The 55,818-nt window shown below is 52.5% G+C and carries 60 protein-coding genes, 2 tRNA genes and 1 pseudogene; 41 read left to right on the forward strand and 22 right to left on the reverse strand.

Features of this window, described 5'->3' with window-relative positions; all coding sequences use genetic code 11:
- A partial coding sequence (locus VE954_RS40485) for a transposase (protein ID WP_324963947.1) occupies positions 1-476 on the forward strand: 476 nt, incomplete at its 5' end.
- A gap of 60 nt (positions 477-536) precedes the next feature.
- Here VE954_RS40485 and VE954_RS40490 read toward each other — a convergent pair.
- The 4 genes from VE954_RS40490 to VE954_RS40505 form a co-directional block, all read right to left on the reverse strand.
- Positions 537-1,223: a hypothetical protein gene (locus tag VE954_RS40490; protein WP_324963949.1), complete on the reverse strand. Its 687-nt coding sequence runs from the start codon at positions 1,221-1,223 to the stop codon at positions 537-539.
- A 48-nt stretch (positions 1,224-1,271) separates the two neighbouring features.
- The gene (locus VE954_RS40495; RefSeq protein WP_324963950.1) at positions 1,272-2,783 is read right to left on the reverse strand and encodes a response regulator; all 1,512 of its coding nucleotides are present in this window, start codon (positions 2,781-2,783) and stop codon (positions 1,272-1,274) included.
- A gap of 51 nt (positions 2,784-2,834) precedes the next feature.
- Positions 2,835-3,563, reverse strand: a complete 729-nt coding sequence (locus VE954_RS40500) for a tetratricopeptide repeat protein (protein ID WP_324963952.1) — start codon at positions 3,561-3,563, stop codon at positions 2,835-2,837.
- A gap of 65 nt (positions 3,564-3,628) precedes the next feature.
- Positions 3,629-5,203: an Rnase Y domain-containing protein gene (locus VE954_RS40505; protein ID WP_324964078.1), complete on the reverse strand. Its 1,575-nt coding sequence runs from the start codon at positions 5,201-5,203 to the stop codon at positions 3,629-3,631.
- A 239-nt stretch (positions 5,204-5,442) separates the two neighbouring features.
- Between VE954_RS40505 and VE954_RS40510 the strand changes: the two genes are divergently transcribed.
- From VE954_RS40510 to VE954_RS40530, 5 genes are all read left to right on the forward strand, one after another.
- Positions 5,443-6,252 (forward strand): inositol monophosphatase family protein, encoded by an 810-nt coding sequence (locus tag VE954_RS40510; RefSeq protein ID WP_324963955.1) that lies wholly within the window; start codon positions 5,443-5,445, stop codon positions 6,250-6,252.
- Positions 6,253-6,280: 28 nt separating this feature from the next.
- On the forward strand, positions 6,281-7,060 hold the full coding sequence (locus VE954_RS40515; protein ID WP_324963957.1) for a hypothetical protein: 780 nt from the start codon (positions 6,281-6,283) through the stop codon (positions 7,058-7,060).
- A gap of 150 nt (positions 7,061-7,210) precedes the next feature.
- Complete coding sequence (gene rpmI, locus VE954_RS40520; RefSeq protein WP_324963959.1) at positions 7,211-7,408, forward strand: 50S ribosomal protein L35; 198 nt, start codon at positions 7,211-7,213, stop codon at positions 7,406-7,408.
- 48 nt (positions 7,409-7,456) lie between these two features.
- Complete coding sequence (gene rplT / locus VE954_RS40525; RefSeq protein ID WP_324963961.1) at positions 7,457-7,816, forward strand: 50S ribosomal protein L20; 360 nt, start codon at positions 7,457-7,459, stop codon at positions 7,814-7,816.
- 532 nt (positions 7,817-8,348) lie between these two features.
- Complete coding sequence (locus VE954_RS40530; protein ID WP_324963963.1) at positions 8,349-9,740, forward strand: Fic family protein; 1,392 nt, start codon at positions 8,349-8,351, stop codon at positions 9,738-9,740.
- Positions 9,741-9,980: 240 nt separating this feature from the next.
- Here the strand turns inward: VE954_RS40530 and VE954_RS40535 are convergent.
- Positions 9,981-10,060 (reverse strand) — tRNA-Leu (locus VE954_RS40535).
- A 147-nt stretch (positions 10,061-10,207) separates the two neighbouring features.
- Here VE954_RS40535 and VE954_RS40540 point away from each other — a divergent pair.
- The 9 genes and pseudogenes from VE954_RS40540 to dnaB all read left to right on the forward strand — a co-directional run bounded on the left by VE954_RS40540 (position 10,208) and on the right by dnaB (position 17,663).
- Complete coding sequence (locus VE954_RS40540; RefSeq protein WP_324963965.1) at positions 10,208-10,456, forward strand: DUF1844 domain-containing protein; 249 nt, start codon at positions 10,208-10,210, stop codon at positions 10,454-10,456.
- Between the two features lie 61 nt (positions 10,457-10,517).
- Entirely contained in the window at positions 10,518-13,157 is a 2,640-nt protein-coding gene (locus VE954_RS40545; protein WP_324963967.1) for an ATP-dependent Clp protease ATP-binding subunit, read from the forward strand.
- An 88-nt stretch (positions 13,158-13,245) separates the two neighbouring features.
- A tRNA-Gln gene (locus VE954_RS40550) sits at positions 13,246-13,320 on the forward strand.
- A gap of 113 nt (positions 13,321-13,433) precedes the next feature.
- Positions 13,434-14,357 (forward strand): ribose-phosphate pyrophosphokinase, encoded by a 924-nt coding sequence (locus VE954_RS40555; protein ID WP_324963969.1) that lies wholly within the window; start codon positions 13,434-13,436, stop codon positions 14,355-14,357.
- Positions 14,358-14,529: 172 nt separating this feature from the next.
- Entirely contained in the window at positions 14,530-14,811 is a 282-nt protein-coding gene (locus VE954_RS40560; protein WP_324963971.1) for a hypothetical protein, read from the forward strand.
- Between the two features lie 11 nt (positions 14,812-14,822).
- Positions 14,823-15,282: pseudogene (gene pth, locus VE954_RS40565) on the forward strand (aminoacyl-tRNA hydrolase); the annotation flags it as partial.
- 104 nt (positions 15,283-15,386) lie between these two features.
- Positions 15,387-15,800 carry a 30S ribosomal protein S6 gene (gene rpsF, locus VE954_RS40570; protein ID WP_324963975.1) on the forward strand — a complete coding sequence of 138 codons (414 nt, stop codon included), beginning with the start codon at positions 15,387-15,389 and terminating at the stop codon, positions 15,798-15,800.
- Positions 15,801-15,803: 3 nt separating this feature from the next.
- Complete coding sequence (rplI, locus tag VE954_RS40575) at positions 15,804-16,250, forward strand: 50S ribosomal protein L9 (RefSeq protein ID WP_324963977.1); 447 nt, start codon at positions 15,804-15,806, stop codon at positions 16,248-16,250.
- A 66-nt stretch (positions 16,251-16,316) separates the two neighbouring features.
- Complete coding sequence (gene dnaB, locus VE954_RS40580; RefSeq protein ID WP_324963979.1) at positions 16,317-17,663, forward strand: replicative DNA helicase; 1,347 nt, start codon at positions 16,317-16,319, stop codon at positions 17,661-17,663.
- Positions 17,664-17,706: 43 nt separating this feature from the next.
- Here the strand turns inward: dnaB and VE954_RS40585 are convergent, their stop codons facing one another.
- Complete coding sequence (locus VE954_RS40585) at positions 17,707-18,084, reverse strand: helix-turn-helix domain-containing protein (protein ID WP_324963982.1); 378 nt, start codon at positions 18,082-18,084, stop codon at positions 17,707-17,709.
- Between the two features lie 348 nt (positions 18,085-18,432).
- On the opposite strand from VE954_RS40585, the gene grpE reads away from it, so the two are divergent.
- From grpE to VE954_RS40635, 10 genes are all read left to right on the forward strand, one after another.
- A complete protein-coding gene (gene grpE, locus VE954_RS40590) occupies positions 18,433-19,032 on the forward strand; it encodes a nucleotide exchange factor GrpE (RefSeq protein ID WP_324963984.1) in 600 nt (199 codons plus the stop codon).
- A gap of 21 nt (positions 19,033-19,053) precedes the next feature.
- On the forward strand, positions 19,054-19,452 hold the full coding sequence (locus tag VE954_RS40595) for a hypothetical protein (RefSeq protein WP_324963985.1): 399 nt from the start codon (positions 19,054-19,056) through the stop codon (positions 19,450-19,452).
- Between the two features lie 125 nt (positions 19,453-19,577).
- A complete protein-coding gene (gene lon, locus VE954_RS40600) occupies positions 19,578-22,025 on the forward strand; it encodes an endopeptidase La (protein ID WP_324963987.1) in 2,448 nt (815 codons plus the stop codon).
- Between the two features lie 78 nt (positions 22,026-22,103).
- Positions 22,104-22,340 carry a hypothetical protein gene (locus VE954_RS40605; protein WP_324963989.1) on the forward strand — a complete coding sequence of 79 codons (237 nt, stop codon included), beginning with the start codon at positions 22,104-22,106 and terminating at the stop codon, positions 22,338-22,340.
- Positions 22,341-22,523: 183 nt separating this feature from the next.
- Positions 22,524-23,090, forward strand: coding sequence for a peptide deformylase (def, locus tag VE954_RS40610; protein WP_324963991.1), 567 nt, complete (start codon positions 22,524-22,526; stop codon positions 23,088-23,090).
- Positions 23,077-23,748 carry a ribulose-phosphate 3-epimerase gene (gene rpe, locus VE954_RS40615; protein ID WP_324963994.1) on the forward strand — a complete coding sequence of 224 codons (672 nt, stop codon included), beginning with the start codon at positions 23,077-23,079 and terminating at the stop codon, positions 23,746-23,748. The genes def and rpe overlap by 14 nt, the downstream gene beginning before the upstream one ends.
- Positions 23,745-25,259, forward strand: coding sequence for a histidine ammonia-lyase (gene hutH / locus VE954_RS40620; RefSeq protein ID WP_324963996.1), 1,515 nt, complete (start codon positions 23,745-23,747; stop codon positions 25,257-25,259). The genes rpe and hutH overlap by 4 nt, the downstream gene beginning before the upstream one ends.
- Positions 25,260-25,733 carry a hypothetical protein gene (locus VE954_RS40625; protein WP_324963998.1) on the forward strand — a complete coding sequence of 158 codons (474 nt, stop codon included), beginning with the start codon at positions 25,260-25,262 and terminating at the stop codon, positions 25,731-25,733.
- A 9-nt stretch (positions 25,734-25,742) separates the two neighbouring features.
- Entirely contained in the window at positions 25,743-26,825 is a 1,083-nt protein-coding gene (locus tag VE954_RS40630; protein ID WP_324964000.1) for a rhomboid family intramembrane serine protease, read from the forward strand.
- Positions 26,826-27,085: 260 nt separating this feature from the next.
- Positions 27,086-28,366, forward strand: coding sequence for a citrate synthase (locus VE954_RS40635; RefSeq protein WP_349263872.1), 1,281 nt, complete (start codon positions 27,086-27,088; stop codon positions 28,364-28,366).
- 41 nt (positions 28,367-28,407) lie between these two features.
- Here the strand turns inward: VE954_RS40635 and lgt are convergent, their stop codons facing one another.
- From lgt to VE954_RS40650, 3 genes are read right to left on the reverse strand one after another with little or no spacing between them, the layout of a single operon-like run.
- On the reverse strand, positions 28,408-29,208 hold the full coding sequence (lgt, locus tag VE954_RS40640) for a prolipoprotein diacylglyceryl transferase (RefSeq protein ID WP_324964004.1): 801 nt from the start codon (positions 29,206-29,208) through the stop codon (positions 28,408-28,410).
- Between the two features lie 53 nt (positions 29,209-29,261).
- Positions 29,262-29,921, reverse strand: coding sequence for a hypothetical protein (locus tag VE954_RS40645; RefSeq protein ID WP_324964006.1), 660 nt, complete (start codon positions 29,919-29,921; stop codon positions 29,262-29,264).
- Positions 29,918-30,523: a hypothetical protein gene (locus VE954_RS40650; RefSeq protein ID WP_324964008.1), complete on the reverse strand. Its 606-nt coding sequence runs from the start codon at positions 30,521-30,523 to the stop codon at positions 29,918-29,920. Before VE954_RS40650 ends, VE954_RS40645 begins: the two co-directional genes overlap by 4 nt.
- A gap of 176 nt (positions 30,524-30,699) precedes the next feature.
- Here VE954_RS40650 and VE954_RS40655 point away from each other — a divergent pair, with 176 nt between their 5' ends.
- Positions 30,700-31,080: a hypothetical protein gene (locus VE954_RS40655; protein ID WP_324964010.1), complete on the forward strand. Its 381-nt coding sequence runs from the start codon at positions 30,700-30,702 to the stop codon at positions 31,078-31,080.
- 496 nt (positions 31,081-31,576) lie between these two features.
- Entirely contained in the window at positions 31,577-32,728 is a 1,152-nt protein-coding gene (locus VE954_RS40660) for an FG-GAP-like repeat-containing protein (protein ID WP_324964012.1), read from the forward strand.
- 82 nt (positions 32,729-32,810) lie between these two features.
- Here VE954_RS40660 and VE954_RS40665 read toward each other — a convergent pair whose 3' ends face one another.
- Together VE954_RS40665 and VE954_RS40670 are read right to left on the reverse strand one after the other, a co-directional pair.
- Positions 32,811-33,866: a tetratricopeptide repeat protein gene (locus tag VE954_RS40665; protein WP_324964080.1), complete on the reverse strand. Its 1,056-nt coding sequence runs from the start codon at positions 33,864-33,866 to the stop codon at positions 32,811-32,813.
- A 90-nt stretch (positions 33,867-33,956) separates the two neighbouring features.
- Entirely contained in the window at positions 33,957-34,286 is a 330-nt protein-coding gene (locus VE954_RS40670) for a hypothetical protein (RefSeq protein ID WP_324964014.1), read from the reverse strand.
- Between the two features lie 83 nt (positions 34,287-34,369).
- Here VE954_RS40670 and VE954_RS40675 point away from each other — a divergent pair, with 83 nt between their 5' ends.
- Together VE954_RS40675 and VE954_RS40680 are read left to right on the forward strand one after the other, a co-directional pair.
- Positions 34,370-35,563, forward strand: a complete 1,194-nt coding sequence (locus tag VE954_RS40675; protein WP_324964016.1) for a hypothetical protein — start codon at positions 34,370-34,372, stop codon at positions 35,561-35,563.
- A 12-nt stretch (positions 35,564-35,575) separates the two neighbouring features.
- Positions 35,576-36,253: a winged helix-turn-helix domain-containing protein gene (locus tag VE954_RS40680; protein WP_324964018.1), complete on the forward strand. Its 678-nt coding sequence runs from the start codon at positions 35,576-35,578 to the stop codon at positions 36,251-36,253.
- Here VE954_RS40680 and VE954_RS40685 read toward each other — a convergent pair.
- Positions 36,217-36,609 carry a hypothetical protein gene (locus tag VE954_RS40685; protein ID WP_324964020.1) on the reverse strand — a complete coding sequence of 131 codons (393 nt, stop codon included), beginning with the start codon at positions 36,607-36,609 and terminating at the stop codon, positions 36,217-36,219. The genes VE954_RS40680 and VE954_RS40685 overlap by 37 nt on opposite strands.
- Positions 36,610-36,672: 63 nt before the next feature.
- On the opposite strand from VE954_RS40685, the gene VE954_RS40690 reads away from it, so the two are divergent.
- From VE954_RS40690 to rplS, 3 genes are all read left to right on the forward strand, one after another.
- Complete coding sequence (locus VE954_RS40690; protein ID WP_324964021.1) at positions 36,673-37,410, forward strand: glycerophosphodiester phosphodiesterase; 738 nt, start codon at positions 36,673-36,675, stop codon at positions 37,408-37,410.
- A 155-nt stretch (positions 37,411-37,565) separates the two neighbouring features.
- Positions 37,566-38,006, forward strand: coding sequence for a hypothetical protein (locus VE954_RS40695; protein WP_324964023.1), 441 nt, complete (start codon positions 37,566-37,568; stop codon positions 38,004-38,006).
- 131 nt (positions 38,007-38,137) lie between these two features.
- Positions 38,138-38,539, forward strand: coding sequence for a 50S ribosomal protein L19 (rplS, locus tag VE954_RS40700; protein WP_324964025.1), 402 nt, complete (start codon positions 38,138-38,140; stop codon positions 38,537-38,539).
- Positions 38,540-38,629: 90 nt separating this feature from the next.
- Here the strand turns inward: rplS and VE954_RS40705 are convergent, their stop codons facing one another.
- From VE954_RS40705 to VE954_RS40725, 5 genes are read right to left on the reverse strand one after another with little or no spacing between them, the layout of a single operon-like run.
- Positions 38,630-39,010, reverse strand: coding sequence for a YraN family protein (locus VE954_RS40705; protein ID WP_324964027.1), 381 nt, complete (start codon positions 39,008-39,010; stop codon positions 38,630-38,632).
- Positions 38,973-39,704 carry a ribonuclease HII gene (locus tag VE954_RS40710; protein ID WP_324964029.1) on the reverse strand — a complete coding sequence of 244 codons (732 nt, stop codon included), beginning with the start codon at positions 39,702-39,704 and terminating at the stop codon, positions 38,973-38,975. Before VE954_RS40710 ends, VE954_RS40705 begins: the two co-directional genes overlap by 38 nt.
- 15 nt (positions 39,705-39,719) lie before the next feature.
- Positions 39,720-40,052 carry a thioredoxin family protein gene (locus VE954_RS40715; protein ID WP_324964031.1) on the reverse strand — a complete coding sequence of 111 codons (333 nt, stop codon included), beginning with the start codon at positions 40,050-40,052 and terminating at the stop codon, positions 39,720-39,722.
- A 19-nt stretch (positions 40,053-40,071) separates the two neighbouring features.
- Positions 40,072-40,368, reverse strand: a complete 297-nt coding sequence (locus VE954_RS40720) for a hypothetical protein (protein WP_324964033.1) — start codon at positions 40,366-40,368, stop codon at positions 40,072-40,074.
- 20 nt (positions 40,369-40,388) lie between these two features.
- Positions 40,389-40,907 carry a hypothetical protein gene (locus tag VE954_RS40725; RefSeq protein ID WP_324964035.1) on the reverse strand — a complete coding sequence of 173 codons (519 nt, stop codon included), beginning with the start codon at positions 40,905-40,907 and terminating at the stop codon, positions 40,389-40,391.
- Between the two features lie 115 nt (positions 40,908-41,022).
- On the opposite strand from VE954_RS40725, the gene VE954_RS40730 reads away from it, so the two are divergent.
- The 7 genes from VE954_RS40730 to VE954_RS40760 all read left to right on the forward strand — a co-directional run bounded on the left by VE954_RS40730 (position 41,023) and on the right by VE954_RS40760 (position 47,158).
- Entirely contained in the window at positions 41,023-42,042 is a 1,020-nt protein-coding gene (locus VE954_RS40730) for a hypothetical protein (protein ID WP_324964037.1), read from the forward strand.
- A complete protein-coding gene (locus VE954_RS40735; RefSeq protein ID WP_324964039.1) occupies positions 42,039-44,309 on the forward strand; it encodes a lytic transglycosylase domain-containing protein in 2,271 nt (756 codons plus the stop codon). Before VE954_RS40730 ends, VE954_RS40735 begins: the two co-directional genes overlap by 4 nt.
- 85 nt (positions 44,310-44,394) lie before the next feature.
- Entirely contained in the window at positions 44,395-44,538 is a 144-nt protein-coding gene (locus VE954_RS40740) for a hypothetical protein (RefSeq protein WP_324964042.1), read from the forward strand.
- A gap of 127 nt (positions 44,539-44,665) precedes the next feature.
- On the forward strand, positions 44,666-45,583 hold the full coding sequence (locus tag VE954_RS40745) for a heme o synthase (RefSeq protein WP_324964044.1): 918 nt from the start codon (positions 44,666-44,668) through the stop codon (positions 45,581-45,583).
- Entirely contained in the window at positions 45,580-46,527 is a 948-nt protein-coding gene (locus VE954_RS40750; RefSeq protein WP_324964046.1) for an NAD(P)-dependent oxidoreductase, read from the forward strand. Before VE954_RS40745 ends, VE954_RS40750 begins: the two co-directional genes overlap by 4 nt.
- A gap of 37 nt (positions 46,528-46,564) precedes the next feature.
- A complete protein-coding gene (locus tag VE954_RS40755; protein WP_324964048.1) occupies positions 46,565-46,786 on the forward strand; it encodes a NifU family protein in 222 nt (73 codons plus the stop codon).
- A gap of 81 nt (positions 46,787-46,867) precedes the next feature.
- Positions 46,868-47,158 (forward strand): hypothetical protein, encoded by a 291-nt coding sequence (locus tag VE954_RS40760; RefSeq protein WP_324964050.1) that lies wholly within the window; start codon positions 46,868-46,870, stop codon positions 47,156-47,158.
- Between the two features lies 1 nt (position 47,159).
- Here VE954_RS40760 and VE954_RS40765 read toward each other — a convergent pair whose 3' ends face one another.
- Entirely contained in the window at positions 47,160-47,366 is a 207-nt protein-coding gene (locus VE954_RS40765) for a DNA gyrase inhibitor YacG (protein WP_324964052.1), read from the reverse strand.
- On the reverse strand, positions 47,363-48,538 hold the full coding sequence (locus tag VE954_RS40770; protein ID WP_324964054.1) for an FAD-binding oxidoreductase: 1,176 nt from the start codon (positions 48,536-48,538) through the stop codon (positions 47,363-47,365). Before VE954_RS40770 ends, VE954_RS40765 begins: the two co-directional genes overlap by 4 nt.
- A gap of 38 nt (positions 48,539-48,576) precedes the next feature.
- Here VE954_RS40770 and VE954_RS40775 point away from each other — a divergent pair, with 38 nt between their 5' ends.
- Together VE954_RS40775 and map are read left to right on the forward strand one after the other, a co-directional pair.
- A complete protein-coding gene (locus VE954_RS40775) occupies positions 48,577-50,052 on the forward strand; it encodes an ABC transporter substrate-binding protein (RefSeq protein ID WP_324964056.1) in 1,476 nt (491 codons plus the stop codon).
- Positions 50,053-50,062: 10 nt separating this feature from the next.
- Positions 50,063-50,818 (forward strand): type I methionyl aminopeptidase, encoded by a 756-nt coding sequence (gene map, locus VE954_RS40780; RefSeq protein ID WP_324964058.1) that lies wholly within the window; start codon positions 50,063-50,065, stop codon positions 50,816-50,818.
- Between the two features lie 16 nt (positions 50,819-50,834).
- On the opposite strand, the gene holA is transcribed toward map, so the two are convergent.
- From holA to ppk1, 3 genes are read right to left on the reverse strand one after another with little or no spacing between them, the layout of a single operon-like run.
- Entirely contained in the window at positions 50,835-51,881 is a 1,047-nt protein-coding gene (gene holA, locus VE954_RS40785) for a DNA polymerase III subunit delta (protein ID WP_324964060.1), read from the reverse strand.
- Positions 51,878-53,431 carry a Ppx/GppA phosphatase family protein gene (locus VE954_RS40790; RefSeq protein ID WP_324964062.1) on the reverse strand — a complete coding sequence of 518 codons (1,554 nt, stop codon included), beginning with the start codon at positions 53,429-53,431 and terminating at the stop codon, positions 51,878-51,880. Before VE954_RS40790 ends, holA begins: the two co-directional genes overlap by 4 nt.
- A gap of 46 nt (positions 53,432-53,477) precedes the next feature.
- Positions 53,478-55,700, reverse strand: a complete 2,223-nt coding sequence (gene ppk1 / locus VE954_RS40795; protein ID WP_324964064.1) for a polyphosphate kinase 1 — start codon at positions 55,698-55,700, stop codon at positions 53,478-53,480.
- Positions 55,701-55,818: the final 118 nt, after the last annotated feature.

The following is a 55,818-nucleotide window of genomic DNA, read 5'->3' on the forward strand; positions in this document are numbered from 1 at the left end:
ATAGCATCACAAGGCAATATGCTGAAGCACTTGCGAAAGCCCAGAGGCACCGAAAAAAGCGTCAGATCAAAAAGATTCATGCAAAGATCAGGAACTCCCGTCAGGACTGGAATCATAAAAAGTCCTTTGAGCTGGCAAGGCTATATCAGACGATATTTTTTGGCAATGCCTCGTCCGCAAAGCTTGTCAGAACCCGAATGGCCAAAGGCGTCCATGACGCCGCCTGGCATCAGATAAAAACCTTCCTCTCATACAAGTCCCTGAGGCGGGGAGGACGGATGCTCGAAATCAATGAGCGAAATTCCACGGTCACCTGCCCGGTCTGCCTTCAAAAGACAGGGCCGAGTGGACTGAGTGGCCTTGGTATAAGAGAGTGGTCCTGCACGTGCGGAGCGGTCCATGACCGGGACGTGAATGCTGCGAGGAACATTCTCCGTCTCGGACGTGAGACGCTGAGCCTTGGGCAAATTGCCTGATGCAAGGGATGCTCGGGAATTCATTCCCGAGAGGATGTCACGTCCGTTCCATGCTGACTCTTACGGCATGATGGATCTTAATTTCTGTAAAGCCGTCCAGGCCCCGCCCTTCAAAAGAGGTTCGCGGAGCATGGCCCGAGGATGGGGTATGGTGAGCAAAGGTGATCCCTGCAGAGCGGTTTGAATCGTATTCATGGACACCGACTGGCCGAGAGCGAGCAAAGTCTGGCCGCTGCCAGGTCCCAGCGCGACGATATACGCACAACGCAAAAGGTCCACGGGAACGCGAACCAGACTGTCTTCTGCCCAGATTTTAAAATCCTCCGCTGGCAAGCCCAGAGCCAGGGCGATCTTGGACACCATGATGAATTCCTCTTCGGTCAGATCGCTCGAACTGTAAAAACCAACCTTCCAAGGCAATCCGGCTTCGCGCTGAGGCGCCGCCTCCCCAGCAGACGGGCTGGAATCGATCCCAACCTGAGCGGCCGTCCTGGGAGGGTCCTGGACATGCCCCGTCGCAGCGGATCGCAAGGCGGCTGCCGATCGGGCATCGGCCTTGATTTCATCATCAATCCGATGCGGAGGTCGAGGGCGGTTCGGTTCGGCGGGTGCCTGAGTGGCCTCGGACTCCTTGCCTCCCGTTTGCTCTGACATATCAGCCGGAGCGCGGCATACAACGGTTCCCGTTAAACCACGACTTTCCAACCAATCGAGATAATTTCCAATCTGCGCACGCAACTGATCCATGGCCGTATCCTCCACGGCAGCGATCATATTCGGGATCATGGGGAAGCGCTAGGAAACCTTTTTAAAGCCGCGTTTGACGCGACGTCGGGCCAGCAGAAGCTGATCAATTTCGGCAATGGGGGCAGGGATTTCTTCCTTGGGATTGAGCTGTTTCATGCGCTCGCGGATGTACCAGGCCTTGCCCATCTGCTTGGTGCGGAAGGTCGAAATCATCAGCAGGGGAAAAACCTTCTGCAAATCAAGCTTGTGGTCCATACCCTGGTGCAGCGTGGCCATGGCCTGCGCATATTTTTTAAGCTGCAGATAGAGCTGAGCCAGCAGCATGAAGGCCAGAGGGTCCTTGGAAATATTTGCATAGCGCTGATAAACGCGCACCGCGCTGTCGGGATCTTTTTGCTGAAGGTAGTATTGAGCCATGGCTACGTGGGCCTGCGTAAAATCAGGCTTGCGCTTGATCGCACCTTCCAGCGTGCTGTAGGCCAGCTCTTCCTTTTCATGCTTGAAATAAAACTCGGCCAGAATCAAATACGTATCGAGCCGTTCGGGATGAGATTTTTTTTCATCGATCAAGGCGACCTCGGCGACGCGCAGCTGTCCGGTTTTTTCCGCAAACTGCACGATGGCCTTCAAAGGCCGGCTATCTTTCGGATGATTGCGTCGATACCGTTTGAAATAGTAGATCGACTTTTCCAGATTCTCAGCCATCGCATAGGCCATGCCCATGCCGTAGAGAGCTTCCGGATTCTTATTGTTCTCAAGCAAAGCCAGACGGTAGTGTTCAATGGCTGCGTGCGCGTTGCCTTCCTTGAGCAGCATATTGGCGAGTTTGATTTGCCTTAAGGGCTGCTTGGGATTCATTTCCAGTTCCAACGTCAGCGCATGAATCGCGTTCTTGTAATCTTTGGCTTCAATATAGATGTTGGCCAGCGTGACGAAGTTTTTCAGAAAGTTGGGTGTGGATTTGATGTTGGCCTGCAAGAGAGCCGTGGCTTCCGCCGTCTTATGCCGCTTGACCAGCGCCACCGCCTGGAGATGACGGACGCGAGGCGTATCTTTAAGCTTCGCCAGTTCATCGAGCGCGGCTTCGGCTTCAACAAATTTTCCCGCGATGAGCATGCGCTCGGCTTCGCGCAGGCGTCCGAGAATGGGGCCGGGCGTGTGATACTGATTGAGCATCTTGATGATCTTGGCTTCCAGCTCTTCGGGTGTGAAGGGCTTGACCATGTATTCTTCAGCGCCTTTATTGGCAGCCTTCACAATATCGTCTTTATCCGCAGCGCCTGTGACGATCATAAATGGGGTATCAGATCCGGTATCGAGATTGCGCAGGTGATCCAGGACTTCGAAACCCGAAATGAAATTCAGGTCCAGATCGCAGATCACAAGGTCCACGACCTGCGAATCCAGAATGGTTTTCGCATCACGACCATTGTGACATTCGATGATTTCCGAAAAACCCAGTTTTAACAGCGCTTTGGCAATAGACTTCCGAATCAGGTCATGATCGTCAGCGACCAGACCCACAAGGCCACTTGGAAAGTTATGTGGACTTTTTTCCATCCGGATTGTCTCCCTGCCTCTCCATCGGCAAAAGGTGGGAGAGGATTGACTTTAAATCGCCGCCCCAGGAGGATTTTTGGAACTGCTGCGCAGGTAAGTCCGCGACGTGCGGTCGTTGGGGTTGACGTTTTGCGTTTTTTGCCAAAAGCTCTGCGCCCCATCCCAGTCGCCCATGCGAAAAGCGATGGTTCCCAGCAGATTCAGACATTCGGGGTGATTAGGATTTTCATCCAAAAGCACCATGAGCTGTTCACGACTCTGGTGATAGGAATTCATGCGAATATAGACTTTGGCCAGCCGCAGACGAATGTCCGGCATGCGTGGATAGATCTGCAGGGCCTTGGCGTATTCCTGTGACGCTTGCTCATAAAGACCCGCGTGCTCATAACCCTGCGCGGTTTTGTTATGCAGGTTGGCGAGGCGTCCCAGCACAAGATCCGGCAACGTTTGGCCGTCCCCCATGTGCCCTTGGAGTTCGCCGTAAACCTTTTGCGAGGCTTCATAGAAGCCAAGGTCAGACATGGTGACCGCGAGGTTCAGAGCGGCTTCAATGAAGCGAGGGTTGGCGGCCTTGGCTTTTTCAAAGTATTCGATGGCCTCGGGAAATTTGGACTGCCGATGGCTGCAAAGTCCCATCAGGTTCAAAAGGTTCGCCAGGGGTCCGTGTTCTTCCATGGCGCTGCGCAAAAGCTCTTCCGCGGCTTGAAACCTTTGCAGTTTCAAGTAAATCATCACCTTTTCCTGAATATCATTGATCTGGCGGCGGGATTTGTGCGGCATGCCCAACTCCAAACAAAAAAGGGGGCAGGAGAGCCCCCTTGCTGGAATTGATTATAACATGAAGATCAGGCGACTGCAGAGGCTTCAAAGCGTCGTGTCACGAGCACCTTGATCTGTCCTGGGAAGGCCACTTCCTCTTCGATTTTCCGAGCGATCGCGGCTGCAAAACCCTGCAATTCCTCTTCACGGATCTTTTTATGATTGACGCCGATGTGCACTTCGCGGCCGCCATTCATGATGGCTACCTTCTGAATGCCTGGGAAGGATTTGATCGCTTCTTCCATGGCCTGCAGGCGCTCCTGATAGCCTTCCTCAAGGTTGATACGAGCGCCAGGACGAGCGCCGGACAGGGTATCAGCAGATTTCAAAACATAGCTCATTGGCGTTTCCAGGACGAGATCGTTGTGATGCGACATCACCGTATCGCAGATCAAACGCTTTTCGCCGAAACGGTCGGCATAGTCGCCGCTGATCACGGCATGGCTGCCTTCGATGCGATAGTCGATGCCCTTGCCGATATCGTGCAAAAGGCCACAGCGTTTGGCTATCATGGGATCAACGCCCAATTCGCCGGCCAGGACGCCCGCAAGTTTCGCGACTTCGAGGGAATGGTAAAACTGATTCTGCCGGTAACTCGTTCGCCAGTTCAGGGCGCCAACCATCTTTTGAATCTCATCATGAATATCGGTCAGGCCCAGTTCCGTGACGGCCTGGCGGCCGAGTTTCAAGGCTTGATTTTCCAGGGTTCGGCGGTGTTTCAAGAAGGTCTTGTCACACTTTGTCCAGTTGTTGGGTCCCTTTGGCAGGAGCTCTTCGAGGGTCAGGCGAGCGGCTTCCTTGAAAATGCCGTAGCCACCACCCAGGCGGATAATGGCGGGAAGGCCGTCGTGCGTAGCGGGGGCGAGTGTGATCTCCACACCTTCGGTGAGAGCGGTCAGGTCGGTAATCAGCTGTTGATTATTTTGCAGAGTTTCAAACAGGCGAGGGTTGATCACTTCCACGTGATTGGTACTTTTCGGCCAGATAAAGTCGGGCTGATAGCGTGACATGATGCGGCTCAGCACGCGTTCGGCGCCTTTTTTGGAATGGCTCGCCAGATCGTCCACAAGGTCCTTGATGCGCTTCTGACTGTCCAGTCGACGTTCATTCAGCAGCGAATCGGTGATCATGTGCTGAGTGGCAGCGCGATCACAGTCAGCCACGCGGGCCAGATCATCCTGCAGACTGGTTTTGATCTGCACGACTGAAGTTTGCACTTCCGATAGGGCCTTTTGCAGTTCGCTGACTTTCTTCTGATGATTTTGAAACGTGGTTTCCAGCTTTTGAATGCGCTCCTCTTCATGCTGAACAAACTGATCCTGCACACCCAGGTCGGCGTCCGTGGCTTCGAGGGCCAGGCGTTCCTCCTCGATGGTCATCTCCAGTTCTTCCTGCATCTGCACGGCTTTTTCTTCAGCACGTTTTTTAGCTTCGGCAATCACCAGGTCTTTACGCTGCTGGGCCTTTTGGATGACCAGATCACGCTGCTCGGAAACATCCGCTCGCTGCTTGCGAGGCAGTAAAAATCGAACAACCACAAAAAATGCATATCCGAAGGCCACGCCTATGGCGGCGACCAACGCAATTTCAGAGAAATTCATAGCTTCCACGTTATATTCCTTTCGAGAGACCCACTTACTTTTCGGCAGATTGGGCTTTAAATTTAAGGGCGCAAGGTGTCGGTCGCCAAGCGGAAAATGTGTCAGGATTCAAGGATCTTGGGATCCGGTGCCAGACTGTACGAGTAAACCTCGCGCAAAGCGGACGACCGTGCCACTATAATGATCATACAGAAACTGGACTGGATCCAGAAGACGAATCTCATGGAATGGAAGCCCTTATGGAAGCGAGATATACGGAAGAGATGGCCTTTTTGCATGACCTGAGTTGCCGCGCGGGCGCTGAACTCACCCGACGCTTTGGTTCCGATGTTCGCGTGCGTCAAAAATCTGACAAGACCCTTGTCACCGATGCTGACCTTGCCAGTGAGAAGGTCATCCTCGATACGCTGCAGCAGAAAAAGCCCAAGGATAAGGTGTATTCCGAGGAAGCTGGCCTGTCCTCCGAGGATCGGACACCCGGAACCTCGATCTGGATCGTGGATCCGCTCGATGGCACCACCAACTTTGCCAATAATTACCCCTTCTTTTGTGTTTCCATTGGCCGGGGTGAGTTTGACAAGGACGGTCGCATCCGTTTGATGGCGGGTGCCGTACACGATCCCATTCGCGGCAAGACCTATGTGACCGAACGCGGTCGCGGCGCCTGGGTCAACGAAAAGTCGATTCGGGTCGGTCCCGACCGTCCCCCTCAGGACGCCTTTCTGGTCACGGGGTTTGCCTACCAGCGAGGCGACAACCTGCGAAAAGATATAGAATTTTTCAACGCGGTAGCTCAAACTTGTCAGAGTATTCGACGCGATGGGGCCGCTGCCCTGGATCTGGCCCTGGTTGCCGAAGGGGTATACGACGGCTATTGGGAATCCGGTCTGCGTCCCTGGGACCTGGCGGCGGGAGCTCTGCTCGTTGAAGAGGCCGGCGGTATCATCCGGAACTTTAACAATTCGACGGGGGCTCGCTATGACCTGGAGCAGGGTGATATCATTTGTGGGACACCTTCCGTTGTTCAGCTCATCTCTGGATTGATCTAACGCGAAGCTTCAAGCGTAAGGAGAGCCTATGGATCGCAGGGTTTGCCATCTGAGTTTGCTTTTGGCCGCGGGTTTGGGGCTGACATCTGTGGGCCATGCCCAGCCGGTGACCGAGCAGATTGATCGCTTTGAATTGAATTACTCGACGATGCGAATTCGATTCTATGGCGAGGCTTTGGTGGATTTTTCTCAGAAAGGCTTCGAAGGTGCTGAGAAAATAGCCACGGAAGATGGCCTGGGATATGTCCTAACAGCTCTCGCGAAAATTCGGACCCAGAAGGGGCTCAGCGAAGGAGCTTCGGCGGCTTTAGCCAGCGAACTGACCAAGACTGCTTATGTTTATAACACGACCTATTTCACGGACGGTCGCGTGCGGGTTGAACTTGATAGCAGCCTGCCCAGGGCCCTTGACCTTGGCGTCAGTGAATTTGCGGGCGAGGACCCCAAGGCCGCTGCCAGTGATGGCAGTGCGGTGGTCGTGCAGATCAGCGGCTTGAAGACACCGTTTTTACAGACTGAGATTCGCAGCACCGATGGGGAACTGCTGTACAGTCCCAAGGATGTGGCGAAGTCGGCTTATAAAAAGCAGATGACCGGTCGCTGGTTCTTTAAAAACTCCGGCGAACTGAAGTCCTATGTCGGTGCCAAGCCTGTCGAGATCGATGCCGTGGCTGAAGGCGACAAGACCCTCATCGTGACCAAGGATTCCTGGACCAAACTTCAGGCCGAGCATCCTCGTTTACTTGAGGAAGCCAAATTGGCATTTGTCATCCCAGGGCCAGCCCGGGGGCAGAAGTCCAGCAACTGATTCGCTGATTATCCGTTGCACCACCGCATGGGAAGTGATACACACTGGGGTTCCGTTTGACCCATAAGGTCCACTCGGGGGACGGCCCCAACTTTCGCCTGACGTGACTGCAGAAGCAGTTCGTGGGCTCCAAAGAAAAGGAAGACTTCCATGCCAAAAATGAAGACCAAGCGAGCCGCGGCGAAGCGTTTTACAGTGCTTTCGTCTGGCAAAATCAAGCGCGCCCAGGCGTACAAGCGCCACATCCTGACCAAGAAGAGTCGCAAGCGTCTGAACAATCTCCGGACCGCTGCCTATGTGCACAAGTCAAACGTTGGCCTCATTCTGGCCTGTTTGCCGTACCGTTGATTGGTCAAGACTCACGTAACCCGACCTTCTCTCTAAAGGATATATATTATGGCACGCGCCAAACGCGGTTTTAAAGCAAGACGTCGTAGAAAGAAAATATTCGCCCTGGCAAAAGGCTTCCGTGGAGCCCGTAAAAACCGGTTCCGGAACTCGATTCACGTTGTGCGTCGCAGCCTTGTGTACGCTTACCGTGACCGTCGCGTGAAAAAACGCGAGTTCCGTAAGCTGTGGATCGTGCGTATCAACGCCGCTGTCCGCGCTGCCGGCCTTCGTTATTCTGAATTCATCCATGGTTTGAAAAAGGCTAACATCACTTTGGACCGCAGTGTCCTTGCTGATTTGGCACTGAATCAACCCGCAGCTTTTGCAGATCTTGTCAGCAGCGCTAAGGCAGCTTTGGCTCGCTAAATCGCAGCTTCAAATAAGACTTATCCACAGGAATTGAATTATCCTGTGGATTTTTTTTTATTCAGTTTATCAGTGAGTTAGACCGGGTACCCCTTGGTCCGTGGTGGGAGATATCCACAAGCACCTGTGGATAAGTTCTTTGGTCCCAAAACCTGTCGTCTGACTTTCAGAGTTTCTGAGTATGGACCAACTCAATTTAAACATCAAGAGTCTAAGTATTTGCACTGATAAGAAGGACTTACTGTCGATTTTTAGTCTTGGTAAACTTGCAAAAAGCTACCAGAAGCGATTAGGGGAAAAAAGAATCGTGCGGACGGAAGAGACTTTCAATCGAAGAGTCCCTAAACCCATCATTGCTTTGCATGCATGTCTGAGCCTTCGTAGCTCCATACGGGAATTGGGACAGTTTTCTAAATATCGGGACAGATATTGTCCCAATACTGGAAATTGGGACAAAAAAAGGCTATGATTCCTCACATTAAGATGATTGGGACAAAAATTGTCCCGATAATTGTGACGTCGAGGAGCGAACGTGGCCAAGAAAAAAGACGAGCTTGAATCGCTTGTCATAGCGCTTCTGAAAGAAAAGAAAGAAATAAGTGTTCCCGAGATCGCTCACGTAGCCGGGATGTCAAAATCGGACGAAGGTGATCGAAAAGCTATACGGCGTGTGCTCAACGGGCTTGTTGAGCGAGGAATTCTCGAAGCACATGGAGCGGCGCGCGCACGGGTCTATCGAGCTTTAACCACCACCGAGGCTGACCTCCCGAAACTACATGAAGACCCACAGACCTTCAAAGACATTCCGCTCTCGCGCGAAAGCGAGGGATTGTTGAAACATATCTCCCAATCGCTACAAGCTCGCAAACCAGTCGGATACAACCAGGATTTCTTACGATTATATGAACCAAATCGAACTTTCTACCTTACGAGCACTCAGCGCGCCGAACTCGCAAACACGGGCACTGCCGAAATTAAAGAGCAGCCGGCAGGAACCTACGCACGCAATATATTGAATAGACTTTTGATTGACTTATCGTGGAATTCAAGTCGTCTTGAAGGAAATACTTATTCTCTCTTGGAGACCAAGCGCCTCATAGAACATGGTGAAAGCGCTTCAGGCAAAGATGCTGCTGAAGCGCAAATGATCTTGAACCATAAAGGGGCCATTGAATACATTGTCGAATCGGTTGATGAAGAAAAAATCACTTCTCACGAAGTCTGTAGTATTCATGCACTCCTATCAGAAAACCTTTTAGGGGACCCCAGTGCCTCTGGTCGTATTCGCCAAATCGCAGTTGGAGTGAGCGGAACAAACTATTTGCCGCTAGAAAATCCACACCTTCTCAAGGAATGCTTTGAGATATTTATTGAGAAGCTGAACCTCATCGAAGATCCATTTGAGCAGTCGTTCTTTTCTTTGGTGCAGCTTTCCTATTTGCAGGCGTTTGAGGATGTAAACAAACGAACCGCGCGTCTTGTGGCCAATATTCCGCTGATTAAGAAAAACTTTAGGCCGCTTTCCTTCATAGACGTAAACAGAGAGGCCTATATCAAATCCCTTCTTGGAGTTTACGAAAAGAACGATGTGGGCCTCTTTCGGGACCTATATCTTTGGGCGTACACACGCTCAGCGCAGCGCTACTCTGCTCTGCAGCAGGCGATGGGAGAACCCAACCTGCTGAAGTTGAAATACCGCTCCGATATTCAGGAGATCATCCGTACCGTGATCTTGGAGAAAGTAGCTGGGCCTCAAGTGGTGCATCGAGTTCAAGATCTTATAGAAGAAAAAAAATTTTCAGAAGCTGACCAGGCAGAATTGTTTAAGCTGATAGAATTGGAGATCGTAAGCCTTCACGATGGGAATATCGCTCGGTTCAAAATTCGACCACTTGAATTTCAAGCCTGGAAGAGTTTGCAGTGAGAAGCTGAAGAGGCTTGCACTAAGACGAGGTTCCATCATTTCCGTGTCAAAGCCAGGTTTTCGTCCAGACTTTTTGACTCTATTCTTCTTTACTTAACGTTATGTCCTGGATAATTTCCAACTTTGCCGAGATAACTCCCGCTACGAGCTAGGGCTGGTCAATATGACCACGATCAGCAAACGGTACTAACACCATTTCACCCATAGATACTGGAAAAATTCTTTGTAATTTCAATATAATGCGGACGGAGAGACTTGAACTCTCACACCAAAGGCACTGGCTTCTAAGACCAGCGTGTCTACCATTCCACCACGTCCGCAGACCGCGAGCACAACTTTATACCTGCAATGATATTTAATTTAAAGAGTTAACTGCGGCTTTCCTGAAGCGGCGCGGACCTATACCCGTGGCCAAGCTTGATGCCTTTCTCGATTTCGTACTATAAGAAGAGCAGCGAGGTGCGCATATGGCAAACGGTACCGAAGTTGATTTCTCGGCCTTGATTCTGGGTTTCTGTTCAGCCGCTCTTTCCTACATGGGTTTTGGTCCTGAAAAGGTCAACCGTAACCTTATGTTAGCACGGCAAAATATTGAGATTATCGAACTTCTTGCCAAAAAAACGGCCGGCAATCTCTCGGCCGAGGAAGATAAGCTTACACAGGAAGTTCTGCACGATCTCCGTCTTAAGTTCGTTGACGCCAGTCGCGAAGGCTAAGTCCACCTCTTCATTCTGCCGACACAACACCTGCCCCCAAAAGAAAAAGAGGGAGTGGGTCGTGGATGTTTCCCTTTACAGCTTTGAAGCCCAAACTGTGCTGCACTTCGGCCTACGCTATGCCAAGGGCCTGGGGCATGACTTCATGGAAATCGAGCACGTGGCGTTGGCCATGCTGCGACGTGACTTTCATATGCTCGATGCCGAAGCACATGCCCGACTTGAAAAAGCACTTGAAGACTTTTTGCAGCTCTACCCAAAAAAATTCGGCCGGGTCGCCGTGGGTTTCGGCCCGAGGCTGAACCAGGTTTTGAATCAGGTGGAAGCGATCGTCAAAAATCGGCTGATCAGCAACCAGGACCTATGGCCACTTTTGGTCCAATCCTCGTCGGTCATGCAACAAACCGAGCGCTCCACGCAAGATGATAAGGCCAAGGACTTTCAGGTCTGGCAGGTCCCCAACGCTAAAGCGCCTCCTTCCCAGAAGGTCGTCAAAAATCAGCAGCCCTCGACGCCCAAAACCGAACCTAAAAAAGAAGCCGATTCCAGTCGTAAACTCGAGGCGGAGCTGGATAAACGTCTGCGAGATTTCACGAATGACTTTACCGAACAGGCCAGTCGTGGCGCGATCGACCCGGTCATCGGCCGTGATTCAGAAATTCGCCGCGTTTTGGAAATCCTGAGTCGAAAGAAAAAGAATAACCCCATTCTTCTTGGTGAACCTGGCGTCGGCAAGACCGCGATTGCCGAAGGGATCGCCCTGCGTATTGTCGAGGACAAGGTCCCTGAATCCCTTAAAGGCGTTCGCGTCCTCAGTCTGGATTTAGGGGCGCTTCTCGCGGGCACCAAATACCGTGGTGAATTTGAAGAACGATTGAAACAAATCATCCGCGCTCTCGAAACCCTCGGCGATCGAGTGATCCTCTTCATTGACGAGATTCATACCATTCTTGGCGCCGGGCAGAGCGAAGGCAGCGCGGATGCCGCGAATCTTTTGAAACCAGCGCTAGCCCGTGGCCAGCTCCGTTGCATTGGGGCGACCACGCTGGTTGAATTTCGGAAGTACTTTGAAAAAGATGCCGCCCTGGAAAGACGCTTTCAACCCGTCATGGTCGAGCAGCCGACTCGCGACACGACGCTTTCCATTCTGCGTGGTCTCCAAACCTCCTATGAAATTCACCATGGTATTCCCATTCGGGATGAAGCTTTGCAGGCAGCCGTCGACCTTTCCATTCTTTATCTGCCGCATAGAAATTTACCTGATAAAGCCATCGACCTGGTCGATGAAGCGGCTGCACGCATCAAACTGCAGATGCAAAGCATTCCTGCTGAGCTGGAACAACTCCTGGCGCAAGCTGCTCAGTTAAGAGTGGAGCAGCAGGCCCTGGAAAAGCAGGGTGGGGTAAGCAAAGGCCTGACCCAGGTCAAAGTCAAACTGGAAAAAATCACCGAAGAAAGTACAGCCATCGAAGGTATCTGGAAGAAGCATCAAAAAGACCTTGAGCTGATGCGAACGCTTGAAGTGCGGGTCGAGGAATTGACTTCACTCTGGCAAGCCACCAAGGATCGCAGCGACTTTGAAACGGCTGCAAGCCTGCAATACCATGAGCTGCCTAAAGCCAAGGAAGCCTTCGAACAGGCTAAAAAACATTTGGAAGAGCAGGAAAAAATCCATGGTTTTCTGGGTCGCGCTGTCGATCGCCAGGAAATCGCCCGGGTTCTCTCGCTTTGGACCGGAATTCCCGTCGGCGAAATGCTGGCCGATGAAAAACATAGCCTCGCCCACTTGGAATCGCAGCTCAACGATCGCGTCTTCGGTCAGGACGAAGCCTTGACGGCCGTGGCCAAAGCCGTACGCCGCTCGCGTCTGGGCCTGAGCGATCCGAAGCGCCCCTCGGGCGTGTTTCTCTTTTTAGGACCGACCGGTGTGGGCAAAACCGAAACGGCCAAAGCTCTTTCCTCCGCTCTTTTTTTGAGCGAGCAGAATTTGATTCGCATCGATATGTCTGAATATATGGAAGCCCATAACGTTGCTCGCCTTATCGGTGCGCCTCCTGGATATGCTGGCTATGAAGGCGGCGGGCTCTTGACTGATGCGGTTCGTAACAAGCCGTATTCGATCGTCCTCTTCGACGAAATCGAAAAGGCTCACCCGCGGGTTCTGGATATCATGCTGCAGATTTTCGATGACGGACGCCTCACGGATGCGCGTGGTCGTCTCGCCGATTTCCGTCACTGCTTTATCATCATGACCTCCAACCTCCAGGTGGCAGCCGGTCACGTCCAGGAATCGGAACGGGAGCAGGAAATTCGACTGCAACTCAGCGAGCATTTGCGTCCTGAGTTGGTCAACCGCATCGATGAGATCGTGCCCTTTAAATCCCTGGCCAGGGTGCACTTTCATCGCATGCTGCACAAAGAGCTGGCGCAGCTGAATCAGCGTCTCAATGAGCGTGATATCCGCTTGGAGCTGGCGCCGAGGCTGGAACAGCTCTTGATCCAAAACGCGATGAACAGTAGCTTTGCGGGCCGCGACTTGAAACGCGGTCTCCAAAAATATGTAACTGATTCTGTGGCGCAGAAACTTCTCGACCCGGCCGCCGATCTGAAAGGCCTCTGGATCCTGGACTGGGAGCCTGATCAAGGACTGATCTGGTCGCGTGATCAACGTCAGGATCGCTATCTTCCGCCGGCGCGATGAGTGAAAAATTTTAGACTAAGCTCTTGACGAATTATTTAAGCCTGGGGTAGTGTTAGGGCCCATCAAGGATGGCTCAACCAGTTCAAACTGGGGCGTCGACAAGTGGTAAGTCTCTGGATTTTGATTCCAGCATCCGTAGGTTCGAATCCTACCGCCCCAGCCACACATCCTTTTCATCGCCGCAGCTTCCACTCCTATTTGCATCCGTTTACATAACCCAGCGCAATCTGCGCCATGGCAACGTATTTCGCAGAGGCTAACGCTATGGATAATGACATGATCGTTTTCTCGGGCAATGCTAACAGGGAATTGGCGGAAAAGATTTGCGGGCATTTGGATATCGAGTTGGGCCATGCCCGCGTCGATCGTTTCTCGGATGGAGAAACCCGCGTTGAGATTCAGGACAATGTCCGTGGTCGTGACGTCTTCATTATTCAACCCGGCTGCGCCCCCGCCAATGAACATATTATTGAATCTTTGATCATGATCGATGCCTGCCGCCGTGCTTCCGCGAAACGTATCACCATGGTCCTTCCTTATTTTGGTTATGCCCGGCAGGAGCGTAAAAGTGCGCCGCGCACCCCCATTACGGCCAAGCTGGTTGCCGATCTGTATACCGCCTCGGGTATCGATCGCATGCTGGTGATGGAACTGCACACTTCGGCAATTCAGGGCTTTTTCAATATTCCTGTCGATCACCTTTTCGCCAAGCCGATCTTCGGGCCTTACTTTGAAGGTCGCGATAATCTGCTCGTGGTCTCGCCGGATGCCGGCGGTACCGAACGCGCACGCGCCATGGCGAAATATTATAATTGCGGCCTCGCCATTGTTGACAAGCGCCGCGATCGTCCCAATGAAAGTGAAGTGATGAACGTCATCGGTGATGTGCGGGATAAAGACTGCCTGCTCGTCGATGATATCTGCGATACCGGCGGGTCTCTCTGCAAAGCGGCCGAGGCGCTGATGGATAATGGCGCCAAATCGGTTAGTGCGGCGATTACGCACGCTGTTCTGAGTGGCCCCGCCATTGAGCGCATTTCCAACTCGGTCCTTAAGGAACTGGTCGTAACCGATAGTATTCCTCTGAGCCGAGCCGCTCGGGAATGCTCGAAAATTACTCAATTGAGTGTTGGGGAATTGTTGGCCAAAGCCATCCGTCGCATTCATACTGCGGGCTCGATCAGCAGTCTTTTCGTTTGAAGAAATGCGCGATCGGTTCACACGCTTTACGGGATTGACAAGGGACTTGCCAGTCCCGGGCGTTCCCTATATAACCCTATGCTCAAGCTTGGTCTGCGCACCTTTTTGCAGCCAAAATGATGCAGTTCGACCCGAAAACGGGCGCGGAAGTGTTGCTTTTAGGAGATTTGAAATGTCTGAAGAACTCATAAAGATTGAGGCTTCCCCTCGTGAAGTCACAGGAAAAAGCCATATCCGCAAGCTGCGCAAGAGCGGCCGCATTCCTGGCGTACTGCTTGACAAAGGTCAAAGCATCATGCTTGAATTCGACCCCAAATGGCTGGGAAAAGCGTACAAGAACGGCAAGCAATTTGAATTAACATTCAAAGGCGAAACCCGCCTGGTGAAAGTGGTCGAAATTCAACTCGATCCGATCAAGCGCGTGGCCTTGCATGTGGACCTGATGTACGCCTAAGTCCGAGGGCGCTGTTGAAGCTCATCGTAGGGCTGGGAAATCCAGGCGACAAGTACCAGAAGACCCGGCACAACGCTGGGTTTTTGATCCTTGATCAAATTCTATCCCGTGCTGGCGGCAGTTGGCAGGGTCGTAAGTTTGATGCCGATGTTGCACGCGCGCCGGTCTGTGGTACGGACAGTCTGTTGCTTAAGCCCCAGACGTTCATGAACCTCAGCGGCCGTTCCGTGATGCAGGCTCTGCGCTTCTATAAGATCGCCATCGAGGATGTGATCGTGTTGCACGATGACATCGATGTGCCGTTTGGCAAGGTGAAAGCCCGGACCGGCGGTGGCCATGGCGGTCATAATGGAATTCGCAGCATCATGGCGGAAAGCGGCGCCGAGAACTTCGCCCGTGTGAAGCTCGGTATCGGTCGTCCCCATGGGGTTGGTGATGTTTCGAACTGGGTGCTCGGCAATTTCACCTTGGATGAACTCATTCAGGTGGAAACAGAGATGGTGAACGAAGCTTTGATTCGTTTGCAGGGTCTGATCCGGAACCCTGGTTGATGAAGATATAGTTTAAGAGCTCTCTTGCTGATCATAATGATTGGCTGCTCAATCCATAAGGGAGGTAGTGTTTTGCTACGTGAATACGAATTTACCTTGGTTGCCAAGGCTGATCTACCAGACACAGAAAAACAAAAGGTTTTCACTGGTTACGAAGAAATCCTGAAGCGCGGCGGCGGCGAGCTGATCCAGCGCAACGATTGGGGCTCCAAGCGTTTGGCTTATCCGATCCGTAAACATTTCCGTGGGCATTATATGTTTTATGATGCCGCCAGTACTCCAGAAAACATCGCTGAGTGCGAACGCCTTCTGCGCATCGACGACAACGTTCTGCGCTTTATGGTTGTGAAGATCGACAACGAAGTGGACATTGCTACTCGTAAAGTCGAACTCGCCAAGGCTGCCGCGGCTGCTCTAAGACAGCCTGAGGAGAAGTAATCCATGAGATTGATTCTTAGCCAAAACGTCGAAAACCTTGGTCGTATCGGTGATCTCGTTAAAGTGAAGAACGGTTTTGCCCGTAACTTCCTGATCCCTCGCGGATTGGGCGTGGTTGCGAACGAAGGCAACCAGGCTGCGCTGAATCACCAGATCCGCCTTCTGGAAAAGAAAAAAGCCGTGCTCCTGGGTGAAGCCAAGAAGCAAGCCGGTTTGATCGAAAAAATTTCCGTCACAGTCACCAAACAGGTTGGCGAAGATGAGAAAATTTTCGGTTCTGTCACCACCGCCGAGCTGGAAGAGCTGCTGGCGCAGGAAGGTGTAAAAGTCAGCAAAAAAGACATCAAGCTGACTGAGGAAATTAAAAAAGTTGGTGTTTACGCCGCCGAAGTTCGCGTGCATCCTGAAGTGGTCGCGAAGTTCAAAGTTTGGGTCGTTGCCCCGCAATAACCCAGTTGATAATTCCATAGGTTCCGCGATGAACCTATGGAATTCAGACCTCACTGAGACTCCCCAATGGCGTCAGGACAATCTCTGCCTCATTCAATCGATGCAGAAAAAGCTGTACTCGGCGCGATCCTAAGCGATGCCGAAAGCTTGACCCTTATTGAGGGCATGCTCGCAGCGAAGCATTTTTTCATCGATTCTCATCAAAAGATCTACGAATCCATTCTGGAGCTATCGGCTGCAGGTGAATCCGCGGATATTGTGACCGTTGCAGAAAAGCTCAGGCAAAATCAGATTCGTGATCTTGGCCCAGCTTATTTGATTGATTTGACCGAAAATTGCCCGGTTGCGCAAAACCTCGAGCATTATGCCCGTATCGTGCGCAACATGTACTATCGTCGCAGCGTAATCAAAGTTTGCCAGGATGTCGTTTCGCGCGCCGAAAACTACGAAGGCAAAATCGAAAGCTTTATTGAAAGCGTCGAAAAGCAGTTTCTGCAGATTTCGTCGGAATATGACCGTAAGGGCATTATTTCCGCCGATGTGGTCCTGGAATCGACCATCGACGAGATTCAGAGGAAACTCGAACTCGAAGGTGTGGTGACAGGTGTGACGACCGGATTTAACGATCTGGACACGCTCACGGGCGGTATGCAGCCGAGTGACCTTGTGATCCTTGCCGCGCGCCCAGCGATGGGAAAAACCGCTTTGGTTTTGAATCTAGCCACCAACGCCGCGCTGTCAGGAAAGAAAGTCGCCATCTTCACTCTTGAGATGAGTAAAGAGCAGCTCATGGCTCGCGTGCTCTCGTCCGTGGCCCGTGTGGACTCCTCACGCCTGCGTAAAGGCGATTTGAGTGATGAAGAGCAGGATCGCCTGATGGAAGGCGCCCGCCGCATTTATGAGCACAAGAACCATATGGGCATTGATGAAACTCCAGGCATCAGTCTCATGGAACTGCGTTCGCGCTGTCGCCGTTATCACAAGGAAAACGGTCTCGACATGATTGTGATCGACTATCTGCAGCTGATGACCATGGGTGCCGATCGCCCGGATAGTCGTGAACGGGAGATTTCGGAAATCTCCATGGGCCTGAAAAACCTTGCCAAGGAGCTGAAGGTGCCCGTGCTGGCCCTCGCGCAGCTGAACCGTGGTCCTGACTCACGTCCCGATAAGAGACCAAAACTCTCCGATCTTCGCGAATCCGGTTCCATGGAACAGGATGCGGACATGATTATGTTTATCTATCGCGACGAGTATTATAACCCAGCCTCGGAAATGACCGGCATTGCTGAACTTTTGATCGCCAAAAACCGTCACGGCGCGACCAAGACCATCAAGCTTGCCTACCAGCCTAATTATGTTTCATTTCAGAATCTGTTCCAGGAAGGCTCTGTCAGCGATTACGAAGGGTAGGGAGGAAGAGAGGCCTTCCCGAGAAGGAAGGCTTTTGATCATCTCAAAGACCGTATTGCTTGATCTTCTTTCGCAGTGTGTTGCGGTTAATGCCCAGAATCTTGGCAGCCTGTACCTGATTTCCACCAACGCGGCGGAGAATTTGTACAAGCAGGGGCTTTTCCACTTTGGACATGATCAAATCATAGACATCATCTGGGTAGAAGGTTCCAATTTGATCGAAGAATCGAGAGATTTTCAGTTCAACAACATCCTCGATCGAATATTGATCAAGTCTGGTGATGAGATCTGCATCATCGATGTGTATTCCTCGGCGAGACAACGCAGACAAGCGTTTAGTCGTCTCCGAAGGAAGGCTTCGATCGGACGCGGATTGCGTAGGTTCAGGATCCGGGGGCAGCTGGTCAATAGGATTTTCCATGGGCAACTCAGAATTCGAATGCTGATGCGATCCGCAAAGATCTCGGTCATGGCCCGAGAAACACTGCGATTTTGGGTGAGAAAGATTTAACGCATGCGGATCGGCCCTGTCAACGTCCATCGCTGGATATCGCAAGGGACAAGGCGCCCGGCAACCCTTGCCTACTTTTCAACACCCACTGGGTCACATTAAAATAGGATTAAGGCGCCAGAACATACCTGCCCCCGCCAACAAAGGGCCCACAAAGGACTGAAAATCCTCAGAAGACTACAAGGTCTTGCAGTAAAGGTGCTTGCGTTGTAAAAATTCATGTCGTGTCAATGCAAGCAGGGAGTCATTAAGCCTTATATGAACGTTGATATGCAAACTGAGAACAATAAAAACCCAGAATCCAATCAAACCAAGGATCAGACCGCTACTGAAGGAGCGGCACACGCCGGTGCCTCGGCTGTAGACTCTGACGAGGGAGCGGATTTGCAAGACGAGAAAATCCGCAGCCTCGAAGAAGAGGTTCAGGACGCCAAGGACAAGTATCTGCGAACGCTGGCCGAAATGGACAACATGCGGCGGCGCCAGGAACGCGAGCGTCAGGACCTGCTCAAATATGCATCGGAGAAGCTTCTCCAGGACCTTTTGCCGGTGCTCGATAGTTTTGAAAAAGCCACGCTAGCAGGTGGCGCAGAAGCAGGCAATGCGATCGTCGAAGGCATTCGTATGGTGCATAAGCAGCTGACCCATGTTCTGGAAAACAACGGCTTGAAAGCTGTTGAATCGGTAGGCAAGCCTTTTGATCCCAACCTTCATCAGGCGATTCAAAGAATCGACGATGACGGTGTGGAGCAGGAAACTGTGAAAGATGAATTTCAACGTGGCTATACCTTGAACGGGCGACTGATTCGTCCTTCCATGGTGAGTGTCCTGGTTCCGAGCAAGGCTGGGCCAGGCTAACAAGAGCAGGGAGGACGTGAGGTGACGCGCAAGCGAGATGATAAACCTTACCTCTGTCCTCCTGCACCTCTCGAACAGAATGACGACGAGCAGGCGCTCCAGAAATTTTGTTCCGCTGTTCACTACGATGAGATGAGCTTCGAAACCTGGTGCCAAAAGCACAAGAAGCTGGACCTTGAAATACCGATATTTGTAACGCGGACCCAACTCGCCGCAACGTTTCGCACAGTGGTCAAACTCACGCGCACGATCCGCACCCACTCCGCGCAGGGCCACGAAGAAAAACGCGAAAAGATCGAAAGAGAACTGGTTTTAGGACCTGATACCGAAGGATGCAAAGCCATCCAGCTTCAAGGGCTCGGTGACATTGTCGACGGTCAGGCAGGCGACTTATGGATTATCATTAAGATAAAAGAGTAGACCTCACGGTCGAACCAAATCCATAAAACGCCGGAAAAAACGGCAGAACTCATGTTTTCGCGGCGAGAGCCGAACAAAAATACAGGGTCAGAGAAGTAAAGTCCTCATCAAGCGGGAGTGAAGGCATGTCGGAGACGAATCAAGGTAAGCTTGCAGTTGCAAACAGTGAGATGCCACTGCTGCCTCTGAAGGATATCGTGGTATTTCCCAACATGATTGTCCCGGTCTTCATCAACGAGGACCTGTGCGTCAATGCAGTGGAAAGCGCCTTAACCAAACAGAGGAAGATCTTTCTTTCAGCTTTCAAAGTCGTAGGACATGAAGGCGAAGGATTGGAAGCTCACCTGGAACCGCCTTTCGATGTCTATGATATCGGAACCGTTTGTTCCATCATGCGCACCCGGAAACTTCCGGACGGCCGCATGAAAGTTCTCGTGCAAGGTCTGCACAAGGCGATGGTGAGTCAACTCATTCAAACCGATCCTTATCCAAAAGTGATCGTGCAGAACGTGCAGGAACCACGGATTGCCAATACCACCAGTGAAGTGGAAGCTCTCATCCGCGCCGTGCGCGAGAGCCTCGAAAAAGTGGTAACGCTGGGCAAGATCCTGTCACCTGATATTCTGATGATCCTGGAAGATGTCAATGAACCAGGTCGCCTCGCCGACCTTGTGGCTTCCAATCTGGGCCTCAAGGTGAACGAAGCGCAAACCATCCTGGCTGTAGCCCATCCCCTTGATCGCCTGAAGCGTGTGTATAACTGCCTCTCTCGCGAAATCGAAGTTTACCAGATGCAGGTTCGCATCCAGTCTAATGCCAAAGACGAAATCGGCCGCATGCAAAGAGAGCACTACCTGCGTGAGCAGATGCGTGTGATCAAATCCGAGCTCGGTGATTCGGATGGCAAGGACGAAATCGATGGGTACTGGCAGCGCATGGAAGAGCTTCCCTTAAACAAGGAAGCCAAAGAAGAAATCGCCCGTCAGTTGAAGCGCCTCGAACGCATGCATCAGGACACCAGCGAAGCCGCCCTCACACGCACTCACATTGAAACGATCCTGGCTTTGCCCTGGGGCAAGAAAACGACAGAAGCCCTCGATCTGCATAAATCGAAGCTCATCCTCGATGCTGATCACTACGGTCTCGAGCAAGTCAAAGACCGTATCATCGAATATCTAGCCGTCAAAAAGCTGAACCCCGAAGCCAAGAGCCCCATCATCTGTTTCTTTGGGCCTCCCGGTGTGGGCAAGACCAGCTTGGGCAAATCCATAGCCAAATCCCTGGGCCGTGAATTCGCTCGTATCGCTCTGGGTGGTGTGCGTGATGAGGCCGATATCCGCGGTCATCGTAAAACGTACGTCGGTGCTTTCCCAGGCCGTATCATCACCGCCATGAAAAACTGCGGCAGCAGCAATCCCGTGGTGATGCTCGACGAAATCGATAAGATGGCGTCCGATCATCGCGGCGACCCGTCATCGGCTCTGCTCGAGGTCCTGGATCCTGAACAAAATCGAAGCTTTGTCGATCATTACCTCGGCATACCGTTCGACCTGTCGGATGTGATGTTTATCGCCAACGCCAACACGCTCGACACCATTCCGGCTCCTCTGCGGGATCGTCTCGAAATCATCGAGGTGACTGGCTACTCGGAAGAAGAGAAACTGCAGATCGCCAATCAGTATCTGATTCCCAAGCAGCTGAAAGAAGCCGGTCTGGATCAAGCCAATGTTTCCTTCACGAAAAACTGCGTGACGACCATCATCAACGGCTACACCCGTGAGAGTGGTTTGCGCGGTCTGGAAAAGAAGATCGCCTCGGTTTGCCGCAAGATCGCGCGTCAGTATGCAGAATCTGATGACGGTGAAGCGATGAAGCGGGAAGGCATCCGCCTGACCCCGACCATCATCCAAAGACATCTCGGCGCTCAGCGCTTTGATGATAACTTCTACCACAAAGAGCCGCATATCGGCGTCTCGTTGGGCCTGGCTTACACCCAGTACGGTGGTGAAGTGATGGCGATCGAGTCGAGCTTGATCTTTACGGGCAAGCACGCTCTGGTCCTGACCGGCCAGCTCGGTGACGTGATGAAGGAATCGGCTGTGGCCGCTTTGAGCTTCATCCGAGCCCGCCTCGGGGAATTCGGTATCGATCCGGAAATGATCGAAAAGAACGAGCTGCACATTCACGTGCCAGCCGGTGCGGTTCCCAAAGACGGTCCCTCCGCAGGGATTGCCATGGCAACCTCGATCATCTCGGCTTTCTTGAAAACACCGCCCAAGCAGCAAGTGGCTATGACCGGCGAAATTACGATTCATGGCAAAGTGCTGCCGATCGGTGGACTCAAGGAAAAGATGCTGGCTGCCACCCGGGAAGGGATGACAGAGGTCATCATTCCGGAAAAGAACAAGGCCGTTTTCCAGGAGTTGCCAGTTTCTATCAGACGCAACTTGAAGGCGCACTTCGTGAAGGAATATACTGAAGTATTCCAAATCATGTTCGCTGATGTCTGCGTCACCGACGCCAAGGTCGAAAAGCTGAGCACCCGGCGGGAAAGCAAGTCTCTGGCCAGTTAAGAGCTGGAGACCCGATCTTCGCTAACTTTTCATCTCTCGCGTTGGTTCGCACACAGCGATCCAACGCGAGGTTGTTTTATGAAGGATTTTGGCAAGAAAGTTCTACGGTTCCTTGGTGTTGGAGCGATCTGGGTCTTTCTCCTATCCGTGCCTATCAAAGGCCAAATGCTCTTCATCTATGCGACCAATTCGTTTGTCCCCTATGGGCTTGTGGCCGCAATTGGGGGTCAAGTCGAAAGGACATGGTACGATGCCAAGTCTCTGGCTCGCAATGCTTTGAGCGACGCCGAGGCCGAAAAAGAGCGCCGTTTCTAAGGAAATCCCTGCGAAGGCCCGCCCCGACAGCCCTGGAACTTCTGCCCATCAAAGTTCCTGGACCTTCCTGCTTAGTTATTGCTATTTGTATGCGTGCAGCCTACAGAAGGCGCACCAGGTTTATCAATATCCTCGCCAAAATTGAGATTCGTCGAGCAATCGACAAGCAGGAGTCCGGATATCATGACCACTTTAAAGGTTGTCGAGTGGCCAGCCAAAGTGCTGGAGACAAAGTCCACCGAAGTCACAGAATTTAACGCCGAATTCCAACAATTTGTGCAGGATATGCATGAAACGATGGACCATGCCGGCGGAATCGGCCTGGCCGCAAACCAGGTCGGTGTTGCCAAGCGGCTTTTGACCATCTTTATCCCCTGGTCGGGCAGTCGCTACAGTGACCAGGAGGAAAAGAAGGAGCCCTGGCATGATGTGCGTTATACCTTCGTAAATCCTGTCATTACCAAGACTTCTGGTAAAATTCGTTGGCAGGAAGGCTGTTTGAGCTTCCCCGAAATCTTTGAATTTGTCGATCGGGCCGCGGAAGTCTGGGTGAAAGCCCAGAATGAAAAGGGCGAGACCTTCGAGGTTCACGCCACCGGCCTGTTTGCGATCTGTGTGCAGCACGAGATCGATCATATTGATGGCATCGTCTTTATCAATCGAATGAGCCGTCTGAAGCAATCTCTAGTGAAGAAAAAAGTCGCCAAGCGTCACCGTCTGCTTGCCGAAGGAGCTGATGATGGCGAATAAGCGTATTCTGGTGGCCCCGTCCCTGCTGGCGGCGGATCCCTTGCGTTTTGGTGAAGACCTGGCTCTTGCGGAAACCGCAGGCGCTGATATGCACCATGTGGACGTCATGGACGGCCACTTCGTGCCGAACCTGACCTATGGCATCCCTTTGGTTCGCGCCTTGAAAAAATCTTCGCGCATTCCTTTGGATGTCCACATCATGGTTTCGAATCCGGATCAGGTGGCCCTTGATTATGTCGAGGCTGGTGCAGATATTCTGGTGTTTCATGTCGAGGCCGCTGTCCATCCGCATCGTTTGATTCAAGCGATTCATGCGAAAGGCGCCAAGGCCGGTATCGCCGTGAATCCGGGAACCTCCCTGTCGCTCGTGGAACCTCTGGTCCCCTACGTGGACCTGATCAACGTCATGTCGGTGAATCCAGGCTTTGGCGGACAAAGTTTTATTCCGGAAAGTTTGGAACGCATCCGTGCGGTGAAAAAAATGCTGGAAGCGCGTGGTCGCGTCGAGCAGGTTTATATTCAGGTTGATGGTGGTATCAACGCCGAAACCGTGGATAGCGTGGTGAACGCCGGAGCCAACTTCCTGGTGGCCGGAACCTATTTCTATGGTGCCCCGGACCGTAAGCAAGCCCTTCGAATTTTGCGAGGCGAAGCATGAGTTTTCAATTGGGTCAGGATCGCCTGACCACAGCCTCGCTTTATCAGCAGGTCATCAGCGGTTCGTTGCAATTTGCTTTGCCCACAGCCAGTCGCGAACGCGTGAAACGCTATCGGCAGCTGGTGCAAACCGCTTTGGATTCCGGTGAAACCTTTTACGGTATCAATACCGGCTTCGGCTATTTGTCGGACGTTCGCATTGAATCGAGCAAACTGAATCAGCTGCAGGATAACCTGGTGCGTTCGCATGCCTGCGGTGTCGGCGAATATGTAGAACCTTCCGTCGTTCGCGGTTTGCTTCTGTTGCGTGCGCATACCTTCAGTCTTGGTTATTCTGGAGTCTCGGAAGGTTGTCTCGATACCATTCTTGAATTTTTGAAACACGATATCCTGCCCATGATTCCGTCACAGGGCAGCGTGGGAGCATCGGGTGATCTGGCTCCGCTGGCTCATCTGGCTTTGGGTTTAATCGGTGAAGGCCGCGTTCTGTATAAGGGCGAAGTCATGCCGGCCAAGGCCGCTTTGGAAAAAGCGGGAGTTAAACCCGTGCGCCTCGGGCCCAAGGAAGGCCTTTCGCTCATCAATGGCACGCAGTTCATGACTGTGGAAGCCGCGATTGCGCTCGAAGAAGCCAAAATTTTAACCGAATCAGCCGATGTGATTGCGGCTCTGAGTTTGGATGCCCTGCGCGGCACGCTCAAGGCGTTTGATCCTCGCATCCATGAGATTCGTCCTCATAGTGGGCAGAAGCATAGCGCAGAACGCATTCGGGCTCTCTTCAAGGAACACGATCCGATCGTGGAAAGCCATGCGGATTGCTCGCGTGTGCAGGATCCCTATAGTTTCCGCTGTGTGCCTCAGGTTCATGGCGCGACCTACGATACTCTGGAGTTTGTGGAAAAACAGATCAACACCGAACTCAATAGCGTCACGGATAACCCGCTTTGTTTCGAAACGGGTGAAATCCTCAGCGGCGGCAATTTCCACGGCCAGCCCATGGCCCTGGCTATGGATTTTCTGGCTATTGCGATGGCCGAAATCGGCAGTATTTCTGAGCGCCGTACGGAAAAGTTGACCAACCCCAATCTGAGTGGTTTGCCCGCATTTTTAACCCGTGAAAGCGGACTTAATAGCGGTTACATGATTCCCCATGTGGTGGCGGCTGCCCTGGTTTCGGAAAACAAGATCCTGTCCCATCCGGCTTCGGTGGACAGCATTCCAACGTCTGCGGATAAGGAAGATCACGTGAGCATGGGGCCAATCGCGGCGCTCAAGGCGCGGCGTATTTTGAAGAATATAGCGAACATCCTGGCCATTGAACTTCTGGCCGCTTGTCAGGGGATTGACCTGCTGGCGCCCTTGCAGCCCAACCCGCGGCTCAAGAAGATCTATGACGGCGTCCGGGCCCTGGCTCCGGAAATGGACACCGACCGTTCGCTTCACGACGAGATCAAAAATCTTTCTACATGGATTCTGGACGGCAGCCTGCTAAAATGCGCAGAGGAAGCCTGAATGTTAACTTTTATGAGAGGGCTTATTATGACAACTTATCGGTTTCGGCTCTTCCCGATCCTATCCCTCTTGCTGTTTTGTATGTTCAGTGGACAGACGCAAGCTGATCCCATGTCCAAGGTCGAAAGGATCGGCGGGCTCTTTCGTATCGCCCGGATTGAAAAGCTCGGTGACAAGGACTTCAGAATAAAATTTGAAAGTGAAACCAAAACAGGTAAACATGACAAATTGATTTTGCGCAGCGATCACGTTCATCTCGCCATGCAAGAGGGACAGGTGCTGCGGCTTTCAGCTGAAGTCCTGCGGGATACGTCCTCTGAGCTTGAAGTGACTCAGGTCCTTTTGTTCCTGCCGAGTGAGCATGGAACAGCAGCGCCTATCTGGCTTCTCTCAAGCGATCATCCGAATCGGGATTTCCGCGGCGCGCGTTGGCTGGACATGCATGCGCCTCAGGCTGACTATACCATCTTATAAGCAGGCGACGTGCACGACCGACCGGATGATGATGAGAAAAGCCGGGCTCCCCTGATACCCCTTGTGCCGCAACCGCGAGGGGCGGCCCTGTTATTGGGAACCTGGACGGGCCGCATCATTGTCATCAACTCCATTATGTTCCTCGTGACCCTCTATCTTTCCGGCCTTGCCTGGTCGAACTTTCAAATGGCTCTCCTCAGCAGCAATACCGATGTTCTCTTAAAACTGGGTGCCAAGGATAATACTCTGCTGGCTTTGGGTGAATACTGGCGTCTGCTGACGCCGCTGTTTATTCATGGTGGGCTCATTCACTTTGCCTTCAACACGTACGGGCTTTACGTCGTTTCCTATCAATTCGAATATCTGCTCGGTTCACGGTCGTTCCTCATCCTCTACCTGGCATCCGGGATGACCGGTAATATCGCAAGCGTTCTGGCTGGACCCTCGGTGAGTGTCGGCGCATCGGGGGCTTTATTTGGACTGCTTGGATTTGGTCTCTATCTGGAACGCGTGGTTCAATCTCGAATTGAAGCCATGACCGGGCGACGCCCGCGGGCCGGTGCCTATACGGTTATGGCTATTGCGAATATCATACTCGGTTTCCTCATCCCACAGATCGACAATTCCGCGCATTTGGGCGGTCTGGCCTTCGGGGTTATTTTTGCTTATATTTGGCTCCGCTATATTCCAAATCGTTTGATGCCCTTAAGGCAGAAGCAGGCTCGCGTGGCTACAGTCCTGCTGCTTCTCGTGCTGGGAGTTGGGGCCTGGCTTGGCAGTTCTCGATGGTATGTGCTATACCAGCTGCAAGGTGCAATCCAGAGTGCTGACCGTGTCGAAGTCCGCTACATATACCTCAATCGGTTGGTTGCCCTCGAGTCGCAAAACGCCCAGTATCGTTTGCACCGCTTGAAGCTGGCTCTTGTGCTTCGAGATTATCCGATGGCTCGGCTTGATTTGATATTTATGCAGGCCGAACCGGGTGCTGAGATTCGTCTCCAGGAATTGGAGACGGAGTTGCTTCAGGGAGGGTTTGTTGACAGCGCAGCTTGGCTGAGACGGACTCGTCAGGACGTTCCCTTAGGTCTTTAAAGGCGATCGATGCTGCGGTATATAGAACCGCTGACTGAATTTTGGACTGGACCCGCATACTGCTTTTGGGAAACTCTGCGGAGGCAAGTTTCCCCGAGCGGACAAGACGACCAGCCGGAACAGCCAGAAAAGTAAAAAACTGTGGTGTTGATAACATTTAATTCTATTCCTCCGCTGCCGATAACCCAGATGCTGGAAGTTACTCAGGCCATTTGCGATTCGATCGGAGAGAATACATGACAGTAGCGAGAAATTTACCTATGACCAAGAACAAGGCGGAACTCCACTACGACGGTAAGACTCTCGAACTCCCGGTTTTGGAAGGCTCGGAAGGCGAACTAGCCCTGGATATCAACAAGCTTCGTCAGGACACCGGTCTGGTCACTCTGGACAACGGTTTCATGAACACAGCTTCGTGTGTTTCCGCCATTACGTTCCTTGACGGTGAGACTGGGATCCTGCGCTACCGCGGCTATCCCATTGAAGAGTTGGCAGAAAAGTCAACGTTCGTGGAAGTTGCCTACCTGCTGGTTTACGGTGAACTCCCCAACGCTTCGCGCCTCAAGTGGTTCAACGAAAAGCTGGCCAGCTTCAGCGCCACCAAGCCTGAACTCAAGCAGATGATTCAGCATTTCCCCAAGACGGCGCATCCTATGGGCGTCCTGGCTTCTGTGCTGTCGGCAATGTCAGCTTACTATCCTGAATATTTGGATCCTGAATTGAAGCCCGATCAGGTGGATAACGTGATCGCGCAAACCATGGCTCAGGTGAAGAACTTCGCAGCCTATAACTATCGCGCGAGCCAGGGCCAGTCTTTGATCGATGCGAAATCCAGCAATGAATACTGCACCGATTTCATGGCCCAGATGTATGGTCAGAATCCTGATCCAGAAGTCGCCAAGGCCCTGAATATTCTCCTGATTTTGCATGCTGATCATGAGCAGAACTGCTCGACTTCGACCGTTCGCTTGGTCGGTTCGTCCCAGGCCAACGTCTATGCAGCCATCTCTTCGGGCGTCAACGCTCTCTGGGGACCTCTGCACGGCGGCGCAAACCAGGCTGTGATCGAAATGCTGCAGGAAATCCAGGCTGACGGCGGCGGCTATAAGAAGTTCATTCTGAAGGCCAAGGATAAGAACGACAACTTCCGTCTGATGGGCTTCGGTCACCGCGTGTATAAGAACTTCGATCCCCGCGCCAAGATCATCAAGCAGGCTTGCGATACGATTCTGACCAAACTGAAGATCAAGGATCCTCTGCTCGACATCGCCAAAGGTCTTGAAGAAGAGGCTCTCAAGGATCCTTATTTTGTGGAAAGAAAGCTGTATCCGAACGTCGATTTCTATTCCGGCATCATCTACAAAGCGCTGAACATTCCTACCAACATGTTCACCGTGATGTTTGCTCTGGGTCGTTTGCCAGGCTGGCTGGCTCAGTGGAAGGAAATGAACGAGTCGCCCGCGACCAAGATCGGCCGTCCTCGCCAGATCTATACGGGTGAAACGGTTCGTCACTATGCGCCTTTGGATAAGCGTTCGTAAAAGACCAGGTCCCGCTTGCGCGGGACGTTAGCGTGGGGCCCTTATGGGCCCTTTTTTATTTGTAAAAAACGCGGGCCCCAGCCCGAGATGGCGGCAAGACCCAGAATGATGAAGGGCAGGCTCAGGAGCTGCCCCATATTCAGGCTCAATCCACTTTCAAACGGCATCTGGTTTTCTTTGACAAACTCAATGAGAAATCGGCTGCTAAAAATCCAAACCAACATCAGGCCTATCATCTGACCGGCTTTGCGAGCCGCGGTCTTGTCATAAATTTTGTAAAGCACAGCAGCAAGCAGGAGATAACTGAAAGCCTCATAGAGCATGGCAGGGTGTCTTGGAAACGTTTCACCATTTTGTGCGAAGATGATAGCCCAGGGCAAATTGCTGGGTTTTCCAACAATCTCAGAGTTAAAAAAGTTGCCTAATCGTATGCAACCTGCTGTCAGAGCCACAGCAATGGACAGGCGATCGGCCAGCCAAACATAACCTTGGTCTTTGTGTTTTCGGTTGTAGAGCCAAACGGCCAACAAAACTCCTATCGCACCGCCGTGACTGGCGAGTCCACCTTCCCACACGAAGAGTATGCTGATCGGGTTATGGAGGTATTGATCGGGAGCATAGAACAAGCAGTGGCCGAGGCGAGCGCCGACAATCGTGCCAATCATAATGTGATACAGAAGCGATGATAAATCTTCCTGTTTACGCCCCTCTTTTTTAAAAATCTTTTGCATGATGGAATGTCCCATCAGAAATCCGATGGCAAACATCAGTCCGTACCAACGCGGACCCCAACTGCCAATTTTGAAAATTTCCTTAGGAAAATCCCAGACAAAATGCTCCATACAATCGGAATCCTTAGATGAAATTGCGAGTGAAGTGGGGAGTGGGGAGTATTCTATAAATTGTCAATAGCCCGGAGCTTTTCACCCCAGACTAAATCATAGGTCGTGCGGCAGGCATCGCGGAGTTTCTCCGTACGCTTGCGGCTGGGTGCGTCCTGGAGCAAAGGGAGAAGCTTATAGCAATAGCGGGCTGCGAGGCGATGGGCCTCCTCATAAAGATCCTGCTGCTTCTGGGTGTAGCAGTGCGAATGATCGAATATCATGCGCGTGAGTTGCGGCAGATGGGGGTCGCCGGTCTGCTGTTCAAGCACACTGCCAGCGATCAGGAGTTTGTCGACCTCGCCTTGCCATTCGAGTTCCAAAAGGCTAATGCCTTGGTTGGCCTGAGCTCGGCTGATGACGAGATGGAAGTGGCTGACTTCCTCGACCGCCACGCAGAAGGCGTCCAGGTTCCTGCTATCGAGCCGTTCCAGGGCATTGCCCTGTTCGATGGATTGAATCAATTCTGGACGGAAATAGAGGCCCAGCTCGAGCTCGTCCTGGCCCGGCCGGGAGCGCAGAATAAGAGCAGCCCGGTTGTCGGAGGCGACCGCAGCGGCCTCGGCGGATTGCGTCAGGCAATCGGATGCGGACATTTCGATGGCAAAGCCATAGACGGAGGCCAGCTCATCCTCGATGCGCTGAATCAAATGGCTGAACGTTGGACGTATCATTGGGGATCTTTGGTGTTGAGGGGAACAGGCACGATGCCCTCGTCTTCCAGAATCTTGCGCAGCGAATCCGATTGAGTGTGCTGCCAGCGTTCGTAGGTGGTCAGCAAATCGCGTTTACGGGCCAATGGGGTGGATTCAGACACTTCCGCCACCACATTGACGAGCGAGCGGAAATCCTGCGCCATGCTCAAATAAACCTTGGAAAAGTGACTGTCATTTTTATGCGTACGCATCAGTGTGGAAGTTTGATTGTAAGCGGCGGCACCCATGTTAATGTAGTAGCCGACGTCAAAGGTTTTGCGGGCAAAGAAATCCTGGAAATAGCCGGCAAAGTAGAGGCTGGTATCACCGAGGCGTTTATAGACTTTCAGTTGGACGTCGGGACTCGACTCCACGGCTTTTTTAAGCATGAAAGCCAGTGGGGTATCCAACACAGTCATATCTTCATCGATATTTAATTGTGCGGGATTGATAAACTCACAGAGGAGATTGACGAGGTAGAATTCGATGTCGTCATTAAGATGGAGCTTAAGCGATTGGGCCGCATTCGTGACCTGATCGCGAAAGAAATCGAGAGGACTTTGTAGCTCAACGGTGTTCATAGGATTTTCCTTTTCCTATCTCTTCCATCATGACATATTATGCCTGGAATTATCCACCCTTTCTGACATATCGGAAAATTTGGAATTTTCTTAAGGGCATATTTGACGAAGTCAAAAGTTACAGATACATTTTCCTGAGCCCTTCTCACGACATGGGCTACAAAGGTAAAAAAGGTATGAAATCCGGGGATAAAGCCAATTCGCCGAACCAGGACGGAAAATCCTGGGATAAGCTGGGTTTGGAAGAAATTGTTCATATTGCTAACAAAGTCGGTCTGGCTTATGTGGAGGCCAAAAAAACTGCCGAGCACTACGAACTCATGAAACCCACCATGCGGGCCAAAATCGCACTGCGGCTCGACGATGGCAAGGTCAGCGAAGCCCGCCTGAAACGCCTGACGGAAACGGACCCGGAATATACGGATTTCCTCGATAAGCTCGTGGAAGCTCGCCGTGAATCCGACCGCCTGAAGGTCCGGTATGATTCGTATAAGAACCTGTTTGACGCACGTCGTAGTTTGTTGAGTTATCAGAAGGAAGAAATGAAGCTGGTGTGACCCAGAATAAGAAGCAATATTGCCAGGTTGTTTTGGGCGTTTCGCAATAATCGAACTCACAAATGGTCTGTACCTGTGATTCAGAGATGCAAAGGGTTAACTGCTTTTGCATTTCTCCATTATCACAGGGGTTATCATGAATATTCTTTCTTCAAGATCATTTTTCCTGCCTCTCATTCCCTTCCTTGGTCTCGCTGCCCTCATTGGTTGTGACAACGATGCATCTCTGACTCAAACCTCAGCGCCTTCGTCATATCCCCATTCGCAGTTGCGCTGGGATGGAACAGAAATACCTGTTTGTTGGGAAAGTGCCGCATCAGCGACAGAGCGAGCATGGGTCAGAAACCGAGTCGATGTAGAATATTCGCGCTCTCCTCTTCGCTTTACAGGCTGGGGGACTTGCAACGCCTCTTCGAAGGGCATCCGCATTGCAGTTAACGATGAAGGCCCTCACACCAAAGGTTTAGGCCGACAGCTTAATGGGCTTGTGAATGGGATGGTTCTCAACTTTACGTTCAACAATTGGGGCCAGGATTGCCAGAGCAAGCGGCAATATTGTATTGAAAACATTGCGATTCACGAGTTTGGGCATGCCATTGGTCTGGCTCATGAACAAAATCGGCCCGATACAGATCGGCTGCTTTGCGCAGACCGACCTCAAGGATCCAACGGCGATTTCATCATCGGAACCTGGGACCCGGCATCTATTATGAACTATTGCAACCCAACCTGGGTCAATGGTGGCATCCTCAGCGCGGGCGATATTCTTGGCATTCGGTTTCTTTATGAAGGCCTCCTGCCTTTCAATGTGCAGACAGGAACCGGATTGCATGAAACAGGCAATAATTTTGAACTGCTGTTAGGTAATTATGACGGCGATCAGTTGCCAGATCTTTTTGCGATCAAGAAGAGTGGAACGGGCAGCCAGTCTACCGAAGTTCATGTCCTGTCTGGAGCCTCAAATTATCGTAGTTTTGTTTTGAATACAGGCACAGGCTTGCATGAGACAGGTGAAAACGTCGAATTCAAATTGACTGATTGGGATGGAGACGGACGTTCTGATGTAGCTGCCATGATCAAAAACAGCACGGGTACATCCTCAACAGAAGTTCATATTCTAAGTTGGGCCAGTAATTATCGTTCGTTTATCCTTCAAACCGGAACCGCTCTGCATATGACAGATGCCAATTGGGAATTTGGTTTTGCCGACTGGAATCGGGACGGGAAAAGCGATTTGTTTGCTATGAAAAAAGATGGGACTGGTACGGGAACCACGGAAGTCCATGTTTTAAGCGGTGCTACAAATTTTAAGAACTTCATTCTTCAAACAGGCACAGCGCTTCATAAGACCGATCGCATGTTTGATTTGGAAGTGGGGGATTGGAATCTTGATGGTCGCCCTGACATAGTGGCCGTTGCTAAACAGCGGACAGGCTCCAAGTCAACGGAGGTCCATGTGTTGGATGGAGCTTCTGCTTTTAGTAAAATGATTTTTCAGAGGGGCACGCTTTTGGAAGAGACCGATGATCGCTTTTCATTTGCAGTGGCAGATATGGACCGGTCGATTTTTGGGCTGGAAGTCGTCGCTTTCAAGAAAAGCAGCACCGGGACCAACTCAACGGAAGTTCATGTTCTGAGAAACCGCTAACTTTGGTTTTGTCATAACGCAAGGTGCTGTTCTCTTTCGATTTTTGTCGCGAATTTACAGCACCTTGACACGCGAGTTCGGACTAGAGAGCGTCTTCCAAATCCTCGACCCGATTATTCCCATTCGCCGTCTCGTCCTTGCTTTCCACTGCCGCAATCTTCTCCCGAGCGAACACCAATTCCTGCTGAAATTCAGGATCCATGGCGGCTTCCTTGGCGAACGAGCGGTAGTTTTCCAAAGACTTCTTGGGATCCTTCTTCTCGTAAGCCTGGCCCAGCAGAAAATAAGCTTCCATCAGATTCGGCCGAAGGCGCAGGGCGCGTTCCAGGTAGGTGACGGCTGTATCGAGATTCTGTTGATCCTTGATAAACTTCTTGGCCAGCCCGGTGAGCGCGCCGGCAAGCAGGGGTTGATCCTGAAGGGCCTTGCGGTAAGCCTGCTCGGCTTCCACGCGGGATCCCTGGTCGAGGAGGATGTCGCCCTTTACGCTGTTCAGGAAAGGCAGCTCCTGGGGACTCGATAGGGCTTCCGTCTTATGCAGGATAGCCAAGGCCTTGTCATTCATCCCGATTTTATTAAGAATTCGGGCATTGATAATCGAGATCTGAAAATCATTCGGATCCAGTTTTTTCAGCGTTTTGGCCGTTTTTAGAGCCTCAGCATAATAACGAATTGAATAGTAGCTCCAGGCCAAAGCCTTGAGAGCATTCAAATTCTTCGGCTCGGTCTGCAGCGTTTTTTTGTAATGAAAAATCGCATCCCCATAACGGGTCTGCGTGCGGTAGGCTTCCGCCAGATAATAATTCAATTCCCCATTATCCGGATAGGTCGGCAAGGCTTCCTGCAGATGCTGAATCGCCAGCTTATAGGCACCAGTTTTTACGTAAACAATCCCCAGGGTGCGGTGAGCCGCGGCGTCCTTGGGGCGGTCAGACAAATGTTTGCGAAAGGCAGCCACCGCCTCACGGTAAAGCCCATCCCGGGCATACTGGTTGGCCTGATCGAGGAGCGGAGACGGAGCCGGAACAAGCGGAACAGGGGCTGCCGGCGCTGCGACCTTGGGCATTTCAAACAGTGGCATCGTCTGACAAGCCGCAGGGGCGAGCGAAAGGACAACCAAAGCGATGGCGCGTGGCATGAATGGCACCGAAGGGCTCCTCAGTTGCAGTTCGACAATAATATTGTAGCTTGAATACGAATCACGTACGAGGGCAGGGCCTTTGGTCATTCACTTCACAACGTAGAATTCTTCGAAGAGTGACCAGCATTTATCGTCGCGAGAATAAAATGAAAGAACGATTTCCCGTTCATTCCAATCTTTGTAATTGGCAAATTTGAAAGAATAATACCGCAGTTTAAGGGCGCCTGAAAGACCAGTGACGAGATTGTCCGGCACCGGCATGAACTCATCAAGATAGTAGCATTCATTGGCGGTATTTTTCAGATACGGAAGCTTGACCGGAGTCACCCCTTCGAGGTGGACAACCGTCTGACAGGCGCTCAACCAGGGTATCAACCCCAGGGAGAAAAGTATTTTGGGATAAAGCAAAAATCGCATACAATACCCCTTGCACTCATTCCGAATCTTACAAAACACGCATCGACCAATTGATGAAAATCTTGAGGGACTGGTAGGCATTTATGATGAGAAACCTGGCCATTTTCGTGGCGCCTTTCTATCTTTTGACCGCCTGCAGCTGGGGCACGGGTAAGCCCAAGTCCGATTGGGATGCCCTGCAGGATGCCAAATCCGTCTCGTGCGCGGACCTTCCCCTTCGTAAGGATGATCTGCGCATCGATCGCGTGCATATCGTGCCTGAACTGGGACCGTCCATGATTCTGGAAGTGACCACGCGCCGCGGTGTGCGAACCATGTATCATCTGCCGTTCCGCAGCATCTCCAGTATGGATGAAGAGACGCTGGTGCCACTGCCCGTTTCGCAGGACAGTATCCTCCTTGGCGCCGGAATCTGGCAGCAAAAAGCCGTTTTTGCCCTAAAAACCATGGATCGCGGCAAGCCGACTATTCAGGTGCGTGATCTGCAAAGCAATGCCGTCCTGCAACAATTTCCTGTGGACACCAAAACACCCTGGGATCTTACCGATTGGCAAATCTCGGGCGGTAAACTGCGCACCCTGATTCGTGAAGGTAAGGATGATGAATCGCTCGATGATCAACCTTTTCTGCAACTCGAAGTGCAGCTCGATGGCAAAGGCGGTGCCAAACCTCGCGCGGAACCTGCCACGCAGGTGATCGGCCAGGCGCAGCTCTTTGCCGATGCCCAGGGCGGCACGCAAATCTTCTGGCTCGATCGCGGGACCTCGGAAAAGGTCAAGGAACCAAGCTTTCTGACCGCTCGCTGGCGTGACGGCAAGGATCATCACTCCATTGATTTAGGCGATAAAGCTCCTATTGAAAGTTGGGCTTTTCAGGAAGGCAATGTCAACAACCTGCTGAGTTACGTGAAAGGCGATACCCTGCTCTGGACCAATGCCAGCATTGAAATCCTGCGTTTGAGCAAAGTCCCGCCCTTTACGAAACAGAATCAACTGAGCGTGCCGATCAGCAAGGTGCATGTGGCAAGGCCTCTTCTGAGCGCTGATCCCAAGGCCGATTACCTGTTTCTTCCGCAGTGGCTCGATCACGAACTGACTGTCGCCGTTTATAAAATCGAGCCGACCGAAGTGGTGCATCGCGGGTATCGCGGGGTCTTCAAGGAAGGAACGTCATTCCACGCGGCTTTCTATCATGATCCTTCGAAGGAGAATCTGATGCTGATGAAATCTCCGGCCAACTACACATCCCGTTACAGCCTTTGTAAGATGAGTCTATAAGAAGGAAGACACATGGCGGTCATTTGGATTTTGGAACGTCCCCGGCGCCCCGAAGAAAGCACACCCGCATTGCTCCAGGGTGATTTTGCGGTTCGGGCCTTTGCCTCCTTGCGCAATTTTCTGCGCCTGGCTCCATTGAGGGGACGCCTGCCGGACCTTTTGATCGTGCGCAGTGCTGATTTCGCTGATGAGCTGATCAACCTCGAGAATCTGCTGGGCCTGCGCTACGAATCCGTGCCGAGACTTTACCTTGGTACTGTGGAAGGCTTTGCCCCGGCCGCGGCGGACGCGATTATTTACAGCGAGGAAGATCGCACGCAGCTGCCGTTCGCCGTTCAGGAAATTTTGAACTTCGACGGTCCGCGGGGTTCATCGTATGTGGTGCAACTCGAGGATCTGGTTTTGGATACCGCCGGTCATCGCCTGAAGCTTTTGCCGGAAGGGGAGTGGATGCGGCTCAAGCCCAAGGAAGGGCAAATCCTGAGGCACCTCTTGAAAAATCCTAATCACTGCCTGAGTCACGAGGATCTGGTCATGGCCGTCTGGCGAGACGTGCGTGTTTCCCCGCGATCCATGGCCAGTCATATCTCTCGCCTCAGGCGCTACCTGCAAGGTTCCCAGCTGGAAATCCGCAACGTCTACGGTGGCGGCTATCAGCTTTGTAACGTTTCCCCCGAATCCGGTGAATGACGCCCCTCCAGTTTTTCGATCCAGGCTTTTCTTTTGAAAAATTTTCCGCGAAACTTCCATTGATGGGGATTTTCAACGAGAAAGCCTGTGCCTCTTTCGTCATCAATCCACTCGATGGTGGAACCCTGGCAGAATTCAAAGGCCGGACGGTCGATGATCAGGAGCAGCCCGCCTTCCTGGGGGAAGACGAGGTCGTCCGGACTGTGCTTGTCGAACGTCACGCCATAGTAAAAACCATCACAACCTTTGCCATCCAGATAGAGTCGCAAAGGCAGGTCGCGATAACGGGGCGTATGCGCCTGCAGCTCCAAGGCAGCAGTCAGGGCTTGGGGACTTATATGTATTGAGGCATCCATGGTTGATGTGCTCTCGCTTAAAAAGTGTATTCGGCCAACAGGATCCTAGCAGGGAGGAAGGGCATGCAACAAGACCCGGTCGTATGGATAAGTCATCGAGGCTATCATGCCGAGGCTCTCGAAAACACCCGCGAGGCCTTTGATGCTGCCATACAGGCTGGCTTTACTCATCTGGAAACGGATCTCCGTACCACGGCAGATGGGCACCTTGTTTTGCATCACGATCCCCATTTAACCCGTACCTTCGCCACTTCCCTGGTCGTGGAAAAAACCAGTCTACGCGAATTGCTCTCCCTGCAGAGTCCGCAGGGACAACAGCTGCTTACCTTCGAAGATTTTATCGAATCCTATGCAGGTTTCAGCTGGACCTTTGACATCAAACCCGAGTCCGCGGGGCCTACACTGCTGGGTCTGCATCAATGGGCCAAGCGAAAAAAAGCTGAATCGTGGCTCAACGAGCAGGCCCGCTTTTTATGCTGGAGCTCACGCGCTGAACGCTATCTGCACCAGCTTTTTCCCCAGGCCAAAACTCTTGCGCGTGAATCGGAATGTTATCGTGCCGGCCTTTCCGTGTTTTCCAGCGTGCCCTTTTTGGGTGGGATCCGTTCCGGACGAACGTATTCGATTCCTCGCTATTTTGCAGGTCGTGATCTTTTTACAAAACTATTCGCTGAGGCTTATCATAAGCGAGGAGCCCGTTTGATCGCTTATCTTCCGCCTCGTGAGGAAGATGCCAAAGCCGCTGTCAGTGCTGGTTTTGATGAGATCCTGACCAATCATTTGCCACTTTCCGCGACGTAAATTTAGAGTTCTCGCGCACTCGTGCTTGAATCGTTTTCTTTGATGGTCTATACCAGCCCTCATCATTTCATCATCTTGATACCAGTATGGAACGATTCGGCAAAAAAGCCATCGGGCCGGGTTTATCCCTGTAATGCTGTGGGAGGGTTATCTTCATGGATGTATTGCAGCTCCTTAAGAATGAGCTCAAAGAACGCCAGAGTGATGTCAGCGCTTTTATTGATGGGCCATCGGCTTATCAGAATTGGGCACAGATCGCACGTCATCTGAAAGCGCATTTGACTCTGGAATTAGAGTATCTTTTGCCTGAGCTTGCGGCCGTTTCTCCCAAACAGGATACTGTCTTGCAGCGTTTGGAGACAGATCTGGTGAATCTTCGCCTGCAGCTGAATGCCCTGGGTTTTGACAACAACCCCAAACCGGATCAGGTGACAGATCTGCGTGATGCCATGGGTCGTCACGTGGCGCTGATTGAGGATCGTATCCTGCCTTTGATGCGTCAAAGAATTTCAACAGCGGATCGTGAAGAACTGTATGATGCCATGCAGGATGCCAAGCAGGATATCATTCGGTCCACTCTGGGACTCGCGATATAGTGCGTTTTAATGGCAGTTCATGCGGAAACCAAGCCTTGACCGGTTGTCGGTCTTCGTGTAGTAAAGCTCATTCCTGAAAGACGAGTCAGGGTAGCACTTTAAGGCTTCCAAACTGGAATAGGTCAAATTCGATGAAAAACTCTATCATCAGCAACTTCGAAAGCAAAAAATTTCCTAAGCAAGATACCGCTTTGCCTAAATTCCGTCCTGGTGACACTGTAAAGGTGTACTACAAAATCCAGGAAGGAACGGAAGCAGGCAAATTCCGTATCCAGCCTTTTGAAGGCGTGGTGATCGCTTATAAGAAGGGTGGCATCGAATCATCCTTCACCGTGCGCAAAATCGGCGCAAACAGCGTAGGCGTGGAACGCGTATTCCCAGCTTATTCTCCTATGATCTCCAAAGTTGAAGTCGTGGCTGCCGGTATCGTCCGTCGCTCGCGCCTTTACTATCTCCGCGGTTTGGCTGGTAAAGCCGCCCGTATCCGTAGTCGTTTCGTCGGCAAAAAAGCGGAAGCTCCTGCGGAAGCCTGATTCGTCAAAGGCATCCTTAAGTTTTGAGAAGTCGACCTTGGAAGTTGCAAAGCTTCTGGGGTTTTTCTCTTTGGCCGCATCGGCCTGATGTTAATGACCTGGCCCCGGCAAGCGCATCCACGCAATCGACGGACGAGCTCCCTCAGCCACCAGCGCCAGTCCCAGGTGCACGGTATAATCACAGTACTCCGGATGTTCCCAAAGAAATCGATGTGAACCACGCCAGAGCGCAGACAGCTTGCGCGGTGGAATGAGCTGCTGCCAATCGTCCACGGCTTTGCCACGGGTTTTCACTTCAATGATGAGGAGCTCATGGCCTTTGGCGGCCACCAGGTCGAGTTCGAGGGCCTTGCGGCGGAAGTTGGTGGCCACGATCTGAAAGCCATGCTGGGAGAGCCAGGCCGAGACCATGGCCTCCCCGCGTTGGGCGCGTTTATACCGTGGCTGTAAAGTAATGGCCAAGCTCCGCATAGCGTGTGACCGGAGCGAAATTGCGCCGATGCAAAGGCGTGATGCCACGCGCTTCCATCGCTGTTAAGTGACTTTTTGTGCCGTAGCCGACATTTTCATGAAAGTCATAGTGCGGAAAATTCAAAGCCTCCTGCCGCATATAATCATCGCGGGCTTCCTTGGCCAGAATCGAGGCCGCAGCAATCGCAAAGCACAAGCCGTCGCCGCCAATGATGGCCTCCTGCCGAATGGGAAGCATGGGATTGAGTTGCCTGCCGTCGATCAGCAAAAGATCGTGAGCATCTTTCATCGCCTCGAAAGCCCGCAGCATGGCTTGAAACGTCGCCGGTACAATGCCGAGCTCTTCAATCTCAGTCACTGTCGATGAGCCAACGGCCCACTCCCGGCAAATCATGTGCAGGATCGGAACAACCTTCTGTCTTTGCATCGTGCTGAGAGTCTTGGAATCGCGGATGAGCATGCGGGTTGGGGTATCGAGGTCTTTGACGGCATCGTAATCCAGGCTCACACAGGCAGCGTACACGGGACCAGCGATGCATCCGCGTCCCACTTCATCGACGCCGAGGAGCTTCAGCCCCTGCTTCAGAAAGCTGCGTTCAATGGAACCTCTGTTGCGTAATTCACGTTGGGTCTTGGTCGGTTTTTTGGCCATGCGCGGGAATTCCTTTTCCACGGTGCGAATGGCCGGAAGCATAACGCAAAGTTCCGCTCAACTCGAGAGTCGTCTTTCAATGGTCTCGAGTATTTTGGTTTTAGGCTGGGGACCGGCGATTGTCGCGACGACTTTGCCCTGCTCGAAGATCAAAATGTGGGGAATGGATTTGATGCCATACTCAGCAGGAGCGTGCGCGTTTTCATCGACGTTCAAACGGGAAACGGTCAGGCGCTTGTTGTAATCGGAGGCAATTTCCTTCAGCACACTTTCCAGAACCGTGCAGGGTCCCGACCACGGAGCCCAGAAAGCCACCAGCAGGGGCGTTTTCTTTTCCTGCAGCCATGTTTTCAGCGTTTCATCGGTGAGGTTGAGCAGCTGGGACGCCATGATTCAAGCTCCGCGCAGTTTACGATTCAATGACAAAATGCTCCCGATGCCGACGGGTATCGAGAATTTGCGTGATCTTCTTGTCGAGTCGGCTTAATGAGGGCGGATGCGTGCGGTTTTGGCCCTTCGCATAAAAATCCGGCAAAAGATCAGCCAGAATCAGCAGAAGCGTGTCAGCGTCCCCGGCCGCCTTGATCCATTTGTTGATCACGCGGTGCTCATCGTAAGGCAGAAAATGGCCCTTGGCGCGCAGATCGATGACGTACTGAACGATTAGCGCGGGCCCATGCAGTTGTTCCGGAGGAATATAGCTCACAGGGACCTCGCTGAAATACGTTAGCGCAAAGCCTTCAATTCAGCTTCGATAAGACTGATATCCGATTGCATGCGCTTTATTTCTTTCTCATAGCGCAGCAGCTCGTGCAAGTGGTCGTGCATCCGTAGTAAGTTTGCCACACGGACGGGAAGACTACTAAGATGGTCAGGATGGAGTAAGTCAAAATACCAGTTTGAGTTCAAGGTCTGTTCTAGGACTTCGACAACCCGATTCATTTCACTGGCATTCATGATCAGCGCAGGAATCCAGATTCCGGTTTGCTGCTGTGCCATGCGTTTTTCAAAGCCCGTCAACCACTGTATGAGCTCCTCTTCCCCGAGGTGCGTAGCAAAGACGACCAGAAGATCGCAGGGCAAAAGGTTGGGGTCATCCAGGGCTTTGAGTCGTACCAGATCGAGCTGGGGCAGAAAGCGCAAGGACCGTTCCAGATTGAGTTTGAGCGCGTCGGCCCGTTTCGGTTCGAGATCCCAGATGCAGAGACGGCGACGCATCTGCAGAAAATCCGTGCGGCGACTCATCGCTCTTTCTCCTTTTCAGCTTGGGCGCTACACCCTGCTTTCTGTATAGTTTAGCATGAGGCCATGAAGTCTGCTAGAAAGCAGCGAGCGCACTTGTCATGAAGGGAGAGAAGGAATGGTGATCCAGGCACTCAGTCCTACGCGTGTGGATATTGCAGGAGGCACGCTTGATATCACTCCTTTGACTCAAATTCTTCAGCATCGGCAAACGGTGAATTTCGGTATTACGCTGCATGCACGCGTGGAAATTGAAAAGTCACAAGGCGTCTTCAGAATATTGAGCGAGGATCAAGGCCGCAAGGTCGAAGGTGCGTTCGATGATGTGATTCAAGCCGGTTCTTTGCCCTGGCTGGAAAAATTGCTCGGCTATTTTTGGCAAAAGGATTGGGCGCCGCTCAGTATTCGTGTGCAGGCCAAATCACCAGCCGGTGCGGGCCTTGGCGGTTCATCCTGTTTAGGCATCGCCTTCGCCTCGGCTTTGCTCAAGGCTCGCCAGGATATTGGTCAGCCTTTAAAGCTTACCGATCATCAATTGGTCCGAACCGTACAGGATCTGGAAACAGGCCTGATTCGTGTGCCGACCGGCTGTCAGGATTATTGGGGTGGTCTGCGCGGTGGCATCAATATCATCAGTTATCCACCTGGATCCATCGACGTGCAGACCCTTCAGGATAGCAAGGCGCAGTCGCTGCAGGAACTGCTGCTGCTTTGTTACAGCGGTGTATCACGCGCCTCGGGCACCAACAATTGGGCCATTTTCCGTCGGGCCTTTGAAGGTGATCAAACCATCCTTGGCATCTTAAATGAGATCGGCAGTATTTCCGAATCCGTTGCCAAGGCTGTCCTGGCGGGACACTGGAGTGAAGTCTTCCAACTGTCGGCGCAGGAATGGCAACTCCGTACCCGCATGTGGTCGGATGTTGAAACAGCCGAAACCAAGCGTATCAGCGCAGCGGCCCAAGGCGCCGGAGCGATGTTCTCCCGTATCTGTGGAGCCGGTGGTGGCGGTGTCATGGCAATCTTCGCCGAACCGCGCTATCATGCGAAAGTCAAGGCCGCTGTGCACGACGCCGGCGGACAAATCCTCGACGGTACGGTGAGCTTTAAAGGAACAGAGGTTCAAGGATCCCTATGAAATTGATATTGCGAAGTCTGCTCTGTGTCAGCCTTCTCACAGGCTGCGCCGGGGTCACCCATGAGCCTTTGGTGACCATCGAAGCAGCCGGTTTTAAGCCGACCACAAGTCCCATGAAGGAACAATATCGCCGTTTGCGTGCCGTGGTGAAGGATCAGGAGGGCGCTCAGGAAGCGGTCCAGGATATTCTTTCAGCTATGGAAGCGGTGCAATCGGAAGAACAAAACGCCTGGGAAACAGCAGCCAAACAATGGCTTTTTGTTTTGGAGCATGACACAGGAGCCATGGCGGCCATGGCTTTGCCTCGATGGGTGAAAGCTCAGGAACGACTGGTCGCCGAACCGGTGCAAGCGGACCTTCTGGCTCGATTGCTCTGGGCTCAGACCAGTGAAGGTCAGGACGCGCCCTGGCTTAAAAAGCAGGGCCTCACCGATATCACGCGTTTGACTCAAAAAATTAAGGACATTCAGGGTGATGTCAGCGCCAAGGGCCTGGCCGCCTTGCCCGCGTCCCCACGCGATATCAAGGATGATCCTCTGCTGGAAAAAGCCGCCAAGACTTCCTGCCGACGCGAACAGCCTGACAGTTGGAACGCCTGGTATAAAACCCTGGGTCCTGACCTCAAACTTTATTGGGACGGTTTACAGGCCGTGTGCCGCATGGAGTATCAGGCCGCGATCAGCAAATTCGACCAGGCACTGCCCGGCTTGCGTTTGAATCTCGTCACCTGGCCTTATGCGGTGAATGCAGCCGAGCGTATTGTTAAAGCTCGCAAAAGTTTGGGCCAACGGGAAGAAACGACGACGGCTTATCAGCAACTGGCCGACCTTTTGGGACAACCGGAAACATTGAACGCTGCCCTGGGTTGGAGCCCCTTTGAGCTCTGGCGTAAGCGCGTCGACACCTGGTTCTGGGTGGCCCGCAACAAGTCCCTACAGGGCGACTATCAAAATGCCAAGATCGCTGTTCATGAGGGTTTGAATCAGCTGAATCAGGCCCAGATTCAATTGGTCGGTTTGAGTGCCAAGCAGTCTGAAGATCTGAATAATCTGAAAGCGGAAGCCTATAATATTCTGGCTTCGCGCATTGCCTATGAAGAAAAGGATCTTACGGCGGCCCTGTCCCTGACGCGCATGGGTCAGGACATTCCTGGAATTTCTGCGGAGTGGCGGCAAAGGCTTGATTGGTCGGAAGCCTGGTTCGCTTATGCGATGAAAGATAGGGCGCGGGCCATTCGGGTTTGGCAAACCCTTTTAAATGAAGTGAAGGATGATCAGCTTAAACCTCGCTATTATTATTGGATTGGACGCGCCCTTTACGAATCCAACCTGCGCAGCGAGGCTGAAAATTATTTTGAAAAACTGCAGGACGACCATCCTTTAAGTTTCTATACGATCGTCGGTCTCCCACGCCTCGATAAGGATTATGGCGCCAGCGAATTTTTCGGATCCGTGCAACGCTTGGAAAACAAACTGCGCGATCGCGATGATATACCCTGGGAAGCCTATCGTGCTGATCGCGAAGCCGAGAAGCGGGTGGCCCGCCTGGAACTTATGCTGGCGGCCAAGGTCACGGTCTGGCTCGATCCGATTGCCACTGAACTCTTCCGTTACGTCAGCAGCCGCGGGACATTGATGAATGATGTGGAAGCGAGCCTTTATGTTTCAAGGCTCCTTCACATGGCTGGCAACTATTTGCAGGCCATTTCCATGACGACGCAGATGAGCAACCAGACCAAAGGCTTTTGGGATCTGTATCCGGAGCAGGTGCTGGTATATTTCCCAAGACCGTATCTCGAGATCTATCAGCGATCCGCGACGCAAAGCTATATTGATCAGGAAATTTCTTTGGCTATTTCCCGCCAGGAAAGCAGTTTTGAAGCCGATGCGATGTCGCCGGCGGAAGCTTTGGGACTGATGCAGCTCATGAGCACGACCGCGCAGAGGCAGGCCTCGCGGCTGGGGCTGCGGCTGAATGATGCGCAGACGGATCTCAAACGACCCGAGCTGAACATTGCGCTTGGCTCTGCCTATCTTGCTGAGCTAGGTCGACGCTATAAAGGCCAGTGGCATCAAGCCTTCGCGGCTTACAATGCCGGTGAATATGTGGTGGACGCCTGGCTGCAGCGCCGCCAGGCCGATGACCCCATGGTATGGATCGAGGCGCTGAGCTTCGCCGAGACAAGTGGTTACACCAAGAACGTTTGGCGGAACTGGGAGGTGTATCGTTGGCTTCGCGGTTTGCCCGCTGCAAAACCGCTTTTGTGAGCATAAACTCCATGATAAAAGGTGGGTTCGATTGAAGCATGCATGCAACAGAGGCTTAGTGTTCCAGACAAGTTGGAGGTGACCCATGTCGAGTCAGGATCTAGAGAAGAATAAGCGATTGGAAGCAGCGGGTTGGCTTCAACTGCTGGCGATTATGATCCTCTTCCCCATTCTCTTTTTTGTTTGCGTCTACTTTCCTATCTGGATTGACGTAGCAACGCCCTATTGAAGACTTCCAAAGACTGGCGTATCTAAAGAGCCGGTCTCCATTTGCCTGTGTCCTTTCTCCAGTGTTCTGCTGGGGAATCCGGGAATTCCCCTGCAGGCATGAGCCAAGAGCACAAGGAATTAATCCCATGGATCAGAAGACCAAGTCCGATTCGCTCACTATGCCTGTAACGGCCGAGCCGATCGACTGGCAGAGTTACTACCAGATGATGAAACCAACCATCTCCATGCTGGTGGTGGTGACTGTGGTTCCCACGCTTTTTATGGCGCAACAGGGTCTGCCCAGCCTTGCCGTCGCGCTGTCTTCGCTGATTGGAACTTTTTTAGCTTCTGGTTCGGCAGCTGTTTTCAATCATCTTGTTGATTCCGATATTGATCAGCATATGAAAAGAACCCGCAGCCGGCCGATTCCCTCGGGCAAGGTCAGTACGGCCAAGGCTGCAACATTTGGTACGGTGTGCGGTATCGCCTCCTTTGCCATTCTTTGGATTTGGGCTACGCCGTTGGCTGCCTGGCTTTCCCTGGCTGCCAATTTTTTCTATGTCGTTGTTTATACGATGTACCTCAAGCGTCGCACGGTTCAGAACATTGTTCTGGGTGGTGCCGCCGGTTGCGTAGGACCCTTGATCGGTTGGGCAGCTGTCACGGGTGATCTGGCTTGGCCAGCCTGGGCCCTGTTCATGATTATTTTCCTTTGGACGCCGCCGCATTTTTGGTCGCTGGCCATCAAGTACAAAGATGACTATGCGCGCGCGAAAATTCCTATGTTGCCCACGGTCAAAGGTTTGGAAGTAACCCGCCGGCAGATCTTTCTCTATACCCTCACACTGATTCCGACCGTACTGTCCCTTTGGGTCTTTGGCGCTGCAGGCTGGGTGTATGGATCGCTGTCGATCGTGCTCACACTTTATTTTGTGTGGCTGGCGTTTGTCCTGCTCCGTACCAAGGAAAATCAGCGCGCGATGCCGCTGTTTTATTACTCCTGTTTTTATCTGTTCGGTGTCTTCGGCGCGCTGACGATTGATCAACTCATGGCTGTCCTGTGATAGTTGTGACCGCTTCCAGTTTTCTCAAGGTGCCTCAGCTCAGGCGTCGTCTGGAAGCCGCGTTTCCCTACCGTAAAATCATCTATGTCGAGGACAAGCGCGCTGATAGCCGCGACAAGCTCATGCAGGTTCTGCAGGAGGCTGAAGCGTGGCTGGTTGGACGTGAGCTGGCTGATGCCGCTCTTCTGAGTGCGCTTCCGTCCTTGCGTGTCGTCGCCAAATACGGTGTAGGTCTCGATAACGTTGATGTCGAAGCCTGTTCACGCCTCGGTATTCGTATCGCCTGGGAAGGTGGTGTCAACCGTGATGCCGTCGGCGAGCATACGCTCGGCCTCATGCTGGCCATGTGTCGCAACATTGGTTTGGGATCGCGGCTCTTGTCACAAGGCATTTGGTGGAAAAATGGGGGCCGTAATCTCGGGTCCATGACGGTTGGTATTGTAGGTTTTGGTCACATCGGGACCCGCGTTGCCGAGCTTCTGCAGCCCTTCGGCTGTCAAATTCTGATTCATGATATCCTCGACAAGACAGAGGAAGCCGAAAAGGTCGGTGCCAAACAGGTGAAATACCAGGAACTTCTTAAGGTTGCTGACCTTTTGACTTTTCACGTGCCCCTGACGCCGCAAACCCTTAAGATGTTTGGAGCGAATGAGCTGGCGTTGATTAAACCGGCCGTATATATCGTCAACACCAGTCGTGGCGAGGTCCTCGACCAGGAAAAGGTCAAGGAAGCCCTACAAAAAGGCGAGCTGGCCGGCGTTGGACTCGACGTCTATCAAAGCGAGCCGCTGGTGGATAAAGACCTTTATTCACAGGAAAATTTCGTGGGAACGGCGCATACCGCGGGCAATAGCCAGGAGGCGGTTCTGGCCATGGGCGAAGCCGCAATTCGAGGTCTGCAAAAAGAGCTCGCCTTGCTTGCGAAAAATTCCGATTTAAATTAGAGCTGAAGAAGCCTTCGGCTTCAGGAGAAAAATCGATATGATTGAGCAAATCAAAGAAATCATTGAGAAAGATATCAATCCGCAGCTGGAACTTCATGCCGGTGGCTGCGAACTGCTTGATGTGGATGATGGAATTGTAACTCTGCGACTTTACGGTGGCTGCTCCGGCTGTCCCTCATCGCAGATTACCCTTTTCAACGGCATCGTTCCTATCCTCCGCGAAAAGATTCCTGAAATCAAAGACGTCGTTCTCGGCTGAAACCCTTGTCCACCATGGCGCGCTTGTTGCACTTTCGGAGATGAGATCCCAAGTCTGGGGTCAGTCTCTGAAGGAGCTACCATGGCTGTTGTTGTTTTTGAGTGCCCCATTGATGATGCGACTCTTGCCAGTATTCAGGAATTGCGCCTTCTCCGCATTGAAGTTCTGCAGAGGCAAATGCAACACATCGATAAAGTTGTGGAGACCTTGCTGGAGCAGGGAACTCTTAAGGCCGAAGAGCGCGGCCCTTATCGTGAAGTGATCCTTGCTGAGCTGAAAGAAAAGTGTGAGGACCTGCAGAACCGTTTGGATAGTGACACGGTCCATTCTGATGAGCTTGAGCTCTATCTCGAAGTTCTCACCACCGAGTGATTCACTCGTGTTCTTCACTGTCGTAATCAGCCGGTGCAGATTCCTTGGCGGGAATTCGATAGGATTCCTCGGCCCAGGCTGCCACGTCGTTGGTTTTGCAGCGTTGACTGCAGAACGGACGGAAGGCATTGGTTTGATCATAGCGCGCGCTCTGGCCGCAGCATGGGCAACGTACTATGCGTGCTGAAGGTTTTTGATCCGTGCTCATGATTCCTCTCCTTTATCAGCAGGCAGACTCCGCAAGCGTTCCGGCCACAGAAGACGCGGAAGTTTTGTCGGTTGATCGGCTATCAGTTCGGCCAGACATCGTCCGGCAGTAAACCCAAGACTCAATCCTTGACCCATATATCCGGTTGCCACCAGCACCCGACCTTCACCAAACATGGGTCCAATCAAAGGCAATTCATCGCAAGGTCGACAATCGCGTATTCCAAATCCGGTGCCGCTCGGTTCAATCGCCAGTTCAGGCCAGAGTCCATTCCAGGCTTCGGCAAGGTGCCGCATAATCTTCTGTTCGTAACTGGCAACCTTGGCTTCGATCCCGGCCATGGCCCGAAGATACCGACCACCACCGATACGCAGAGTGCCGGGACCCGTCACCACACCCCAAATGTGGCTATGCTGCCAGCTGAAAACCGTACCCGGCTTCCAGGGAAGCACCTTCGATTGATCGTGGAGCTGGTATTCACTCCACTGATCCGCGAACGGTACCAAAGCCTCAGCCAGATTCGGCAGCAGATCCGCGATACTTAAATGTTGGGCGCAGATCAGGAACTCCGCGCGCACTTTTCCACCGGCATGAGTGACCTCAATTCCGTCGCCAGTACTTTGAAATGATTGCGCTTCGCCAAAGGTCGTCACGCGGGTGTCGGCCCTGAGCTGATGCAGCAGGGCTGGCAACGAGACGGCCGTCGCGCGCTGCCCCTCATTTTGCGTGCCCAGCAATCTTGGACTTGAAACCCCTGATGTTGAAGGGCTAGTTGCCTGCCATGAGGCGGCGAGACCTTCCGCGTGAAGCTGCTGCACAGCTTTTTGAGCTTCGGCCACCTCGGCTTCCGAAATCATCCAGCGTAAACGTTCGCCGTTTTGATGCGGAATCCCGGCTTTTTGCAGGTATTCCACCAGCGAGTCATAGGCATGGTCGCAAAAATCCCATATCTGTTTTGCGGTGGCGATCCCGCGCGGGTGCGATAACCTTGTGAAATTGTCTGCCATTCCCCCGGAAATAAAGCCGGCCGCGTGGGCGGTGGTGCTGTGATCAGCTTCCTTGCTGAAGAGGCAAAGCCTTGAAAAGCCGAGCTTTTGAAGGTGAAATGCCGCAGAAAGGCCTGTGATACCGCCGCCAATTATGGCAATATCGAACTCGTACGGAACCGACATGGTGACCCCCAATCCAATCGATCTCAAAGCGAGACATCATGATATCCAAGGCCCAAGCCCGCATTCTGGCACTTTTGCCGGCCCTCGCCGTTCTCAGCTCAGCCGCTGCTGCAGAAAAACCAGCCCCCATTTTAGTGACTGGTTGGCCCCTTCCACTGAATGAAGCACAAAAGGCCATTCTGAGCAATGACGCCATCATGGAAAGTCTGGTTTGCCCGAGTTTGACGCGGCTTAATTTGCAGAACAAACGTTCGGAGCCTTTGCTGCTCGAGAAATTGGAAGCGTCCGACAAGGCCTGGAGCCTGACCATGCGTCCTGGTCTCACCTGGTGGGATCAATCGGCGGTCAACATGCCTGATGTGGAAGCTTTCGTGCGAGAGACTTTGCAGCCACAACAGTTGACTCAGGGACGCTTCGTATGGGCCGTCCCCGCCTTCACGCTGGCGAGCAAGGATCGCACCCTTACGATTCAATGGTCGCAAAAACCAGGATTTGGGCCCTATGTCCTGAATAATCATCCGCTCCGCAAGAAAACCAACAACGCCTTGGGCGTGCAATGCGCCGGCAACTGGCGCGCGGAAACCGCGACGGCTGGACTTTTGCTGCATGATCGCAGCGGAGAAGGACGCAATAATATTCTGCTGGCAGCCGATACCAAGGCTCGAACCGCAAGCAGTGAGCGGCTCCTGGCCTTTGAATTTGGCGAGGAAATGCCCGGTGCGGATTCAAAAAAACCTATCACCCAAAATCTTTCCTGTGAGCGTCCGCTTGATACCCCGATCATGACCGTCATTGCCTGGAATCCGCAAGGAGCCACGACGCGTGATGCAAAATTCCGTCGCGCGATTACCCACCTGACCCCGCGTGGGGCCCTCCTGCGCTCGGGAGCCGGATCGATGGGGGATTTGATATCAGGACCCGTTCTTCGGGCGCATCCTGGCTACAAGCGCAATCTGCTGGTGCCTGCCTACGATCCCGCAAAGTCCGATGCAATGTTGAATGAGCTGGGCTATCGGCGACTGGAGGAGGACGGTTTCCGTCGGGATCCTGCCGGTAAACTTCTGGAAGTCAAAATCCTGGCCCGCGATCACGAAGGTTCCACTCTGTTGCGTAAAGTTCTGGATGACAGCTTTCGGGCGCTGGGTATTAAGCTGCGCTTTATCAACGAAGGGGACGGCACTCCCGATGGTCTACTCACGGGAATCATGACATCGTGGCCTGACGGTGATCTGACGGATCTTCTGCATAGCAAGGCCAGCGCCCGATCATGGCCCTGGACCTGGCAGGATCAAAATCTGGATCAAGCCCTGGAAGCTTACGCTCTTTCGCTGACTCAAAAGACCCCGGATTTCACGCTTCTGGAAAAGATCCATGATCTGGTGTATAAGCTGGAGCCTTTCTCGGTTTTAATGCAGCATCGGGTATGCCTGGAGGCAAAGCTGAGCAAACCGCAGGCGAAAGGCGAGATTGCCGTACGAAATCCCGATTGGTTTCGGCAGCTTATTGGTCTTTAAGAGGTGACACGTGATCTATTTAAAAAGCGATCAGGAAATCGAAACGATGAAAAAAAGCGGACGCTTGGCCGCTGAACTTCTCGATATGATCGAAGCTCATGTCAAACCAGGGGTGACGACCCTGGAACTGAATGACATTTGCCATGAATATACGGTTGCGCGCGGCGCGATCTCGGCGCCTTTAAATTATAAAGGCTACCCCAAATCCATCTGTACGTCGGTGAATGATGTCGTCTGTCACGGCATTCCTTCCGCGAAAACGCGGCTCAAGGACGGCGACATCATCAATATCGATGTCACGCCTATTGTGGACGGTTATCACGGCGATGCTTCACGAACCTATCTGGTCGGCAACTGCAGCGAGAAGACCAAAAAGCTCGTGAAAATCACCAAGGAATGCCTGGATCTTGCCATCGCCACGGTCCGTCCTGGTGCGCGAGTGGGTGATATTGGAGCCGCCATTGAAAAGCATGCGCATGCCAACGGCTTTTCCGTCGTGCGGGATTTCGTCGGTCATGGGATTGGCAAAAACTTTCATGAAGATCCGCAGATCTTTCACTATGGGGAAGCTGGACGTGGCGTGCGTTTGGAAGCCGGCATGGTTTTTACGATTGAGCCGATGATCAATGAAGGTGACTGGCGCACCAAAGTGAAAAAAGATGGCTGGACCGCGGTGACCCTGGATGGATCGCTCTCGGCCCAGTTCGAACATACTCTGGCCATTCGCAGTGATGGCAATGTCGAAATTCTCACCGTGCGGGACTGAAGCCCGCGGCTCGGGCTTAACCTTTATAAGGTCGGGCGTGAGTCCGGAGTTCCCACACAATCTGATTGAGCCAGATTTCTTCCCCTACGCCGCGACTTTTCAAACGCCGATCCGCCTCATGACAAAGCCGTAAGGCCTTGGCAAATCCTTGGGGCGGTCGCCGCTGCACATAACCCATATACGATTGAATGACTGAAGGTGGCAGACGCAAAGTCCTCGCCATCTCAGCCGGATTTTGTCCGGCGCGCACACCGGCTTGAATCTGCAGAGCCTTGCGACAATGCATGGCCAGGATTGCGAGCAGTCCCAGAGCCTTTTCTCCGCGATCGAGGAGATCCTTGAGCAGGAGCAGCGCCCGACCGTAGGCCTCCTGGCAAAGAAACTGATCCAGCTTGAAGATATGATCTTCCCGCAAAAATCCGAGCAAAGGCCGCAGCGCTTCAGCTGTGACAATCGCCATCTGTCCCGGCACGCCAAGGGTCAGGCTTACCCGATTCAATTCATTATCAAGTTTGAAAAGATCCTGTCCCACAGCTTCCAATAAAAGATCGGCGGCATCGCCGGCGATTTTCATCTGGTAATGCTGGGCGCGATCGACCACAAAATCCCGAAATTCCCAGGGCGCAGGATCATCACAGCTCAAAACAAAAGCCTGCAGCCGATCGAGTTCCTTCTGAAATTTGGCCGGGATATCCCCACCTCGCCACAGCAGGCAGACAGGGTTCTGAATATCCTTGGCCTGGCGCACAGCCGCCAGATGATTCCCCAAATCACCTTTGCCCTGCGCCTGGTTGATAAAGGTCAGGGTTTCCGGATCAAAGAGTGAAGCCGCTGCCGTGGCCTGCAGAAAACGCTCGGCATGCACCTGCGGCGCGTCCCAGCGTTCAATCGCCCAGGACTTGGCTTCATAAATCATGCGGAGGCTGCGAGCGGTTTCTGTCACCAGAAAATCCGCCTCGCCACGAATGACAAGGAGTTTGTGCTTCTTAAAGAAATCCGCTCCCAAAACCGTGGGCAGACCATGACGATAGGTTTTATAGGGGGACTTTTTAGGATAATTCAAGGTTTGCTCCCGGCCGTCTCAATCTGGAAATCAAAACCGCAGTCCAGGGCCTTTTCCAGATTTTTGGCTTCCTTCTTCAGCGCCAGCTTTTCCGCATCCATGCGACTGCCATGGGTGGTGGTCATGCGCAGCGTGTAGGTGCCGCCCTGTTTGGTGATTTTGAGTGTCTGAATTTTCATCTGGCGGGTGCGCAAAAGACAACGCGCAATCCGCAGACATGAGCTTAAAAGATTCACGCGCGACAGGTTGCGATCCAGATACGGCAGGCTATCCGATTTGCTGGATTTGGCCGGACTTTTTCGCGCGTAGCGATTGATCAAGGCTATCAGGTTCTTTTCTTCCTGCGTGTAACCCAGAAGGTTCGACTCGGTGATCAGATAATAGGAATGCCGATGATAGCTCGTAAAGTTGATGAACTTGCCGGCTTCCAAAAGATACGCCGCCGCCAGCAAAAGATCGCGATCCAGTCGCGCGTCGTTCGACATCTCCGTAAACGCCGGGAAAGGGATCAACTCATCAAAAATCCGCACGGCCAGATCACTGGTTTGCGCGGCAAAGGCCGGATCCAATCGCAGCTTTCCGGCGAAACCCACCACACTCTGCCAACGCAGATCCTGCCAATGGGCGCGCGGCAAAAGTCCTTTTCGTTCATAGGTATCGAGTGCGACGCCTTCGCGCAAACCACTGGTGGAAACAATCCAGTTGGGAATTTGCAGGAGTCGGGTCAGGGTCGCAAGAATCACGCAGCCGGATAAAACAATATCCGCCCGTTTGCTATCAAGTCCCCAACGCACCGCAATGCGGTCTGGATGTAAAAGCTTGCCGAGTTCCTGTTCGACGGCATACAGCTCAGCAGCCGTGAAACGGAAGCCGTGTGGATCATCCAGGTTCCCCTTGGTGCGATCCTGATGAATCATGCGGGCCAGTGCTTTGGCTGTTCCCGACGTGGCCGAGGCATTTTGAACGCTGGCGCCGAAGAGATCCACCTGAATCGGAGTCAGGCGAGCTTCGACATACTGCCGTAATTCTTCCAGTTGATCAGGCGTATGTCCCTTATCAAAAAAATAGGTCTTCGAAAGGAGCAGAGCCCCCATTTTCAAGGAACTCAAATACGTGCAGTCCGCACCTCGACCGACGGCGATTTCCGTGGATGCCCCACCGATATCAACCGACAGCAGATTTTCAGTTCCAAAGCTCAAGCTCTGTGAAACACCAAGGAACGACAGGCGAGCTTCCTCGACACCGTCGATGATCTCCATTTTGAGTCCTGTGGTCCGCTGAATATGGTCGATAAAAGCCAGACGGTTATGCGCGGCTCGGATGGCCTGGGTGGCCACGACCCGAAACTCGCCCTTATAACTTTGCCCGATGCTCTTCATGGCTAGCAGAGCTTCTGTGGCGCGTTCGAATTGCTTTTCCGGAATCATGCCCTCTTCGATGGCTTCGGCCATCCGCATGTTTTCCTTTTGGCTATCAATAACATGGATTTGGCCAGCTTCATCGAGTGAGGTAATGGCCAAATGAAAGGTGTTGCTGCCGAGATCAATCACAGCCAGTGGATACTTGGGTTGAAAACTTGGTCGGATTGGAATGGCCTTAGTCCTCAGACTTCAAGGTTTTACGGCTGGAGACCTTCTTCACAATGGGCCGTCCTTTACGCTTCAAATCATGCCGTATGGCTTTGTCATATGGAAGTGATTTGATACCTTGTTGCCTGGCAATTTCAATAAACTTTTGTTGAGAGTCCCATTTTGGCCCTTCCAGCAGATGCCGCATGGTATAAGCCCCATCACTGAGCAGCTGCCAGGCGTTTTCGGTATCCGCCCAATAAGTGGGGATAATTTCCTCGATGATGCGGGTGCGAGCCTTGACATCATCAATGGGGAAAATCACCTCGATTCTTCTATCCATATTGCGCGGCATCCAATCGGCCGAACCCAGGTAAACATCATCCACGCCCTTGTTGCGGAAATAAAAGATGCGGCTGTGCTCCAGAAACCGTCCGATGATGGAAATCACTTCGATGTTTTCGCTCAAGCCCAGGGTGCCCGGCCGCAGACAGCAGATGCCGCGCACGATCAGGCGTATTCTGACTCCCGATTGCGAGGCCTCGTAGAGTTTTTCAATCAGGGCCCCATCCACCAGCGAGTTCATTTTCGCAAAGATCAGCCCGTCGCCGGTTTCCGCATGCGCCTGGATCTCGCGATCAATCAGGCGGATCAATTCATCGCGCAAGTAAAGGGGCGCCACGATCAATTTCTGCAGAGGCGAGGGTACGGGTTTGAAGGCTTCCGTCTCACGGCTCAGAATATTAAAGCCGGTGAGCATGTTGAAGAGCAGACTCGCGTCCTCACCAAAGGCGGGACGTGCGGTAATATATCCGATGTCGACATAATGCCGGGCGGTGGTGGAATTATAATTGCCCGTGGAAAGGTGCACGTAACGGTGCAGTTGATTATCTTCCCGGCGCACGATCAAAGTCATCTTGCAGTGTGTTTTGAGACCCACGAAACCATAGACGACATGCACGCCGGCGCGCTCCATGCGCCTTGCCCAGGTGATGTTATTGTGTTCATCAAATCGCGCCTTCAATTCCACCACGGCGGTGACCTGCTTGCCCTGTTCGGCAGCCAAAATCAGGGCATCGATAATCGGGGAATCCCCTGAGGTTCGATACAGGGTTTGCTTGATAGCCAGCACATCCGGATCCCAGGCGGCCGTGTGCAGGAGCTCAATCACGGCATAAAAACTTTCGAAGGGATGATGCAGCAGCATATCCTCTTCCCGTATCAAACCAAAAATGCTCCGCTGACTGTTCATCCTGGGGGGAAGGCGTGGATTGAATGAGGGGAATTTCAGATCATCGCGCGGAATATCATGAAGGCCAAGTTCCATCAGGGACATCGGAAAATTGAGGGCATAGCTGTCTTCGGCGCTTAAACCCAGGCGCAGTTCAAGATACCCACGCAGCTCGGGCAGGAGATCAGCGCCATATTCCAGGCGGACGGCCTCGGCCTGATCGCGAGCCTTGACTTCGGTTTGAATCGAACTCAGGAGGTCAACGACCTGACTTTCCGTCAGCTTGAAATCAAGGTTACGCGTTACGCGGATGGGATAAGCCGACGTAAAGGGCATTCCAAAAAATAGCGTGCCGAGATGGGTTGCAATCAGGTCTTCCATCGTGACAAACACGCGATCATTGGGGTCCGTGTTTACGGGCAGAAGTCGAGGCAGAACACCAGGGACTTCCACGAAAGCGATCGGCGGCAGCACCGCATCCTCTTTTTCGGATTTAAAAACCACGATCAGGTAAAGACGGCGATTGGTCAAAAATGGGAAAGGATGCGCGGGGTCCACAGCCAAAGGCGTCAGGACGGGCAGCACGGTTTCCTTGTAATACTGGGCCAGATTTTTCTGTGCCACGGGATCCAGGTTTTCCAGCTTCTCCAGACGGATGTTCTGCGCCTTGAGATCCGGTATCAGCTCGTTATTCCAAATGTCGCCGATATCCTCGATCAGGCGCTTGGTGCCCTCGTGAATTCGGGTCAGAGTTTCGGGAATCGACAGCTGATCGGGGCTATCACCTGGCAGTGAACCCTGCCGCAGTGAGCGCTTTTTGCTCGCCACTCGAACCATAAAGAATTCGTCGAGATTGGAGTAGCAGATGGCCACAAACCGGAAGCGATCCAAAAGTGGCGTACGGGAACGACGGCTTTCTTCAAGGACTCGAAAATTAAAAGCCAACCAGCTTAATTCCCGGTTAAAATAACGGTCATCCTGGCTTTTGTGGTTTAACTTTCGCAATTTTTCTGCGTTCATGGTTATAATCGGTGCCGCGCTAGGGATATGTCCTTTGAGGACGTGCCATTGAACTGGGCAGAGAGGGCTCCACCCTTTGAGCATAGCCCGTCAAGCCCAGCTTGCCCATAGGAATAAA

The organism is Oligoflexus sp., assembly GCF_035638955.1.
Taxonomy (GTDB): domain Bacteria; phylum Bdellovibrionota_B; class Oligoflexia; order Oligoflexales; family Oligoflexaceae; genus Oligoflexus.

What these genes read in the sequence shown, in the direction of transcription:
- VE954_RS40515 (WP_324963957.1), top strand. Translation starts at nt 6,281, where the DNA reads ATGGATCGCAGGGTTTGCCATCTGAGTTTGCTTTTGGCCGCGGGTTTG.
- VE954_RS40495 (WP_324963950.1), bottom strand. Translation starts at nt 2,783, where the DNA reads ATGGAAAAAAGTCCACATAACTTTCCAAGTGGCCTTGTGGGTCTGGTC.
- VE954_RS40715 (WP_324964031.1), bottom strand. Translation starts at nt 40,052, where the DNA reads ATGGCGTCCCAGCTGCTCAACCTCACCGATGAAACGCTGAAAACATGG.
- rplT (WP_324963961.1), top strand. Translation starts at nt 7,457, where the DNA reads ATGGCACGCGCCAAACGCGGTTTTAAAGCAAGACGTCGTAGAAAGAAA.
- VE954_RS40645 (WP_324964006.1), bottom strand. Translation starts at nt 29,921, where the DNA reads ATGATACGTCCAACGTTCAGCCATTTGATTCAGCGCATCGAGGATGAG.
- rplS (WP_324964025.1), top strand. Translation starts at nt 38,138, where the DNA reads ATGAAAAACTCTATCATCAGCAACTTCGAAAGCAAAAAATTTCCTAAG.
- VE954_RS40670 (WP_324964014.1), bottom strand. Translation starts at nt 34,286, where the DNA reads ATGCGATTTTTGCTTTATCCCAAAATACTTTTCTCCCTGGGGTTGATA.
- hutH (WP_324963996.1), top strand. Translation starts at nt 23,745, where the DNA reads ATGAGTTTTCAATTGGGTCAGGATCGCCTGACCACAGCCTCGCTTTAT.
- VE954_RS40490 (WP_324963949.1), bottom strand. Translation starts at nt 1,223, where the DNA reads ATGGATCAGTTGCGTGCGCAGATTGGAAATTATCTCGATTGGTTGGAA.
- VE954_RS40765 (WP_324964052.1), bottom strand. Translation starts at nt 47,366, where the DNA reads ATGAGCACGGATCAAAAACCTTCAGCACGCATAGTACGTTGCCCATGC.
- VE954_RS40760 (WP_324964050.1), top strand. Translation starts at nt 46,868, where the DNA reads ATGGCTGTTGTTGTTTTTGAGTGCCCCATTGATGATGCGACTCTTGCC.
- VE954_RS40695 (WP_324964023.1), top strand. Translation starts at nt 37,566, where the DNA reads ATGGATGTATTGCAGCTCCTTAAGAATGAGCTCAAAGAACGCCAGAGT.
- def (WP_324963991.1), top strand. Translation starts at nt 22,524, where the DNA reads ATGACCACTTTAAAGGTTGTCGAGTGGCCAGCCAAAGTGCTGGAGACA.
- lgt (WP_324964004.1), bottom strand. Translation starts at nt 29,208, where the DNA reads ATGGAGCATTTTGTCTGGGATTTTCCTAAGGAAATTTTCAAAATTGGC.
- VE954_RS40710 (WP_324964029.1), bottom strand. Translation starts at nt 39,704, where the DNA reads ATGCTTCCGGCCATTCGCACCGTGGAAAAGGAATTCCCGCGCATGGCC.
- VE954_RS40505 (WP_324964078.1), bottom strand. Translation starts at nt 5,203, where the DNA reads ATGAATTTCTCTGAAATTGCGTTGGTCGCCGCCATAGGCGTGGCCTTC.
- VE954_RS40735 (WP_324964039.1), top strand. Translation starts at nt 42,039, where the DNA reads ATGAAATTGATATTGCGAAGTCTGCTCTGTGTCAGCCTTCTCACAGGC.
- VE954_RS40685 (WP_324964020.1), bottom strand. Translation starts at nt 36,609, where the DNA reads ATGGATGCCTCAATACATATAAGTCCCCAAGCCCTGACTGCTGCCTTG.
- VE954_RS40605 (WP_324963989.1), top strand. Translation starts at nt 22,104, where the DNA reads ATGAAGGATTTTGGCAAGAAAGTTCTACGGTTCCTTGGTGTTGGAGCG.
- VE954_RS40665 (WP_324964080.1), bottom strand. Translation starts at nt 33,866, where the DNA reads ATGCCACGCGCCATCGCTTTGGTTGTCCTTTCGCTCGCCCCTGCGGCT.
- rpmI (WP_324963959.1), top strand. Translation starts at nt 7,211, where the DNA reads ATGCCAAAAATGAAGACCAAGCGAGCCGCGGCGAAGCGTTTTACAGTG.
- VE954_RS40740 (WP_324964042.1), top strand. Translation starts at nt 44,395, where the DNA reads ATGTCGAGTCAGGATCTAGAGAAGAATAAGCGATTGGAAGCAGCGGGT.
- VE954_RS40745 (WP_324964044.1), top strand. Translation starts at nt 44,666, where the DNA reads ATGGATCAGAAGACCAAGTCCGATTCGCTCACTATGCCTGTAACGGCC.
- VE954_RS40705 (WP_324964027.1), bottom strand. Translation starts at nt 39,010, where the DNA reads ATGCGGAGCTTGGCCATTACTTTACAGCCACGGTATAAACGCGCCCAA.
- VE954_RS40625 (WP_324963998.1), top strand. Translation starts at nt 25,260, where the DNA reads ATGTTAACTTTTATGAGAGGGCTTATTATGACAACTTATCGGTTTCGG.
- VE954_RS40725 (WP_324964035.1), bottom strand. Translation starts at nt 40,907, where the DNA reads ATGAGTCGCCGCACGGATTTTCTGCAGATGCGTCGCCGTCTCTGCATC.
- grpE (WP_324963984.1), top strand. Translation starts at nt 18,433, where the DNA reads ATGAACGTTGATATGCAAACTGAGAACAATAAAAACCCAGAATCCAAT.
- rplI (WP_324963977.1), top strand. Translation starts at nt 15,804, where the DNA reads ATGAGATTGATTCTTAGCCAAAACGTCGAAAACCTTGGTCGTATCGGT.
- VE954_RS40585 (WP_324963982.1), bottom strand. Translation starts at nt 18,084, where the DNA reads ATGGAAAATCCTATTGACCAGCTGCCCCCGGATCCTGAACCTACGCAA.
- VE954_RS40540 (WP_324963965.1), top strand. Translation starts at nt 10,208, where the DNA reads ATGGCAAACGGTACCGAAGTTGATTTCTCGGCCTTGATTCTGGGTTTC.
- VE954_RS40770 (WP_324964054.1), bottom strand. Translation starts at nt 48,538, where the DNA reads ATGTCGGTTCCGTACGAGTTCGATATTGCCATAATTGGCGGCGGTATC.
- ppk1 (WP_324964064.1), bottom strand. Translation starts at nt 55,700, where the DNA reads ATGAACGCAGAAAAATTGCGAAAGTTAAACCACAAAAGCCAGGATGAC.
- VE954_RS40690 (WP_324964021.1), top strand. Translation starts at nt 36,673, where the DNA reads ATGCAACAAGACCCGGTCGTATGGATAAGTCATCGAGGCTATCATGCC.
- dnaB (WP_324963979.1), top strand. Translation starts at nt 16,317, where the DNA reads ATGGCGTCAGGACAATCTCTGCCTCATTCAATCGATGCAGAAAAAGCT.
- VE954_RS40500 (WP_324963952.1), bottom strand. Translation starts at nt 3,563, where the DNA reads ATGCCGCACAAATCCCGCCGCCAGATCAATGATATTCAGGAAAAGGTG.
- VE954_RS40635 (WP_349263872.1), top strand. Translation starts at nt 27,086, where the DNA reads ATGACCAAGAACAAGGCGGAACTCCACTACGACGGTAAGACTCTCGAA.
- VE954_RS40755 (WP_324964048.1), top strand. Translation starts at nt 46,565, where the DNA reads ATGATTGAGCAAATCAAAGAAATCATTGAGAAAGATATCAATCCGCAG.
- rpe (WP_324963994.1), top strand. Translation starts at nt 23,077, where the DNA reads ATGATGGCGAATAAGCGTATTCTGGTGGCCCCGTCCCTGCTGGCGGCG.
- VE954_RS40655 (WP_324964010.1), top strand. Translation starts at nt 30,700, where the DNA reads ATGAAATCCGGGGATAAAGCCAATTCGCCGAACCAGGACGGAAAATCC.
- VE954_RS40775 (WP_324964056.1), top strand. Translation starts at nt 48,577, where the DNA reads ATGATATCCAAGGCCCAAGCCCGCATTCTGGCACTTTTGCCGGCCCTC.
- VE954_RS40560 (WP_324963971.1), top strand. Translation starts at nt 14,530, where the DNA reads ATGTCTGAAGAACTCATAAAGATTGAGGCTTCCCCTCGTGAAGTCACA.
- lon (WP_324963987.1), top strand. Translation starts at nt 19,578, where the DNA reads ATGTCGGAGACGAATCAAGGTAAGCTTGCAGTTGCAAACAGTGAGATG.
- VE954_RS40650 (WP_324964008.1), bottom strand. Translation starts at nt 30,523, where the DNA reads ATGAACACCGTTGAGCTACAAAGTCCTCTCGATTTCTTTCGCGATCAG.
- VE954_RS40730 (WP_324964037.1), top strand. Translation starts at nt 41,023, where the DNA reads ATGGTGATCCAGGCACTCAGTCCTACGCGTGTGGATATTGCAGGAGGC.
- VE954_RS40675 (WP_324964016.1), top strand. Translation starts at nt 34,370, where the DNA reads ATGATGAGAAACCTGGCCATTTTCGTGGCGCCTTTCTATCTTTTGACC.
- VE954_RS40680 (WP_324964018.1), top strand. Translation starts at nt 35,576, where the DNA reads ATGGCGGTCATTTGGATTTTGGAACGTCCCCGGCGCCCCGAAGAAAGC.
- VE954_RS40555 (WP_324963969.1), top strand. Translation starts at nt 13,434, where the DNA reads ATGATCGTTTTCTCGGGCAATGCTAACAGGGAATTGGCGGAAAAGATT.
- VE954_RS40660 (WP_324964012.1), top strand. Translation starts at nt 31,577, where the DNA reads ATGGTTCTCAACTTTACGTTCAACAATTGGGGCCAGGATTGCCAGAGC.
- VE954_RS40510 (WP_324963955.1), top strand. Translation starts at nt 5,443, where the DNA reads ATGGAAGCGAGATATACGGAAGAGATGGCCTTTTTGCATGACCTGAGT.